General features: G+C 33.3%; 59 protein-coding genes, 4 tRNA genes, 1 rRNA gene and 1 riboswitch (1 of these 65 running past the window's edge). Of the genes, 61 read left to right on the top strand and 3 right to left on the bottom strand.

Going from position 1 to position 57,671, the window contains the following annotated elements; all coding sequences use genetic code 11:
- The 13 genes from K337_RS0100630 to pheT form a co-directional block, all read left to right on the top strand.
- Window positions 1-886: the 3' portion of a M3 family oligoendopeptidase gene (locus tag K337_RS0100630; protein ID WP_028854900.1), read on the top strand. It extends 881 nt beyond the left edge of the window; only the last 886 of its 1,767 coding nucleotides appear in the window; the start codon falls outside the window, past its left edge; its stop codon occupies window positions 884-886.
- Between the two features lie 158 nt (window positions 887-1,044).
- A complete protein-coding gene (locus K337_RS0100625; protein ID WP_028854899.1) occupies window positions 1,045-2,436 on the top strand; it encodes an aminopeptidase in 1,392 nt (463 codons plus the stop codon).
- Between the two features lie 552 nt (window positions 2,437-2,988).
- Window positions 2,989-4,941, top strand: coding sequence for a DUF3857 domain-containing transglutaminase family protein (locus K337_RS0100620; RefSeq protein WP_028854898.1), 1,953 nt, complete (start codon window positions 2,989-2,991; stop codon window positions 4,939-4,941).
- Window positions 4,931-6,868 (top strand): DUF3857 domain-containing protein, encoded by a 1,938-nt coding sequence (locus K337_RS0100615; protein WP_028854897.1) that lies wholly within the window; start codon window positions 4,931-4,933, stop codon window positions 6,866-6,868. The genes K337_RS0100620 and K337_RS0100615 overlap by 11 nt, the downstream gene beginning before the upstream one ends.
- A 285-nt stretch (window positions 6,869-7,153) precedes the next feature.
- Complete coding sequence (gene yaaA, locus K337_RS0100610) at window positions 7,154-7,363, top strand: S4 domain-containing protein YaaA (RefSeq protein ID WP_028854896.1); 210 nt, start codon at window positions 7,154-7,156, stop codon at window positions 7,361-7,363.
- Window positions 7,364-7,374: 11 nt separating this feature from the next.
- Window positions 7,375-8,457: a DNA replication/repair protein RecF gene (gene recF, locus K337_RS0100605; RefSeq protein WP_028854895.1), complete on the top strand. Its 1,083-nt coding sequence runs from the start codon at window positions 7,375-7,377 to the stop codon at window positions 8,455-8,457.
- Entirely contained in the window at window positions 8,450-9,289 is an 840-nt protein-coding gene (locus tag K337_RS0100600; RefSeq protein WP_028854894.1) for a DciA family protein, read from the top strand. The genes recF and K337_RS0100600 overlap by 8 nt, the downstream gene beginning before the upstream one ends.
- 20 nt (window positions 9,290-9,309) lie before the next feature.
- Window positions 9,310-11,217, top strand: a complete 1,908-nt coding sequence (gyrB, locus tag K337_RS0100595) for a DNA topoisomerase (ATP-hydrolyzing) subunit B (RefSeq protein ID WP_028854893.1) — start codon at window positions 9,310-9,312, stop codon at window positions 11,215-11,217.
- 223 nt (window positions 11,218-11,440) lie between these two features.
- Entirely contained in the window at window positions 11,441-14,269 is a 2,829-nt protein-coding gene (locus K337_RS17380) for a DNA gyrase subunit A (protein ID WP_028854892.1), read from the top strand.
- A 105-nt stretch (window positions 14,270-14,374) separates the two neighbouring features.
- On the top strand, window positions 14,375-15,151 hold the full coding sequence (locus K337_RS0100585) for an adenine nucleotide alpha hydrolase family protein (RefSeq protein ID WP_028854891.1): 777 nt from the start codon (window positions 14,375-14,377) through the stop codon (window positions 15,149-15,151).
- A gap of 109 nt (window positions 15,152-15,260) precedes the next feature.
- Window positions 15,261-15,716 carry a YfcE family phosphodiesterase gene (locus K337_RS0100580; RefSeq protein ID WP_037029022.1) on the top strand — a complete coding sequence of 152 codons (456 nt, stop codon included), beginning with the start codon at window positions 15,261-15,263 and terminating at the stop codon, window positions 15,714-15,716.
- A gap of 82 nt (window positions 15,717-15,798) precedes the next feature.
- The gene (gene pheS, locus K337_RS0100575; RefSeq protein WP_028854889.1) at window positions 15,799-16,818 is read left to right on the top strand and encodes a phenylalanine--tRNA ligase subunit alpha; all 1,020 of its coding nucleotides are present in this window, start codon (window positions 15,799-15,801) and stop codon (window positions 16,816-16,818) included.
- Window positions 16,819-16,988: 170 nt separating this feature from the next.
- Complete coding sequence (pheT, locus tag K337_RS0100570; RefSeq protein ID WP_028854888.1) at window positions 16,989-19,370, top strand: phenylalanine--tRNA ligase subunit beta; 2,382 nt, start codon at window positions 16,989-16,991, stop codon at window positions 19,368-19,370.
- Between the two features lie 90 nt (window positions 19,371-19,460).
- Here pheT and K337_RS0100565 read toward each other — a convergent pair whose 3' ends face one another.
- Window positions 19,461-20,324, bottom strand: coding sequence for a YitT family protein (locus K337_RS0100565; protein WP_028854887.1), 864 nt, complete (start codon window positions 20,322-20,324; stop codon window positions 19,461-19,463).
- A gap of 291 nt (window positions 20,325-20,615) precedes the next feature.
- Here K337_RS0100565 and K337_RS0100560 point away from each other — a divergent pair, with 291 nt between their 5' ends.
- The 10 genes from K337_RS0100560 (at window position 20,616) to K337_RS19705 (ending at window position 31,614) form a co-directional block, all read left to right on the top strand.
- Complete coding sequence (locus tag K337_RS0100560) at window positions 20,616-21,635, top strand: alpha-hydroxy-acid oxidizing protein (RefSeq protein WP_028854886.1); 1,020 nt, start codon at window positions 20,616-20,618, stop codon at window positions 21,633-21,635.
- A 222-nt stretch (window positions 21,636-21,857) separates the two neighbouring features.
- Window positions 21,858-23,033 (top strand): DUF3798 domain-containing protein, encoded by a 1,176-nt coding sequence (locus K337_RS0100555; RefSeq protein ID WP_028854885.1) that lies wholly within the window; start codon window positions 21,858-21,860, stop codon window positions 23,031-23,033.
- Window positions 23,034-23,106: 73 nt separating this feature from the next.
- Window positions 23,107-24,699 carry a sugar ABC transporter ATP-binding protein gene (locus K337_RS0100550; RefSeq protein WP_028854884.1) on the top strand — a complete coding sequence of 531 codons (1,593 nt, stop codon included), beginning with the start codon at window positions 23,107-23,109 and terminating at the stop codon, window positions 24,697-24,699.
- Complete coding sequence (locus tag K337_RS0100545; RefSeq protein WP_028854883.1) at window positions 24,686-25,723, top strand: ABC transporter permease subunit; 1,038 nt, start codon at window positions 24,686-24,688, stop codon at window positions 25,721-25,723. Before K337_RS0100550 ends, K337_RS0100545 begins: the two co-directional genes overlap by 14 nt.
- Window positions 25,713-26,816, top strand: a complete 1,104-nt coding sequence (locus K337_RS0100540; protein WP_028854882.1) for an ABC transporter permease — start codon at window positions 25,713-25,715, stop codon at window positions 26,814-26,816. Before K337_RS0100545 ends, K337_RS0100540 begins: the two co-directional genes overlap by 11 nt.
- Window positions 26,816-27,181 carry a DUF6672 family protein gene (locus tag K337_RS0100535; protein WP_028854881.1) on the top strand — a complete coding sequence of 122 codons (366 nt, stop codon included), beginning with the start codon at window positions 26,816-26,818 and terminating at the stop codon, window positions 27,179-27,181. Before K337_RS0100540 ends, K337_RS0100535 begins: the two co-directional genes overlap by 1 nt.
- A gap of 253 nt (window positions 27,182-27,434) precedes the next feature.
- Complete coding sequence (gene nadA / locus K337_RS0100530) at window positions 27,435-28,337, top strand: quinolinate synthase NadA (RefSeq protein ID WP_028854880.1); 903 nt, start codon at window positions 27,435-27,437, stop codon at window positions 28,335-28,337.
- A gap of 2 nt (window positions 28,338-28,339) precedes the next feature.
- Window positions 28,340-29,665, top strand: coding sequence for an L-aspartate oxidase (locus K337_RS0100525; RefSeq protein WP_028854879.1), 1,326 nt, complete (start codon window positions 28,340-28,342; stop codon window positions 29,663-29,665).
- Entirely contained in the window at window positions 29,643-30,482 is an 840-nt protein-coding gene (gene nadC, locus K337_RS0100520; RefSeq protein WP_028854878.1) for a carboxylating nicotinate-nucleotide diphosphorylase, read from the top strand. Before K337_RS0100525 ends, nadC begins: the two co-directional genes overlap by 23 nt.
- Window positions 30,483-30,549: 67 nt before the next feature.
- Window positions 30,550-30,651: riboswitch (purine riboswitch) on the top strand.
- A gap of 39 nt (window positions 30,652-30,690) precedes the next feature.
- Window positions 30,691-31,614 (top strand): EamA family transporter, encoded by a 924-nt coding sequence (locus K337_RS19705; protein WP_028854877.1) that lies wholly within the window; start codon window positions 30,691-30,693, stop codon window positions 31,612-31,614.
- 316 nt (window positions 31,615-31,930) lie between these two features.
- Here K337_RS19705 and K337_RS17375 read toward each other — a convergent pair whose 3' ends face one another.
- Window positions 31,931-33,265, bottom strand: a complete 1,335-nt coding sequence (locus tag K337_RS17375; protein WP_037029019.1) for a PhoH family protein — start codon at window positions 33,263-33,265, stop codon at window positions 31,931-31,933.
- A gap of 362 nt (window positions 33,266-33,627) precedes the next feature.
- Between K337_RS17375 and K337_RS0100505 the strand changes: the two genes are divergently transcribed.
- The 30 genes from K337_RS0100505 (at window position 33,628) to secY (ending at window position 49,957) form a co-directional block, all read left to right on the top strand.
- Window positions 33,628-33,703, top strand: a tRNA-Val gene (locus tag K337_RS0100505).
- A gap of 24 nt (window positions 33,704-33,727) precedes the next feature.
- Window positions 33,728-33,804: transfer RNA gene (locus K337_RS0100500), tRNA-Asp, on the top strand.
- Window positions 33,805-33,812: 8 nt separating this feature from the next.
- Window positions 33,813-33,888 (top strand) — tRNA-Phe (locus K337_RS0100495).
- A 27-nt stretch (window positions 33,889-33,915) separates the two neighbouring features.
- Window positions 33,916-33,989, top strand: a tRNA-Cys gene (locus K337_RS0100490).
- A 288-nt stretch (window positions 33,990-34,277) separates the two neighbouring features.
- Entirely contained in the window at window positions 34,278-35,345 is a 1,068-nt protein-coding gene (gene recA, locus K337_RS0100485) for a recombinase RecA (RefSeq protein ID WP_028854876.1), read from the top strand.
- Complete coding sequence (locus tag K337_RS17370) at window positions 35,317-35,877, top strand: regulatory protein RecX (protein ID WP_051251544.1); 561 nt, start codon at window positions 35,317-35,319, stop codon at window positions 35,875-35,877. The genes recA and K337_RS17370 overlap by 29 nt, the downstream gene beginning before the upstream one ends.
- A 134-nt stretch (window positions 35,878-36,011) precedes the next feature.
- Window positions 36,012-37,376, top strand: a complete 1,365-nt coding sequence (locus tag K337_RS0100475; protein ID WP_028854875.1) for an APC family permease — start codon at window positions 36,012-36,014, stop codon at window positions 37,374-37,376.
- Between the two features lie 390 nt (window positions 37,377-37,766).
- Window positions 37,767-38,405, top strand: a complete 639-nt coding sequence (locus tag K337_RS0100465; RefSeq protein ID WP_156877290.1) for a hypothetical protein — start codon at window positions 37,767-37,769, stop codon at window positions 38,403-38,405.
- Window positions 38,406-39,019: 614 nt separating this feature from the next.
- Window positions 39,020-39,328, top strand: coding sequence for a 30S ribosomal protein S10 (gene rpsJ / locus K337_RS0100460; RefSeq protein WP_028854873.1), 309 nt, complete (start codon window positions 39,020-39,022; stop codon window positions 39,326-39,328).
- Window positions 39,329-39,493: 165 nt separating this feature from the next.
- A complete protein-coding gene (gene rplC / locus K337_RS0100455; protein WP_028854872.1) occupies window positions 39,494-40,120 on the top strand; it encodes a 50S ribosomal protein L3 in 627 nt (208 codons plus the stop codon).
- A gap of 30 nt (window positions 40,121-40,150) precedes the next feature.
- Window positions 40,151-40,783, top strand: a complete 633-nt coding sequence (gene rplD / locus K337_RS0100450) for a 50S ribosomal protein L4 (RefSeq protein WP_028854871.1) — start codon at window positions 40,151-40,153, stop codon at window positions 40,781-40,783.
- On the top strand, window positions 40,783-41,070 hold the full coding sequence (rplW, locus tag K337_RS0100445; RefSeq protein ID WP_028854870.1) for a 50S ribosomal protein L23: 288 nt from the start codon (window positions 40,783-40,785) through the stop codon (window positions 41,068-41,070). The genes rplD and rplW overlap by 1 nt, the downstream gene beginning before the upstream one ends.
- A gap of 55 nt (window positions 41,071-41,125) precedes the next feature.
- Window positions 41,126-41,959 carry a 50S ribosomal protein L2 gene (gene rplB / locus K337_RS0100440; RefSeq protein WP_028854869.1) on the top strand — a complete coding sequence of 278 codons (834 nt, stop codon included), beginning with the start codon at window positions 41,126-41,128 and terminating at the stop codon, window positions 41,957-41,959.
- A 21-nt stretch (window positions 41,960-41,980) separates the two neighbouring features.
- Complete coding sequence (gene rpsS, locus K337_RS0100435) at window positions 41,981-42,262, top strand: 30S ribosomal protein S19 (RefSeq protein ID WP_028854868.1); 282 nt, start codon at window positions 41,981-41,983, stop codon at window positions 42,260-42,262.
- A gap of 36 nt (window positions 42,263-42,298) precedes the next feature.
- A complete protein-coding gene (gene rplV / locus K337_RS0100430) occupies window positions 42,299-42,631 on the top strand; it encodes a 50S ribosomal protein L22 (protein WP_028854867.1) in 333 nt (110 codons plus the stop codon).
- 17 nt (window positions 42,632-42,648) lie between these two features.
- Window positions 42,649-43,305 carry a 30S ribosomal protein S3 gene (gene rpsC / locus K337_RS0100425; protein ID WP_028854866.1) on the top strand — a complete coding sequence of 219 codons (657 nt, stop codon included), beginning with the start codon at window positions 42,649-42,651 and terminating at the stop codon, window positions 43,303-43,305.
- Window positions 43,306-43,307: 2 nt separating this feature from the next.
- Complete coding sequence (gene rplP / locus K337_RS0100420) at window positions 43,308-43,727, top strand: 50S ribosomal protein L16 (RefSeq protein ID WP_028854865.1); 420 nt, start codon at window positions 43,308-43,310, stop codon at window positions 43,725-43,727.
- Window positions 43,727-43,915 (top strand): 50S ribosomal protein L29, encoded by a 189-nt coding sequence (gene rpmC / locus K337_RS0100415; protein WP_028854864.1) that lies wholly within the window; start codon window positions 43,727-43,729, stop codon window positions 43,913-43,915. Before rplP ends, rpmC begins: the two co-directional genes overlap by 1 nt.
- 41 nt (window positions 43,916-43,956) lie before the next feature.
- Entirely contained in the window at window positions 43,957-44,208 is a 252-nt protein-coding gene (rpsQ, locus tag K337_RS0100410; RefSeq protein ID WP_028854863.1) for a 30S ribosomal protein S17, read from the top strand.
- Window positions 44,209-44,243: 35 nt separating this feature from the next.
- Complete coding sequence (gene rplN, locus K337_RS0100405) at window positions 44,244-44,612, top strand: 50S ribosomal protein L14 (protein ID WP_028854862.1); 369 nt, start codon at window positions 44,244-44,246, stop codon at window positions 44,610-44,612.
- A 17-nt stretch (window positions 44,613-44,629) separates the two neighbouring features.
- Window positions 44,630-44,971 carry a 50S ribosomal protein L24 gene (gene rplX / locus K337_RS0100400; RefSeq protein ID WP_028854861.1) on the top strand — a complete coding sequence of 114 codons (342 nt, stop codon included), beginning with the start codon at window positions 44,630-44,632 and terminating at the stop codon, window positions 44,969-44,971.
- Window positions 44,972-44,987: 16 nt separating this feature from the next.
- Window positions 44,988-45,539 (top strand): 50S ribosomal protein L5, encoded by a 552-nt coding sequence (gene rplE, locus K337_RS0100395; RefSeq protein WP_028854860.1) that lies wholly within the window; start codon window positions 44,988-44,990, stop codon window positions 45,537-45,539.
- Between the two features lie 18 nt (window positions 45,540-45,557).
- On the top strand, window positions 45,558-45,845 hold the full coding sequence (gene rpsN, locus K337_RS0100390) for a 30S ribosomal protein S14 (protein WP_028854859.1): 288 nt from the start codon (window positions 45,558-45,560) through the stop codon (window positions 45,843-45,845).
- Between the two features lie 56 nt (window positions 45,846-45,901).
- Window positions 45,902-46,297, top strand: coding sequence for a 30S ribosomal protein S8 (gene rpsH, locus K337_RS0100385; RefSeq protein WP_028854858.1), 396 nt, complete (start codon window positions 45,902-45,904; stop codon window positions 46,295-46,297).
- Window positions 46,298-46,322: 25 nt separating this feature from the next.
- On the top strand, window positions 46,323-46,859 hold the full coding sequence (rplF, locus tag K337_RS0100380) for a 50S ribosomal protein L6 (RefSeq protein ID WP_028854857.1): 537 nt from the start codon (window positions 46,323-46,325) through the stop codon (window positions 46,857-46,859).
- Window positions 46,860-46,888: 29 nt separating this feature from the next.
- The gene (gene rplR, locus K337_RS0100375; protein WP_028854856.1) at window positions 46,889-47,257 is read left to right on the top strand and encodes a 50S ribosomal protein L18; all 369 of its coding nucleotides are present in this window, start codon (window positions 46,889-46,891) and stop codon (window positions 47,255-47,257) included.
- Window positions 47,258-47,275: 18 nt separating this feature from the next.
- Window positions 47,276-47,776: a 30S ribosomal protein S5 gene (gene rpsE / locus K337_RS0100370; protein ID WP_028854855.1), complete on the top strand. Its 501-nt coding sequence runs from the start codon at window positions 47,276-47,278 to the stop codon at window positions 47,774-47,776.
- A 15-nt stretch (window positions 47,777-47,791) separates the two neighbouring features.
- A complete protein-coding gene (gene rpmD / locus K337_RS0100365; protein WP_028854854.1) occupies window positions 47,792-47,974 on the top strand; it encodes a 50S ribosomal protein L30 in 183 nt (60 codons plus the stop codon).
- Window positions 47,974-48,492, top strand: coding sequence for a 50S ribosomal protein L15 (gene rplO, locus K337_RS0100360; RefSeq protein WP_028854853.1), 519 nt, complete (start codon window positions 47,974-47,976; stop codon window positions 48,490-48,492). Before rpmD ends, rplO begins: the two co-directional genes overlap by 1 nt.
- 184 nt (window positions 48,493-48,676) lie before the next feature.
- Window positions 48,677-49,957 carry a preprotein translocase subunit SecY gene (gene secY, locus K337_RS0100355; RefSeq protein WP_028854852.1) on the top strand — a complete coding sequence of 427 codons (1,281 nt, stop codon included), beginning with the start codon at window positions 48,677-48,679 and terminating at the stop codon, window positions 49,955-49,957.
- A 72-nt stretch (window positions 49,958-50,029) separates the two neighbouring features.
- On the opposite strand, the gene K337_RS0100350 is transcribed toward secY, so the two are convergent.
- Complete coding sequence (locus K337_RS0100350; protein WP_028854851.1) at window positions 50,030-50,695, bottom strand: Crp/Fnr family transcriptional regulator; 666 nt, start codon at window positions 50,693-50,695, stop codon at window positions 50,030-50,032.
- Window positions 50,696-50,770: 75 nt separating this feature from the next.
- On the opposite strand from K337_RS0100350, the gene K337_RS0100345 reads away from it, so the two are divergent.
- The 8 genes from K337_RS0100345 to K337_RS0100305 all read left to right on the top strand — a co-directional run.
- Window positions 50,771-51,187, top strand: coding sequence for a DMT family transporter (locus tag K337_RS0100345; RefSeq protein WP_028854850.1), 417 nt, complete (start codon window positions 50,771-50,773; stop codon window positions 51,185-51,187).
- Window positions 51,188-51,220: 33 nt separating this feature from the next.
- Window positions 51,221-51,670, top strand: coding sequence for a DMT family transporter (locus K337_RS0100340; protein WP_028854849.1), 450 nt, complete (start codon window positions 51,221-51,223; stop codon window positions 51,668-51,670).
- Window positions 51,671-51,856: 186 nt separating this feature from the next.
- Complete coding sequence (sufC, locus tag K337_RS0100335) at window positions 51,857-52,600, top strand: Fe-S cluster assembly ATPase SufC (RefSeq protein WP_037029011.1); 744 nt, start codon at window positions 51,857-51,859, stop codon at window positions 52,598-52,600.
- A gap of 11 nt (window positions 52,601-52,611) precedes the next feature.
- On the top strand, window positions 52,612-54,015 hold the full coding sequence (gene sufB / locus K337_RS0100330) for a Fe-S cluster assembly protein SufB (protein WP_028854847.1): 1,404 nt from the start codon (window positions 52,612-52,614) through the stop codon (window positions 54,013-54,015).
- 5 nt (window positions 54,016-54,020) lie between these two features.
- Window positions 54,021-55,133: a Fe-S cluster assembly protein SufD gene (gene sufD, locus K337_RS0100325; protein WP_028854846.1), complete on the top strand. Its 1,113-nt coding sequence runs from the start codon at window positions 54,021-54,023 to the stop codon at window positions 55,131-55,133.
- A 10-nt stretch (window positions 55,134-55,143) separates the two neighbouring features.
- Window positions 55,144-56,343, top strand: a complete 1,200-nt coding sequence (locus K337_RS0100320) for an aminotransferase class V-fold PLP-dependent enzyme (RefSeq protein ID WP_028854845.1) — start codon at window positions 55,144-55,146, stop codon at window positions 56,341-56,343.
- Window positions 56,344-56,354: 11 nt separating this feature from the next.
- Window positions 56,355-56,783: a Fe-S cluster assembly sulfur transfer protein SufU gene (sufU, locus tag K337_RS0100315; RefSeq protein ID WP_028854844.1), complete on the top strand. Its 429-nt coding sequence runs from the start codon at window positions 56,355-56,357 to the stop codon at window positions 56,781-56,783.
- A 519-nt stretch (window positions 56,784-57,302) separates the two neighbouring features.
- A 16S ribosomal RNA gene (locus tag K337_RS0100305) occupies window positions 57,303-57,671 on the top strand; the annotation flags it as partial.

Below are 57,671 nucleotides of genomic sequence, written 5' to 3'. Positions count from 1 at the left end.
TGGAAGTGCAGATAAAACATTTACCATTGAGGAAGCACAGGATTATGTATTAAAAAACTTTGGATCGTTTTCTCCTAAGTTGAGAGGAGTAGCAGAGAGAGCATTCAACGAGAACTGGGTTGATTATACTCCTAAAAAAGGAAAGGTCGGAGGAGCATTTTGTGCCAATATACCGCCGATTAAACAAAGTAGAATTTTACATAATTTTACAGGAACTTTCTCTGGAGTACTTACACTAGCCCATGAATTAGGACATGCATATCACGGTGACTGTATATTCGGTCAAAGCATCTTAAATACAAGCTATACAATGCCAGTAGCAGAGACAGCATCTATTATGTGTGAAACTATAGTCATGAAAAATGCGTTGTTAGACGCAGACAATGAGGAAAAAATCTTCCTTTTAGAGAGCTCATTACAGGATGTAACTCAGGTAACGGTAGATATATTGAGTAGATATATCTTTGAAGAAACAGTATTCAATGAAAGAAAGGATAATATCTTAAGTTCAGATCAATTAAAAGAGATCATGTTAGATGCCCAAAAGAAATCTTATGGAGACGGATTAGATGAAGATACTCTACATCCATATATGTGGGTAAATAAAGGCCATTACTACAGACCTGGGTTGAGTTTTTATAACTTCCCTTATGCATTTGGTGCTTTATTTGGAAGAGGGTTATACTCGCAGTATTTAAAAGATAGAGAAGCTTTTTTACCAAAATATGATAATCTACTTAAATTAACGGGGCAGAAAAATGTGGAAGATGTAGCTAAATTAGCTGATATAGATGTGACAGATATTGCTTTTTGGAGAAGTTCATTGGAGCAGGTAAAAGAGGACATAGAGCTATTTTTAGAACTGACAGAGAATTATAAAAAATAAAAATAAAATTTAAACTTTTATTGTTGAAAAAGCGTAAAAATGTGGTACTATTCAAGTAGGTTTTAACTGTATTTTAGTATTAAATTAAGAAATGCAGTTGAAAGTAGTGTATTATGATAAACTCATTTTGTTTAGGAGTTTAAAAAGGGGAGGAAATAATGTTTTACAAAAAAGAAAATGGATGGAAAGATATTGAAGAATCTGCTAAAAAAAATGTAATGGATTTTTCAGAAGGATACAAAGAATTTTTAGATACAGCTAAAACAGAGAGAGAAGTAATTACTTATTCTCAAAAGATGGCTGAGGCTAATGGTTTCGTAGATGCAGAATCTATGGAAACTTTAAAAGCCGGGGACAAGGTTTTCTATAACAATAGAGGGAAAAACCTTATCTTAGCAGTTATTGGAAAGGAAGATATTTTAAAGGGAGCTAACTTTGTAGTATCTCATGTAGATTCTCCTAGATTAGACTTAAAGCAAAATCCATTATATGAAGATGGTGATTTTGCACTTTTACAAACTCATTACTATGGTGGAATAAAGAAATATCAATGGGCATCTAGAGCGTTATCTCTACACGGTGTAGTAGCTTTAAAAAGTGGTAAATTAATAAATATAGTTATTGGTGAAGATCCTACAGATCCTGTATTTGTAATTCCTGATCTATTACCTCATTTAGATAGACATGTACAAAGAGATAGAAAAGCTAGTGAAGTATTAAAAGGTGAAGAGATGAACATCTTAGTAGGGTCTATTCCTACAACTATGAAAGATGGAGAGATGAAAGAACACTTTAAATACACTATCTTAAAGAAATTAAACGATGATTATGGAATAGTGGAAGAGGATTTTATCTCAGCTGAATTACAATTAGTTCCAGCAGAAAAAGCAAGAGATATCGGTCTTGACAGAGGTATTGTAGGAGCATATGGTCACGACGATAGAATCTGTGGATATACTTCTATGATATCTATGTTTGACCTAAAGGAAACTCCTAGAAGAACTTCTATCTGTTATTTAGCAGATAAAGAAGAAGTCGGATCTATGGGATCTACAGGATTACAATCTAGATATTTAGATTATTTTATGGGTGACATCATCTATAAAATCGTAGGAGATAAATTTAACGATCAGATCTTAAGAAAAGTATTATGGAACTCACATGCACTATCATCTGACGTAAATGCTGGTCTTAATCCATTGTTTAAATCTGTTCATGATGAGCAAAATGCAAGTAAATTAGGATATGGAATAGTTCTTACTAAATATACTGGATCAGGTGGAAAAGGTGGATCATCTGATGCAGATGCAGAATTTGTTGCGGAACTTAGATCTATATTTGATGATGCAAATATCAAATGGCAGACTGGAATGCTTGGAAAGGTAGACGAAGGTGGAGGCGGAACTGTAGCTATGTTCTTAGCTCACTATGGTATTAGAACTATTGATGCAGGAGCTGCATTATTATCGATGCATTCGCCTATGGAATTAGCTTCAAAATATGATGTATATGAAATCTATAGAGCTTATAAGGTATTCTATAACTTCTAAAGATAAAGTTAAAATAAGAAAAACTGCAGAGAACTCCTCTGCAGTTTTTTTGTTTTGTTTAGGGAATAAAATTCCTTCTAAAAAATTAAAATAGTATTTAATTTGACAATCTAAGTTATAAAAAATGAAAAAACTGAATTTTAAGCATTTTTTTATTCAGTTTTCATCATAAATTTAATTTTGATAGTAAAAAATGAACATTAATTATATAATACGATTACATTTTAGGAAGTCATACGTGAGAAAATATAATTATAAATTTAAAGGAGGAATTCAAATGGAAAAAATGGTTAATCTCTATAGGTATTCTATTATTATTTAGCATTACTTTTGCTAATAAAACTGACGGTAAAGGATTTGTTGAGAATCGTGTAAATTGGTTTAATAACCACAGACTTAAGTCCTCTGGGGTGGCAGATCCCATTTGTAGGGGAAAAAATGAATAACTTTAAAAAGATTGACTTTATCAAAATTAAGAACTATTATTGTAGAGCTAAAATTTAAATTTTACTTAAGTTATAGGTAAAAAAATTAAAGTTGGAGGAATTAAAAATGGTTAAGAAGTTTATAATTTTATTGACAATATGGTTTTCATCGATAAGTTTTTCTGCTTATATCCACAAAAATGAAGCTATTAAAATTTTATCACCTATAGTAGCTGAGGACTATAAGGAATATAACGAGGTTTATATAGTCAACAATTTAACAGAAAGAGATGAATTGGGAGAAGGAACGATAACAACCGAAATTTATAGAAAAATCTTAAATACCACTTCTAAAAAAGATAACTCACTTTACTTTGATTATGATGCTAATTACAGTGGTTTAGACATAGCTATAATAGAGCTTATTAAAGCAAATGGAAAAATAATTGAACTGGATCCTAAAAAAATATTGGAAGAAAAAATAAACGGAGCTTCCCAGGAGAAAAACATATATACAACTCAACATAAAACTTTATCTGGGACAATACCAAACTTAGAAATAGGAGATATAATCTATACTAAATCTATTGAGATTATAAAAAAAGCAAGGATAGAGGGGCATTTTTCAGGTGGAATTACCCTAGAAAGTTCTGCCAAATTTATAAATAATTATGAAAAGCTTACGTTTCCGAAAGACATTAAATTATATGTCCATGAATTGAATAAAGTAGGATTTAAATATGATCAAAAAAGAACTGAAATAAAGGATAAACAGATATATGAATGGAATGTAAGGGATAATTCACTGGTGACTCGAGAGTCTAATATGGAAGATATCGCATTTTCTTTAAACTATATAGAGTATACAACTATACCAAATTGGGAGTATATATCCAAATGGTCTTATGAACTAGTTTTGCCTCATCTTACTATGGATGATGATATCAGAAATAAGGTAGAGGAACTGACTAAAGATGCCAAGACAAGGGATGAAAAAATAGAGAATATCTTCTATTGGGTAGCTAGAAACATAAGATATCTAGGAGTAGATGGAGAAAAGAACAGACCTGGCCTAGAGCCTCACGATATATCTTATACGTTTAAAACTAGAGGGGGAGTGTGTAGAGATAAAGCCACCCTTTTGAGTGCTATGCTGAATGAAGCTGGAATTAAGTCAGATACGGTTCTTATGAGCGCAGGATCAAAACTTAACCCTGAGGTTCCGATTGATATGTTTAACCATATGATAACGATAGCCTATGATGAAAATGGTGAGCCAATGCATATGTTGGATCCGACATATGAAACTACTAAGGATTTTTTACCTAAACATGAAGAGGATAACTCCTATCTAATATCTCGTAAAGATGGTGATACATTGAGGAATACTCCTATGTCACCGGCTGCAGAGAATAATTCAAGTGTAACGATAGATCTAAAATTAGACAGTGACTATAATGCTATGGGAATTATTGAATTTACATTTTCAGGAGTAGCTGATGGTGGATTGAGATCTATATCTATGAATATGAATAAATATGACTTGGATAAGGTGATAACGGGGCTTATAAATAGGGTTAACCCTAGTATAATAACAACAAAGATTATAACTTCAGATCCTAAAAATATGGATTCTAAATATACTATAAAAGCTGATATCGAGATACCTGGATATGGAAAAAAGATCAATGATTATATATTTATACCCTTCAGTGGTGCTGATCCTAGTATTCATTTTATGTATGAGGGGTTAATTTCACACCCATTTTCATTAGCTGAAAGGAAATATGATTTTAAATTAAATTCACCCACAAGTTTCACTGTAAACTATCGTTTGGAATTTTCAGAGAGTATTTCAAATATTTCCATACCAAAACCTAAGACAATAGATTATGCTGGATTTAAAACGGTATTTACTTCCAAAGTAAAAAATAATATATTGGATACTAGTTATTATTTGGAAAATTCAAAAATTCATTTTCCTAAAGAAAAATATCAGGAGATAAAAAAAGAGATAGGGGAACTATCAAATAATAACAATTTATTCTTGATAAAAGGGGTGAAAATAGATGAAAAATAAAGTAAAATTATTTATATATATGACTTTGATGACCTTTGTTTTTGTGGGGTGTACGAAATTTAAGTCGGGAAACGATGAAAATTCAGATAAGATGGGATATAAATTTAGTGAAGTTATAAAGATTATTAAAGATAACAATAAACTTCCTGAGGAGTATGCTGAATTAGGAGCAGTTCAGTTGGTAAACAATGAAAAATTAACTGTTCATAAAGATGGAAGCAGCGAGATCAATAAGTTTAAGGTCACTAAGGTAATTAATTATGAAGGAAAGAAAAAATTGTCAGATATAATTATAAATTACGATCCAACCAATGAAAAATTGATCTTGGGAGAAATGTATACGGTGACAAAAGATTACAAAAAAATTTCAATACCTAAAAACCAAAGTATTGAACAAGATGATGAACTGGCAATATATTCGCCTTCATATGTTCACAATAAAAATAGGATAGTTAATTTTTCCAAAGTAGAACCGGGAACTTATATTATAACTGATTATACTATTAAAACTAAGTATACTTCCCCTCTAGGTGGGAATGAACCTTTTGATGGTGAAATTCCATCTGTAAATAAAACTAAAATGATAGATTATCCAAAATCTATGAAGCTAAACTATGAGGTTGTAGGAGATAATATAGTTGAGGATAAAAAAGTTTTAGATGATAGATATATCCTTACCTTTAGTTCGAAGAATACAAAAGTTTTAAAGTGGGAGGAGGCTATGCCTGTAAGCCTCTTATTAGATATAAATAAAGTTGTATATTCTTTTTATAAAGATTGGTCAGATCTGAGTAAAGAAAAACTAAAATCCATGGATAATATAGAAATAAGCCCTAAGGTCAGAGAGCTTTCTAATAAGATAGCAGGGAATACCGAAGAAAAAATAGATAAAGTAGCTAAAATATATTCATATGTAATAAATAATTTTACTGCTCAAAATATATATTTAGATCAATCAGATTTTAAACCGCTAAATTTAGATCAGATTATCTATCAAAAATATGGGTCTATAATTGATTTGAATGCATTATTTATAGGGCTCGTTAGAGCACAAAATATTGATGATATATACCCTGTGATCATATTAGACTCATTTTTTAAAAGTTCACCTTACCAGATAAAGTATCCTATGAATCATTCGATATATACTGTAGGAACATACGTCGATGGAAGAATAGTTCTATTAAATAGTAGATATAAATACCTAGATGCATTTGATGAAAAAACAAATTATATCTCTAGAAAAAATAACTATCTCCCTCAGGTCTATGAACCAAAAATAGATTATAAGGAGAATAAAAACTATCTCTATAAATTAGAAGATGACGATGCAAAAATAGGTGTAAGTCTTGAATTTAAGGGGGCAAGGGATAGTTTTATAAGGTCTTATGGGGAAATGCTTCCTACTCAGAGGAAAAATGTTATAGATCAAGATTTTGGTAACTCATCGACTACAATAGTTGGGGAAACTAAATTCGGTGATTTTATGGATTATAAAACCCCTATGAAAATGTCGTATAGTTTAAAGGCTGATAACTTGGTTATAGATCAAGATAAATATCTATATTTTATGATTTCTCCTGTGGAGCTTAACTTAAGTTTGTCTTTAGACAAAAGAGATCATGACTATCAAATATACAGTGAGATATCTACGAAGGAAACTTTTAGAATAGACCTTAGTCAGAATAAAGATATTCTAGAAACTTCAAAATTTATCAATGGGCTGAATATTGTAAAGGAATTTAAGGTAGGAGATAGAACTGCAAAATATAAATTTATTTCAGAACAAGATAAAAATATTATAGATATAACTAGAGAGATCTATATTCCTGTTGGAATTGTAAAAAAAGAGGATTATAAAGAGTTTAAAGACTTTGTATTGGATATAAAAAATCCTATGAGAGATAAAATTTTTATAAAAAAATAGTGGAATAAAAAAATAGGACTTTCGAGTTCTATTTTTTTATTTCTGAGACCCTCTAATCTGTCAAATAAGGATGGTTAAAAAACTTTTTAATGGTGGGATTAAGACAGATTGTTGAGAAGCCGTTTTAATTGATAATAAAGGGGAAATGTGATAAAATATAATGTGTAATTATATTGGATAGATGATCTAAATTTTATTAAAATTAATCCTTACTTTGAAAAACTTTTTAAAGGGAAAGTGATTAAGTTGGTTTAGAAAATATTCAATAAACTTGGAGGTAAAGAAATGGAAAAAATACAAATTACAACGGAATTTATTAAATTGGATCAATTATTGAAATGGGCCAATATAGTAGGTAGCGGATCAGATGCAAAACATGTAATTACTGAAGAGATGGTCAAAGTAAATGGCGAGATCGAAACTAGAAGAGGGAAGAAGATCCGTGTGGGAGATATCGTAGAATTTGACGGTAAAAAGATAGAAGTAATAGCGTAAGAGGTGCTAAGATGCAAATCCTAGATATGAATATGATCAATTTTAGAAACTTAGATGATGAGCACTTGGAATTTGATCGTAGATTTAACTTATTTTTAGGGAAAAATGGTCAGGGGAAAACTAGTATACTGGAGGCTGTTTATTTTACGGTTACAGGAAAGAGTTTTCGAACCAGTAAAAATAAGGAAATGATAAAGTACGGTCGCCATAAGATGGGAGCTTTTGTTAACTATGAGGATAGGATAGCACTAAAATCCATATCGGTAAAAGTAGATGAAAAAAAGAAGATATATTCCTATAATAGGAAATCGATTAAGTATGATGAATTTTTGGGTAAATTAAATATTATATCTTTTATACCAGAAGATATAGAGCTTATTATTGGGTCGCCCAGTGTGAGAAGATCGTTCTTTGACTATGAGATAGCTCAGGCAGATCCAGAGTACTATCTTTATTTAAAGTCGGTATCCAAACTGTTAAAATTCAGAAATAAATATCTAAAGGATAGAAATACCAACGATCCAATGTTTGAGATCTATAATTTAGAGTTTATAAAATATGCATCATTAGTAGTAAAGAAAAGAATCGATTATGTAAAAAATGTTTCAAGGTTATTGTCTTTAAACTATCGAAAATTATTTGATGGGGAAAAGGAGCTGACCTTGGGGTATAAATCCTTTTTAGGAGAATTAAGATCTCCTACTTTGGAGGAAATAGAGGGTAAAATAAAGAAAAGTTATGAAGAGGTAAGGGGTCGTGAATTACGATATGGATATTCCCTTATTGGTCCACAAAGAGATGATTTTATCTTTCGTTTAGACAATAAGGAAGCCAAATCTTATTCATCTCAAGGGGAGAAAAAATCCATAGTATTTGCCTTAAAAATATCTGAAATAGATATGATAATAAAAGAAAAAAAAGAAACGCCTATCTTTATAATAGATGATATATCATCTTATTTTGACTCCATAAGGAAGGAAAATATATTGAAATATTTTCAAAAGAGGGAGATACAACTATTTATTAGTTCTACCTCAGATCTAGAGATAGAAGCGAAAAGATTTTATGTACACAGAGGTGAGATAGATGGTTAAAAATCTAGTAGATGTAAGTGATCTGATGGAAGCAGCCATAACTAAGAGCCGGCTCCTAAAGGAAGGTATTTTAAAATCAGAATGGGATAAAATAGTGGGGGAACTTTCTAAAAAAAGTTTTGTTATCTTCTTGAAACAGGGAAAACTTTTTGTAGGAGTAGAAAATTCGATTTGGATCCAGCAGATGAATTTTCAAAAGAAATCTATCATAGTGAAAACCAATGAATTTTTAGGTGGAGATTATGTAAGTGAGATAATCTTTAAAATTGGAAAAAAAGATACTAAAGATTATTTTTTGAATGAAAAAGAAAGAGATGACTCGATAGATTTAGACAGTGTGACCTTAACCGCTGAAGAATATCTGCAGATGGAAGAGGAGCTCAAAGAAATAAAAGATGATTTTATAAAAAAACAGACAAAGGTTGTTTTGGAAAAATCATATAAACGAAAAAAATACTTGAAACTTCATGGATATAAGCAGTGTAAGTGTGGAATTTATTATAGTTCCCCTGAGCCTATGTGTGCTATATGCATGAATAAAGAAGTTTTAAAACTAGAAGAAACCCTTATGAAAGCCTTTAAAGATAGAAAAATGCTGAAATATTTCCAGGCTGTAAGGGAGATAGAAGATCTAACAGAAAAAGAATATAACAGAATAAAATTAAAAAAACTATCCAAGATAAAAAAAAATATAGATATCTATTTGAGAGACAGGAAAGATGAGCTGGCTTTTGAGTTGTCTAAACTATATTTTATAATAGATTTAGGTGAACTAGAGGATGAATATATAGAGAAAAGGGCAGAGGAATTTATACAGCTGTTGAAGAAATAAGATTTAGGAGGGTAAGTTAGATGAGTAATAATTATAAAGCGGAAGATATAACGGTTTTAGAAGGATTAGAAGCCGTTAGAAAAAGACCGGGAATGTATATTGGTTCTACATCTGAAAGGGGATTACACCATCTTGTGTGGGAAGTAGTAGATAACTCAGTAGATGAAGCCTTGGCAGGGCATTGTAACAAGATAATTATAAATGTATTGGAAGACAATATAATTGAAGTAATCGATAACGGAAGAGGAATTCCCACAGGAATGCATCCTAAACATGGAAAATCAGCATTGGAGATTGTATTGACTGTATTACATGCTGGTGGTAAGTTTGAGAACGATAACTACAAAGTATCTGGGGGACTTCATGGAGTAGGTATCTCAGTAGTAAATGCTCTATCTGAATGGATGGAAGTTTATGTAAAGACGGATGGTGAAATCTTCCATCAAAGATTGGAAAGAGGAAAACCTATGTTTGATGTAAAAACAATAGGTAAAACTAAGGAAACTGGTACTAGAATATTATTTAAAGCTGATCATGAGATATTTGAAACTTTAATCTATAGTTTCGAAACTTTGAAGAACAGACTAAAAGAATTGGCTTATTTGAATAAAGGCTTAGAGATAGTACTTACTGACTCTAGAAAAGAAGATAAAGTCGAGGAAATATTACAATTTGACGGTGGTATAATCGATTTCCTGGCTGAGTTAGAGGATGGAAATGAAAAATTAATCAAAGAACCTATCTATATGAATGGAGAGGCTGAAGGGGTAGTCGTAGAGATTGCCATGACTTATACAATAAAGCAAAGAGAGAGCATATTCTCATTTGTTAATAATATAAATACCCATGAAGGTGGAACCCATGTAAGTGGATTTAGAACTGCTCTTACTCGTGTAGTAAACGATGTAGCTAAAACTATGGGACTTATAAAAGAAAGAGATGGAAACTTCCAAGGTAGTGATATCAGAGAGGGAATGACAGCAATTATATCTGTAAAAGTACCAGATCCTCAATTTGAGGGACAAACTAAGACAAAATTAGGTAGTTCAGAAGTTACTAGTATAGTTTCTGGTATTGTAGGTAAATATCTAAAGATGCACTTAGAGGATACTCCGGCAGACGCAAGAAATGTAATCGAAAAGATCTTGATGTCTAAAAAAGCAAGGGAAGCCGCTAAAAAAGCAAGAGAATTAGTAATGAGAAAATCTGCACTAGAAGTAGGGTCATTACCGGGAAAACTTGCAGACTGTTCATCTAAGAAACCTGAAGAATGCGAAGTCTATATAGTAGAGGGAGATTCAGCAGGAGGATCAGCAAAGCAAGGAAGAGACAGACATACACAAGCTATCTTACCACTAAGAGGAAAGATACTGAATGTAGAAAAAGCTGGATTACATAGAGCATTAGAAAATACAGAAGTAAGAGCTATGATCACGGCATTTGGTGCTGGAATGAATGATGAGATGACTCTTGAAAAATTAAGATACCATAAGATCATAATCATGACCGATGCCGATGTAGATGGCGCTCATATCAGAACTTTAATCTTAACATTCCTATTTAGATATATGTCAGATCTAATAACTAATGGAAATATATATATCGCTCAACCACCATTATTTAAGATAACAGCTGGTAGATCGGTACAATATGCTTATACGGATAAACAAATGAAGGATGCAACGGAATTACTTAACATAGAAAACAGAAGATTTACCCTTCAAAGATATAAGGGGCTAGGAGAGATGAATCCAGATCAGCTATGGGAAACAACAATGGATCCAGATACAAGAACATTATTACAGGTAAGTATAGATGACGCTGTAGAAGCAGATAAGTTATTTGATAAATTGATGGGTGACAAGGTAGAACCTAGAAAGAAATTTATCGAAGAGGGAGCCGAATTCGTAAAGAACTTGGATATATAGAGTGCTTGCTGTAAAAATTACAGTAAATAAGAAAAAAATAGAAGGTTTAGCTTCTTAAAAATATAAAATAGTAAGAGGTAGAATTCTATCTCTTATAAATGACCTATCTTCTCCCGATTGACGAGTACAAAAAAATTATATTTAATAAATATGATTTTTACGATGTCAAGGGAGATGGTGTCCGTGAGGACAGGTGAGGGTAAATTAATTCAGGGAGGATTAGATGTCAAATATAATAACTAGATATATAGAACAAGAGATGAAAGAATCGTATTTGGACTACTCTATGAGTGTAATCGTAAGTAGAGCATTACCAGATGTAAAAGATGGACTAAAACCAGTTCATAGAAGAATTCTTTTTGCCATGAATGAGTTAGGAATGACTAGTGATAAACCACATAAAAAATCGGCTAGAATCGTCGGAGAAGTACTGGGTAAGTATCATCCACATGGAGATTCGGCTGTTTATAATACCATGGTTAGAATGGCTCAAGATTTTAACTATAGATATGAATTAATAGATGGACATGGAAACTTTGGATCGATAGATGGAGATTCGGCAGCAGCCATGAGATATACAGAAGCAAGAATGGCTAAAATCACCAAAGAATTATTGGTAGATTTAGACAAAAATACTATAGATTATAGAAAAAACTTTGATGATTCATTGGATGAACCTATTGTATTACCTGCAAAACTACCTAATTTACTATTAAATGGAGCAACTGGTATCGCAGTCGGAATGGCGACAAATATACCTCCTCATAACTTAGGAGAATTAGTAGATGGAATCTTAGCTGTTATAAATAATAGACTAGAGATAAAGGGTAAAAAAGACGGGATCGTAGAAGGTTTTGAAAAAATAAAGGAATTAATTACTAACTCTACAGAAAAGATCGATGCAGAGATTAGTTTTGAAAGAATTGAAAAGATGATCTCAAAAGCTGAAGTATCTGATGAAGATAGATTATTGAATACAATTGAAAAAATAAAGGCTGTTGTAGATAAATCAATAGAAGAAAATGACGCATTAAATCTTAAACTTCAAAAAGAAAGAGACGCTAGGGAAGCTTCTTCAGAAATTGAAGATTATACAGAGATACCAAAAGATCTTTCATTGACTACTTTTAGAGAGGTAAAAGAGGTTATTTCAGGGATTTTAGGAGAGGCAACTAGAATAACTTCTAGAGACCTGATCGAATATATAAGTGGACCTGATTTCCCAACTGGTGGAATAATTGATGGGAAAAAAGGAATCTATGATGCTTATACTACTGGTAGAGGTAGAGTAAGAGTAAGAGGTAAGGTAAAGATTGAAGAGCATAAGAATGGAAAGAGTTCGATAATAATCAACGAAGTACCATTCCAAGTAAATAAAGCTAGGATGATAGAAAAGATCGCTAACCTTGTAAAAGAAAAAAAGGTTACAGGAATAACTGATCTTAGAGATGAATCTGATAGAAATGGTATAAGAGTAGTAATAGAGACTAAAAGGGGAGAAGAACCTGAATTAATCTTGAATAAATTATATAAATATACTGAGTTACAAAATACATTTGGAATTATTATGTTAGCTTTAGTTGATAATGTACCAAAAGTATTGAAGCTAAAAGAAATATTAGACCACTATATCAATCATAGATTCGATGTAATAACTAGAAGAACTAAGTTTGAATTAGAAAAAGCTGAAAAAAGATCTCATATCTTAGAAGGTTTTAGAATAGCTCTAGATAATATCGGAGAGATAATCAAGATAGTTAGAGGGTCAAAAGATGCCAATATGGCTAAAGAAACTTTAAAAATTGATTATTCATTTAGTGAAGCTCAAGCTAGATCGATCTTAGATATGAAATTACAAAGATTAACTGGATTAGAAAGAGATAAAATAGAGAATGAATACACAGCTCTAGTAGAGATAATAAAAGAATTAAACTTTATCTTAGATAACGAAGGAAAAGTTTATGAGATAATAACAGAAGAATTAGAAGAGATTAAAGAAAATTATTCTGATGAAAGAAGAACTCAAATAGAGGAATCTAGATTAGATATCAATATAGAGGACTTAATTTCAGATGAGAAAGTAATCGTAACTCTGACTAATAAAGGTTATGTAAAGAGAATAAGCCAGGATAAGTATAAAGCACAAAAAAGAGGCGGAAAAGGTGTAAGCAGCCAAAATACAGTAGAGGGTGACTTCGTAGAAAATATGTATGCTGCTTCTAACTTGGATACCATGATGATCTATACAGACAGCGGAAAAGTATACAGCTTAAAAGTATATGAAATCCCAGAATTCTCTAAACAGGCTAGAGGTAAATTAATTGAAAATATGATTAATTTAGGAGAAGATGAGAAGGTAAGATCTATAATCAAAGTTAGAGATTTCTCTGAAGAACATGAAGTATTCTTCCTAACTAGAAACGGTATAGTGAAGAAAACTAACTTAAGTCAGTTTAAAAACATAAATAAATCCGGTTTACGTGCTATAAACTTAAAAGACGGTGATGATCTTATCTTCGTTGGATTAGTAGATACCAAAGAAAGTGAGGTATTTGTAGCTACAAGACTAGGATACTCTATAAAGTTCCCACAAGATAATGTAAGATCTATGGGAAGATCAGCAACTGGAGTAAAAGGAATCACTCTACGTCCAGAAGATGAGGTAGTATCAGGAGTAATAGTTGAACGTGAAGATGCTAAGATCCTTACTATAACTGAAAATGGATATGGAAAAAGAACAAGAATAAGCGGTTATACCAGTCAATCAAGAGGTGGAAAAGGTGTAATCAACATCAGAGTAAGTGCTAGAAACGGAAAGGTTGTAGATGTAAAATCTGTAACTGATGATGAGGAATTATTGGCTATTACTTCAAATGGAGTTGTAATCAGGACTCCAGTAGAGGATATATCTTTAATTGGAAGAGCAACTCAAGGTGTAAAGATCATGAGAGTAGAAGATACGGAACATGTAGTTTCTACAATCAAGGTAAAAAGAAACCTAGAAGAACTTATTGAAGAGGAACTTTTAGAGATAACAGAAGAAAAAAAATAAGAAAAAAAAGGAATATATATAGTTTTGTAGAAAAATGTAAATACTTAATGAATTAAAAATAATTGATAATTGTTGATTATTAGTTATTCAAATGGAGGGGTACTTATGTTAAATAGAATTTTGATTTTATTCGGAAATGAACTGGACAAAAATAATTTACTAAAAACAGGACAACATTTAAAAGAAAAGTACGGAACAGAAGTATACGGGCTATATATTAGAGATATAAGAAAATATGAAGTATTACCTCCTACAGTAGAGGGGTTGGTTGTGGATAATTCAGCTAATTTCTTGATCAGGGAGTGGGAAAAATCAGAAAACATCCAGGTAGAAGAATTAAAAAAAGTATTTAAAAATTATTTTCCAGTGGAACACCTATTAATAGAAGAGGGAATTACCCAAGAGATCGTCCAAGAAAAAATGTTGGGATTTGATTTAGTAGTGATAGAGAAATCTAAGACTATTACAGCTAACCAAAAAGATCTTCTCAGACATCACTATAAACCTGTTCTATTGATTCCTGAAAATAATAGTTTGAAGGTAGAAAAAGTTATGATTGCTAACGATAAGAGTGAAAGGGTAAATAAATCTATCTTTACCTTCTTAAATATGTTTAATAAATTAAATAATTTTACCTCTGTCGCCGTAAATTTAGATGATGAAACTGATAATGAATTTTCAAAATATATGGAGATAGCAGGAAAAACATTGAATACTTTAGAATTAGAGGGGAAACCTATAGATATAATCTCTGAAAAGAGTAAAGAATTTGATATCTTAATTATGGGAGATCTTAAACATTCCTTCCTATTGGAGAGATTGACAGGAAATACAGGGTTAAAATTATTGGAGAATATAGATATTCCTATCTATATAGGATAATATTTTATATTAATAAAAAAAGTTTTTAGGAGGAGAACTGTTGTTCTCCTCCTAAATTAATCTAGACTCTTTCCTCGATGTCAAAAGGAAGAGTGAGAAGGGAGTCATTATGAAAGTATTGATAATATCGGATAGTCATTCAAGGTTGGATAATTTGATGAAAATATGGGAGAAGGAAGTTCCAGATGTTGTTATCTCAGCTGGAGATTACAGTAAAGATGTGGAGGAATTATCATATGTATATGAAAATTCTAAATATTATATAGTCAGAGGAAACTGTGATTATATGGATCATAATACGGAAGATACTTTAGAGTTTGAACTATCAGGAAAAAAGGTATTTTTGACCCACGGTCATCTATATGGAGTTAAAACAAGTTATGATTATTTGAGGATGGAAGCAAAAGACAGAGGTAACGACTTATGTATCTTTGGTCATACACATGTCCCTTATTTAGAGGAAGAAGAGATGATTTTATTTAACCCTGGAGCCGTGAAAGATGGGCTTTATGGGATACTGAATATAAATAATGATGAAATCAATATAGAGCATAGAAAGTTATAAACTAAAAAAAAGTATGATAATCATCAAAAATTTGATAAAATACTATGAGATTAATGATATAAGAAAGTTTTTAGGAGGCAAGATGAAAGGGATAATAAACGCTCTAAAGGATGAAGTAGCTATTAGCTTAACTTCAATAACTAGTGTAAAAGAACTAGAAGATCTAAAGGTAGAGATTTTGGGGAAAAAAGGTAAATTAACAGATATCATGAAAGGTATGAGAAATTTATCGAAGGAAGAAAGACCTGTTATTGGTCAATTAGCTAACGAAGTTAGGGATTTTATTACTAATGAAATTGAAACTAAGATGACTGAGCTAAAGGACGCAGAAAAAAATGAGAGAATGAATAACGAAACTATAGATGTTAGTTTACCAGGAAGAGAAACAGGAACTGGAAGATTACACCCTATAACAGAAACTATGGATTTCTTAAAGAATATATTTATAGAGATGGGATTCGATGTAGCAGCAGGACCGGAATTAGAAACTACATTTAATAACTTTGATGCATTAAATATACCAGAAACTCATCCATCGAGAGATCTACAGGATACTTTCTATATTGATGATAATACAGTATTAAGAACACATACATCACCTGTACAAATTAGATATATGCAAAATAAAACGGCACCATTTAGAATGGTATGTCCAGGAAAGGTATATAGATCTGACTACGATGTATCTCATACACCAATGTTCCACCAAATGGAAGGATTGATGGTAGGAGAAAATATATCATTCGCTAACTTAAAAGCAATCTTAACTGAATTTGTAAATAAGGTATTTGGAGAAACTAATGTAAGGTTTAGACCTCATTTTTTCCCGTTCACAGAACCTTCAGCAGAGATGGACGTAGAATGTGTAATCTGTAAAGGAAAAGGTTGTAGACTTTGTAAAAATACAGGTTGGTTAGAAATAATGGGTTGCGGAATGGTAGATCCTGAAGTATTAAAAAGTGTAAATTATGATGCAGATGAAATAAGTGGATTTGCATTTGGAATGGGAATAGAAAGAGTTGCTATGTTGAGACATGGTATAGATGACTTAAGAGCATTTTATGACAATGATATGAGATTCTTAAAGCAATTCAACTTTTAATAGACCCTGATCTTTTTATAATGTTTAAGAAAAAATAGAAAAAACACAACTCTTTTCTTGTTGTCGTTTACTCTTTACTAAAGAGCAAACTATTGCTAATTATTTTAGCTTTGGTTTCCCTTTTTTAAAGTGGAAACCTAGGAGGAAGAGTTAATAATTTGGAGGAAAAAATGTTAATATCTTTAGAATGGTTAAAAGAATATGTAGAGATAAATGAAGATGTTAAAGAGCTTGAAAATGCCCTGACTATGATAGGTCAAGAGGTTGAGGCAATAGAAGAGCAAGGACAACATCTAGATAACGTAGTGGTAGGACATGTTGTAGAATATGGTCAACATCCTGATGCAGATAAATTATCACTATTAAAGGTAAATGTAGGGGAAGAGACACCTTTACAAATAATCTGTGGAGCTCCTAACCATAAATTAGGAGATAAGGTAATAGTAGCCAAAATAGGAGCTGTTTTACCTGGAAACTTTAAGATTAAAAAAGCTAAAGTAAGAGGAGTAGAATCTTGTGGAATGCTTTGTTCAGAAGTAGAATTAGGAATGGGTACAGATGGAGATGGAATTGTAATTTTATCTGAAGATGCACCTATCGGTGAAGACATCAGAACACATTTAGGGTTAGATGACATAATTTTTGAATTAGAAATTACACCTAACAGACCTGACTGTTTATCTCATATTGGTATAGCAAGAGAAGTAGCAGCTTATTATGAGAGAAAGGTAAAATACCCTACATCTGATATCAGAACTTTAACTGGACCATCTGGAATTGTTGTGGATATCAACGACGATAAAAGATGTACTAGATACAGCTCTAGAATATTAAAAAATGTAAAGGTAGAAGAGTCACCAGAATGGTTAAAGAGAAGATTGAAAGCTATCGGACTTAGACCAATCAATAATATTGTGGATGTAACTAACTATATTATGTTTGAATATAACCAGCCTATGCACGCTTTTGACCACTCTAAATTAGAGGGTTCAAAGATAACTGTAAGAGAAGCTGAAAAAGGTGAAAAAATCACTACTTTAGATGGTGAAGAGAGAGAATTAAACAACTCTGAATTAGTTATTGCTGATGAGGCAAAGGCTGTCGCAATAGCTGGAATCATGGGTGGGAAAGATACAGAGGTAGATGAAAATACTACTGATATATTATTAGAAGTAGCATACTTTACTCCTGAAAATATAAGAAAAACAGCTAAAACATTAGGATTATCTTCTGATTCTTCATATAGATTTGAGAGAGGGATAGATAGAGATAATACTTTAGTTGTATTAGAAAGAGCATCATCTTTAATTCAGTCTCTAACTGATTGTGAAGTTGTAGGAGAATATGTAGATGTATATACAGATCCTTATACTTCTAGAGAAGTTTCTTTAGATATCAACAGATTAAATAAATTTGTAGGTAAGGAAATAGAATTAGATACAGTAGGAAAGATATTAAACAGCTTAAATATGCAGATAAAAAACAGGGGAGAAAACAAAATCTCTGTAACTCCTCCATCATATAGAAATGACATCACTAGATCAGCAGATCTATATGAAGAGATCATCAGAATGTATGGTTTTGAAAATATTGAAGATAAGATGCCGGTGGAAAATATTAAAGCTGGTGTAGTAGATGAGGAATTCCAAACTACTGATACTTCTAAAAAACACTTAAGAGACATGGGATTACAAGAAGTTATAAACTATAGCTTTATTCCTAGAGGAATTTTAGGGAAATTAAAGGTAGAAGCAGAAACTATAGATATCAAAAATCCTATAAATGAGGATATGGTAACACTTAGACCTACTTTAATGTACGGTTTACTTACTAATATCAGAGATAATTTCAATAGAAATATAAATGATTTGAAGATATTTGAAGTATCTAGAACATTTACTAAAGCAGAAACTTTAGCAGATGAAGTTGTAAAAGTAGGAATTGCTTTAGCTGGTAGAGAGGAAAGAAGTCTATGGGATGCAAAACCTGAAGCTTACGATTTTTATGACTTAAAAGGATATGTAGAAACTTATCTAAAAGATATGGGAATGACTAGATATCAGTTAAGAAGAACTGAAAACAAAAGTTACCATCCAGGTAGAGCGGTAGATATCTTAGTGGGAAGAGATTATATCGGTACTTTTGGAGAGGTTCACCCAGATGTAGCTGAAGCTATGTCTATCTCAAGAGAAAGAGTATATCTAGCAGAGTTAGAATTAGCTAAGATAGTAAAATATGGAAAAACTAAGGTGAAATACGAGAAGATAGTAAAATATCCGGCAGTAAATAGAGACTTAGCTATCTTGATGGATAGAGATAAATTAGTTGGAGATATGTTAGGAGATATTAAAAAATCTTCAAACATCATCGAAGGTGTTAACTTATTTGATATCTATGAAGGTGAAAAAGTAGAGGCAGATAAAAAATCAGTAGCTATTAATATAGTTCTTAGAAAAACAACAGGAACTTTGGAAGAAAGTGAAGTAACTGCAGCAATCGATAAGATCTTAGGACTTATCAAGAAAAAGTATCAAGGTGAGATCAGACAATAATTTTAACAAAAACCCCTCCTAAATTTTTAGGAGGGGTTTTCTATTTAAAATTTTTAATTGTGGTTAATTGAGTGTAACATCACGTTACGTTTATTCGTCTTCTGCATCCCCGAAAACTTCATATACTTCTGAGATAACAATGAAAGCTGTTGGGTCTATTCTTTTCATAAATACCTGTAAGTCACGAAGCTGTTTATTCTTTAAGATAACCATGATCATCTTTCTTTCAGAATCTTGGATACGACTCTTAGTCATAATAGTGGTACTCTCAGTCTGGATATCATTAGCTAGAAGTTCTTGAATCTCATCATATTTAGAACTGGTAATATATACCATCTTACTATGACTTACACCTTCAAATATCTTATTTAATATCAAATTACATGTAAATGCAGACAGGATAGCATAGAGTCCTCTTTCTATTCCGAAAACTACTATACCGCTTCCCATTACAAGGATATCCAACATCAAGATAGCATGGGGAACTGGCAGTCTGGAGTACTTACTGATAACCTGTCCCAGGATATCGGCTCCTCCCATACTTCCACCAAACCTAAAGATTAAACCCATTCCTGAACCTAAAAATAACCCGCCAAAAATAGGTGCTAAGAGTAAATTTCCGCCCTTTGCATAGTCAATTACAGATGTATTGTTTAATAAGGTTTGAAATGTTTGGGTATAAAAAGCTAAACCTACAATTCCAAAAAAAGTTTTGAATCCATATTCCTTTCCGAATACTTTAACCCCTAAGATAAATATAGGAATATTAAAGATTAGAATGGTAAGACCAATCGGGATTCCCATCCCATAAAATAATATAGTGGCAACTCCTGGAACTCCGCTACTGACTAGTCTCCCAGGAACCAAGAAAATTCCTATCCCAATGGCTGATAATATCAGTCCTAAATTAATAACAAAATAATCAAAAAATAACCCCTTTAAGTGTCTTTTCATTTTACTCTACCTCCCCCCGATGTAATAAAGTTTATTAAACTTTAAATTTTATTGATTTAAATTATGTTTCCTATAAATCGATAAATTTTAGCATTTTTAAAACAAAAAAGATACAACAAAATTAGTTATTTTTTTAACTAGAAAACCCCCATATAAAGTTATAACTTTTTTAATTTTATGGTAAGATTTAAGAGACAAAAAACAGCTGAATTTAAGGTGATTTTGAGATACGATTATGAGAGATAAAAAAACTAATATAGAGAATAAATAATTTAAATATGGAGGTAAAAAATGAACTTAGCAGAGATAAAAAAAAATGCCCGGGAAAAGATGAAAGGTGTATGTGCAATATGTCGTGAATGTAATGGTGTATGGTGCAGGGGGATGGTTCCAGGAATGGGTGGAGCAGGAAACGGCTCAACTATGCAGAGAAATTATAATAAATTAAATGAGATCAGAGTTATGATGAGAACATTACACAATGCCAAGGATCCTGATGTTAAATTTAATTTTTTAGGAAAGGTACTTTCTAGTCCGGTAATGGTAGCTCCCATAACAGGATTAAACTATAATGCCGGAGGAGCCATAGAAGAGGAAGATTATATAGATGACATCGTAAATGGAAGTTTAGAATGCGGAACTATCGCTATGATAGGTGATGGAGGGAATCCGGATTTTTATAGATGGGGAATAGAAGCTATAAAAAAAGTGGACGGTAATGGTGTGGCTATCATAAAACCTCGTGAAAACTCTGAGATCATAAAAAGGATAAGGATGGCAGAAGATGCAGGAGCGCTGGCTGTAGGAGTAGATGTAGATGGAGCTGGATTATTGGTTATGAGTACTATGGGACAGCCTGTAGGACCAAAATCAGTGGAAGAATTAAAGGAATTGGTAAATTCAACTAAGTTACCGTTTATATTAAAGGGAATCCTAAGTGTAGAAGAAGCAAAGATAGCTATGGAAGCAGGAGTAGCAGGAATCATAGTGTCTAACCATGGAGGCCGTGTGTTGAATGGTACTATAAGTTCAGTTGAGACTTTGGCTGAAATATCTGCTGCTGTAGGAGATAAGATGGTAGTAATAGCTGATGGAGGAGTAAGGGAAGGAATGGATATAGTAAAATTCTTAGCCCTTGGAGCTCACTGTGTATTGGTGGGAAGACCTGTTATTTGGGGAAGTGTAGGAGGGAGAAGGGAAGGAGTAAAAATAACTTTGGAAACTTTGAAAAATCAACTATATCAAGCTATGATATTGACAGGTGCTGGCAGTTTAGAAGAAATAAATAAAGGTATGATATATAGAGATTAATGTAAAAATAAGAAAAATCTAAAAAAAGGTGCGTTCTAGCACCTTTTTTTCTTTTTCTGTTGTATGACCTCTTTAGATTAAAAATAAAAACGTCCAAAACTATTGACAAAATGTTCGCGATAGAGTAAACTCAATACTAATAGTTTAAAATGTACTTTTTTAACGAAGTATAGTGCCAAATAAGTGGTATTTATATATAATTTTATTTAAGGAGATGAAAGGATGAAAAAATTATTTTTGTTAGTTACAATGTTTGTAATGTCGGCGTTTGCCTTTTCAGCAGACTACCATATTGGTGTAGTATCTGGGACAGTGTCTCAATCAGAAGATGGGCTCAGAGGAGCTCAAGAGTTAATAAACAAGTTTGGAGCAGCTGAAAACGGAGGGAAAGTAATACATATAACTTACCCGGATAACTTCATGCAGGAGATGGAAACTACAATCTCTCAAATCGTAAGTTTAGCAGACGATCCTAAGATGAAAGCAATAGTTGTAACAGAAGCTATTCCTGGAACAGTGGAAGCTTTTAGAAGAGTTAGAGAAAAAAATCCTGATATTCTATTAATTGCAAATAGTCCCCATGAAGATCCAGAGATGATAGCAGATGTAGCAGATTTAGTATTAAATCCTGATAATGTAGCTAGAGGTTACTTAATTGTAAAAGCAGCTCAAGAGATGGGAGCAAAGAAATTTATGCATATATCATTTCCTAGACATATGAGTTATGAACTTTTATCTAGAAGAAGAGATATCATGAAACAGGCGGCATCAGATTTAGGAATGGAATTTATAACTATGACTGCCCCAGACCCTGTAAGTGATGTCGGTGTAGCAGGAGCTCAACAATTTATCTTAGAAAAAGTGCCTTCATGGTTAAAAAAATACGGTAAGGATACTGCATTTTTCGCAACAAATGATGCACAGACTGAGCCACTATTAAAGAGGATAGCAGAAGATGGCGGATACTTCGTAGAAGCGGATCTACCTTCTCCAACAATGGGATATCCTGGAGCTTTAGGAGTGAAATTTGATAAGAGTGAAAAGGGAAATTGGCCTAAGATATTAAAGAAAGTTGAAAAATCAGTAGTTAAAGCTGGTGGATCTGGAAGAATGGGAACATGGGCATATTCATATAACTTTGCTGCAGCAGTAGCTTTAGGAACTCATGCAATAGATGTAATAGAAGGAAGATCAGAGATAGATGATTTTGATGAAGTTATGGCATCTTTAGGAATGCAAAGTCCTGGAGCAGGTTGGAATGGAAGTGAATATGTAGATGTTGATGGGATAGAGAGAGAGAACTTTTTCTTAGTATACCAAGATACATATGTATTTGGAAAAGGATATTTAAATATGACAAACCTTGAAGTTCCTGAAAAATATTTTGAAATTAACTAAAAACCTAACTAAGATAAGGTGGAGGGGCGAAAGCCCCTTTTTTATCATTAAATCGGAAAACAGGGGGAAACGAGTGAGTGAACTACTTTTAAAGATAGAAAATTTATCCAAATCATTTGGCGAAAATTGCGTGTTGAAAGATATAAATATAAGTATAAATAAGGGTGAGATAATAGGTTTAGTAGGGGAAAATGGAGCGGGAAAGTCGACTCTAATGAAAACTATATTTGGAATGCCTGTAATTCGTGAAACAGGTGGGTATGGCGGGAGTATAAAATTTGAAGGAAAGGAAATAGATTTTAAATCTCCATTTGATGCTTTGGAAGCAGGAATAGGGATGGTACATCAAGAATTTTCCCTGATACCTGGATTTGAAGCTACTGAAAATATAGTTCTTAATAGGGAATCGACTAAAAATAGTTTTTTAGAAATTCTATTTGGAGACAGGATAAAAAAATTAGATAGTTTAGAGATGGAAGCCAGAGCAGGGATAGCAGTGGGACATCTAGGTGTAAAGATGGATCCAAAAACTATAATAAAGGAGATGCCGGTAGCACACAAACAATTTACAGAGATAGCTCGTGAGATTGAAAGAGAAAATACTAAGTTATTGGTGCTCGATGAACCTACAGCAGTACTCACAGAATCGGAAGCAGAGATTCTATTGCAAACGATGAAACGACTGGCCAATGAGGGGATCTCAATAGTTTTCATAACCCATAGATTAAATGAGATCATGGAAATAAGTGACAAGGTAGTAGTTCTTCGGGATGGGATCTTAATAAAGGAGGTAGAAACAAAGAAAACTAACTCCCATGAAATAACTGAATGGATGATCGGGAGAAGTTTTAGTGAATCAGAAGCGGTAAAAAAAGTAACTGAAAACAAGGAAGTTCTGCTGGAATTAGATGAATTTTGGGTAGATATGCCTGGAGAAACAGTAAAAAAATTAGATCTGAAAGTATATAAAGGTGAAATTTTGGGAATAGGCGGAATGGCAGGACAGGGAAAATTGGGGATAGCCAATGGAGTCATGGGGCTCTATACCACAGGAGGAAAATTAACTTTTAAAGGGGAAAATTTAGAGCTGAATAAGCCTAAGTTACCCCTGGAAAATGGTATTTTTTTGGTGTCGGAAGACAGAAAGGGAGTCGGGCTTCTCCTGGATGGAACTATTGAAGATAATATAGCTTACTCTGCAATCCAAATCAAGGATGAATTTATTAAAAAATATCTCGGAGGTCTGGTAGAGTGGGTCGATGAAAAAAATGTGGAAAAAAACGCATTGGAGTATATAAAGAAATTAGAGATCAGATGTATAAGTTCTAAGCAGACAGCTGGAGAACTCAGTGGGGGGAATCAGCAGAAAGTCTGCCTGGCCAAGGCATTTACTATGAAACCTGAATTGTTGATGGTTTCGGAGCCGACCAGGGGAATAGATGTAGGAGCAAAAAAATTAGTTTTGGAAACTCTCCGGGAATACAATGAAAAATATGGTACTACGATAGTTATAACTTCTTCAGAGCTTGAGGAGCTCCGGGGTATCAGTGACAGGATAGCTATAATAACAGAGGGTAAAGTAGCTGGGATACTGCCTCCAGAAGCAGATATAATTAAATTTGGAGAATTGATGGTAGGGATAGGAGGAACTGATGGAAAAAATTAAAAGTTATATTGAAACTATGGGATGGCCCAGGGTAATAATAGCTCTGTTTCTTTTGAGTATGTATGTAGTGGCTCCATTTGTAGGTTTAAATCTGGGGACTTCTATAAGTGATACATTGATAAGGTTTGGAATGAATGCTATCTTGGTATTATCTCTTATGCCTATGATATATTCGGGAACAGGACTAAATTTTGGACTGCCTCTAGGGGTGGAAGCAGGATTGATTGGAGCGGTAATCAGTGTGGAGATGGGACTCACTGGAGTTTTAGGATTTTGGGGAGCTATTATAATGGCAATTCCATTTGCAGTTGTATTTGGATGGGGATATTCACAGATATTAAATAGGGTAAAGGGTGGAGAGATGATGATCGCTACCTATGTAGGATTTTCTTCAGTAGCAATTATGTGTATCATGTGGCTTATATTACCCTTTAAAAGTCAGGATATGATCTGGGCATATGGAGGATCCGGTCTTCGTACAACAATAAGTATAGAAAATTACTGGCAGGGAGCATTGAATAAAATTTTCCCGATGGCAGACAAGATACCTTTTGGGGAGATAATATTCTTCGGTTTTTTAGCATTCTTGATGTGGGGATTCTTTAAAACTAAATCAGGTTTGGCAATGAAAGCTGTAGGAGCTAATCCTAAATTTGCTCTGGCAACTGGGGTAAATATAGATAAAGTAAGAACTAAGTCGGTAATAATGTCTACGATGTTAGCGGCTATAGGAATCATAGTATATCAACAGAGTTTTGGATTTATCCAGCTGTATTTAGCACCATTTTATATGGCATTTCCGGCAATTGCAGCGATCCTTATAGGAGGAGCTTCTGTAAATAAAGCAACTGTAATAAACGTAATGATAGGAACTTTCTTATTCCAAGGGATCCTTACAATGACACCTTCGGTAATAAATAACTTGGTCAAAACAGATATGTCAGAAACCCTGAGGATAATAATTTCAAATGGAATGATCCTCTATGCTTTGACTAGGAAAGGGGGGAAAAAGAATGGAAAATAAGGGTAAAAAGTTTCTTATAAATAATATAGTACCGATAGTAATACTGATAATGATTGTCATGGCTATCCCTATTTCTGGTCTTTCAGGGGGATATTTAGTTCAAGAGATGATATCTCGACTTTCTAGAAATTCATTTTTGGTACTCTCTCTTATCATACCGGTAGTTGCGGGAATGGGACTAAACTTCGGAATAGTTTTAGGAGCTATGGCTGGACAGCTGGGTCTTATCTTTATTACCGATTGGAGGATAGTAGGGATGGAGGGAATTTTATTAGCAGTCATAATCTCATTACCTATTGCTGTCTTATTGGGTATCCTAGGTGGATATATATTAAATAAAGCCAAGGGTAGAGAGATGATAACTTCTATAATCATGGGATTTTTTATAAATGGTGTCTATCAGCTGATAGTTTTATATGGGATGGGAAATATCATTCCTATGACAAATAAAAAAATAATATTGAGCCGTGGATACGGGATCAGAAATGCCATTGACTTAAAGAGCATTCGTCAGGTATTAGATAAATCTATGGTTGTAAAGGTAGGAGAATTTACAATTCCTCTTTTGACTATATTAATAATAGGAGCCCTATGTTTATTTATAGTCTGGTTTAGGAAGACAAAGTTAGGTCAAGACATGAGAGCTATTGGTCAGGATATGGAGATAGCCAAATCAGCAGGAATAGCTGTAGAAAAAACGAGGATCTTATCCATTGTAATATCTACTGTATTAGCCTCTATAGGTCAGATAATATTTTTGCAAAATATAGGAACAATGAATACATATAACAGTCACGAACAGATAGGGATGTTCTCTATCGCAGCAATCCTAATAGGTGGGGCAACAGCTGCAAAAGCCAGTATACCTAACGCCTTAGGTGGGATAGTATTATTTCATCTGATGTTTGTGATATCACCAAGGGCAGGAAAGGAATTGGTAGGCTCAGCTCAAATAGGAGAATTTTTCAGGGTATTTATTTCCTACGGAATAATAGCCTTGACTCTGGTATTACATCAATGGAGAAGGGAACAGGAGAATAAAGCTGAAAGGAAGAAGATGATGGATATACAGCTTTCTGGAGGTGAAAAATAATGAAAACTATTGCTACTAGAATAGGGGTTGTTCTAGCTATGATCCTTTTGGGAATATTTTTATTTATAAGCGGGAAGGAACATGCAGTATTTATAGAGAATAAAGGAGAAAAATATACTCCTAAAAATGCCTACTATATCCTAGATGGAAAAAAAGAAGTTAAGATAAAGAAAAAGAAGAAAAAAAGAGAGTATCTAAAGGGGGTTAACCATACTATAGAGGTTAGGTTTAAAGGTGCCGATGGAATAGAAAAAAAGGTTGTTAAAGAATTTAAAACAAAGATGGGTAAGAAAATAACGATAAACGTTGCGATGATAGAAAATGATTCATGGATGAAGATCGAAGAGTTAAAAAGTAAAAAATAATTAAGATTATTCCCAGTTATGAAAATAACTGGGAATTTTTTTCTAAAAATAAAACCATGATAAAAGTTAATTTTTTCACTAGAAAGAGTTGTAGGTCATTCGTTACAAGAAAAAGTATTTTTTGTCTCCCTTACTTGATTGAGAAAAAAATAACTTATAATTTTAATTAACTTTTACCCCTTGAAATTATTGGGAAAAGGTATTAGACTTTAAATTGTAGACACATTTTAAACTAAAAAAAATGGGGGACGATATGAATCAGTTAGAGAAATTAAAGAAATTGAAAAAAGAGAAAAATGCAATAATTCTTGCTCATTACTATCAAAATGCAGATGTACAGGATGTTGCTGACTATGTAGGAGATTCTTATTATCTAAGTGAAGTAGGAAGGGACAGTGATGCTGATATAATCGTATACTGTGGTGTAAAATTTATGGCTGAAAGTGCTAAGATACTTTCACCAAAAAAGAAAGTGTTGTTTCCAGTTCATGGAGATGCGACTTGTTGTATGGAACACCAAGCTACCCCTGGATTGGTATTGGAGATGAAAAAAAATCATCCAAATGCCAAAGTAATAACCTATATAAACTCATCTAGTGAAGTAAAAGCAGTATCAGATGCTTGTTGTACATCTTCTTCAGCTCTAAAAATTGTTGAAAATATAGATGCTGCTGAGATAATATTTGTGCCGGATCAAAATTTGGCTTCATATGTAGCGGAACAGACAGATAAAAAAATCATTCCATTTGATGGTCAATGTAATGTGCATCATAAAGTAACTTTGGAAAATATAAAAAAATTGATAGAGGAACATGGAGATATAGAAATTTTAGCTCACCCAGAGTGTCAAAAAGAGATAAGAGATGTCTCTACCTATGTAGGGAGTACAGCTGGAATATTAAACTATGCTAAAACTTCTCCTAATAAAGAACTTATTGTGGTGACTGAAAAAGGGATCCATCATCAGCTGAAAAAAGACAGTCCGGAGAAGAGTTTTTATTTTCCATATATGGTATGTTCGCCTATGAAAAGAGTGTTTATAGAGTCGATTATAGATGCTTTGGAAGATGAAAAATGTGAGGTAATAATGGATGAAGAACTTATAAAAAAAGCTAAAGTTTCTCTTCTAAATATGCATAAATATGCAGGAGGGTAGATATGAATTATGATGTGATAATTTGTGGGAGTGGGATAGCAGGGATCTACACAGCACTTAATATTAGCAGTGATTTAAAGGTTGCAATAATTACCAACGATAAATTAGAGAGTTGTAATACATATTTAGCCCAAGGTGGAATAACCACAGTTAGAGGGAAAGAGGACAGTGAGTCTTTTATTGAGGATACTCTCTATGCAGGTGGGAATGAAAATAATTTAGAAACGGTGAAATTGATAGCTGAAGAAGCAGATAAAAATATAAAAAAATTAGTATCTATGGGAGTTCCCTTTAACAGAGATGATAATGGAAATCTATTGTATACCAGAGAGGCTGCCCATTCTAAGAGAAGAATTTTGTATTCTAACGATCAAACTGGAAAACATATTTTTTTAACATTAGCTGAAAAGATGAGAAGAAGAAGGAATATAACGACTTACTCAGAGGTTGAAATATTAGATTTACTTATATCTAATCAAAAAGCAGTCGGTGTTATAGGGATCAATAAAAAAAATGAAATATTAGAGTTTTTAGGCAATAAAGTGGTCTTAGCTACTGGTGGTATCGGAGGATTGTTTAAAAATTCTACCAATAGAAGAAACCTCAAGGGAATAGGGATTGCTCTTTCAAAAAAACATGGGGTAGAGATATCTAATATAGGTGCTATTCAATTCCATCCTACAGCATTCTATGATCCTCAGAGTGAAAGACGGTTTTTAATATCGGAATCCCTCAGGGGAGAAGGGGCTGAATTGAGAGATCTAGAAGGAAATAGATTTGTAGATGAACTCCTACCCCGGGATGTAGTTGCAGCCAGTATTGAAGCAAAGAAAAAAGAGACAGATTCACCCTATGTATATTTAGATGCTACAAAATTAAAGGGTGATTTTTTAAAGGTAAGATTCAAAGGGATATATCAAAATTTATTGGAGAAGGGCTATGATCTTGCAAAAGACATGATCCCTGTAACAACTTCCCAGCATTATTTTATGGGAGGAGTTACTGTGGATATGGATGGGAAAACCAGCCTGGACGGTCTATATGCCTGTGGCGAGATTGCATTTACAGGACTTCATGGAAGAAATAGACTTGCCAGTAATTCCCTGTTAGAGGGTTTAGTATTTGGAAATAGGGTAGCTGACCACATAAATAAAACAATAATAAAAGACAGGGCTTTTAAGGAAAAACTTCCTTGTGGTGAGGCAAAGTTGAAGATAGAAAATTGTAAAGATATAGAGAAGATAAAAGAAGAAAATAAAAAACTGGTTATAGATGAGATATTAAAGGTTAGGGAGGATTTGAAAGATGAACTTTCTGTTAATAGATAAGGTGATAAAAGATGCACTATTGGAAGACGCTGTAATAGATGATATAACGACAAACTCGATCTTAGGTGCCGAAGCTAAATGTGAGGTAGACTTGATAGCTAAGGAAGAGGGGATAATCTGTGGATTGGAGATCTTCAAAAGAACTTTCGATATCCTAGGTGGCGTAGAGATAGAGTATATGACTACTGAAGGATCGGTGGTAAAACCCAAAGAAATTATAGCTAAGATATCTGGAATAGCAAAGAATATACTGAGTGGTGAGAGGGTAGCTTTAAACTTGATTCAAAGGATGTCAGGGATAGCTACTAAAACTAATAAGATGGTGAAGGTCCTAGATGGAACAGGGATAAAACTCATGGATACCAGAAAGACAACTCCCAATTTGAGATATTTGGAAAAATATTCGGTAAAAGTTGGAGGAGGTAATAACCATAGATATAATCTTATGGATATGGCTATGATTAAAGATAATCATATAATGGCTGCTGGTGGCAGTCTGACTAAAGCGGTATTAGCTGTGAGGGGAAATCATCCCTTTGTTAAAAAGATAGAGGTAGAGACTGAAAGTCTGGATCAGGTAAGGGAAGCTGTAGAGGTAGGAGCAGACATCATAATGCTGGATAATATGGATGTAGAAACTATGGGTAAAGCCATTGAGATAATAGGTGGTAAAGCCATAGTTGAGATATCAGGAAATGTAGATGAAGGAAGGATAACAGAGATTAGAGGATTGAAAGTAGATTATATCTCTTCAGGAGCTCTTACTCATTCATATACATCCCTTGATATAAGTATGAAAAATTTAAAGTTGAAATAATTTTTTAGTAGGTACTAGAGCTTTATAAAGATTGAAAAAGTTTGGGAATTATGGTACTGTTTTTAATGGATATAAAAATAAGTAATTCCATATAATCTTTTAAATATGCTAAAAGAGTATCTACTAGAAGAGCAAAAATCTTCTTTCTATGGGCGCACATGTGTGCCCTTTTTTTTATAGAATTATTAAAAAATTAGGAGATGGAAAGATGGAAAAAAATGAATCAACAACGAAGTATATTATCTTTGTTTTATTGGGTGCTGTGAGTTATGGGGTTCTTTCAACTTTTGTGAAACTGGCTTATGGTGAGGGATTTACATTGGGACAGATTGTATTTTCTCAAGCAGGAATAGGGTGTTTAGTTTTATGGCTTATGGTGTTTTTTAAAAAATTAATAAATAAAGAATATAGGATAAATTTTAATAGAAGTGAAGCAATAAAATTGATATTTACAGGGATTCCAATTGGATTGACCAGTATAATTTATTATAAATCTGTTCAGGAAATTCCAGCTTCAATGGCTATATTGTTACTTTTTCAATTTACATGGATGGGAAATTTAGTGGAGTGTGTTTTGGAAAAAAAATTGCCTTCTAAGACTCAGGTGATATCGATTATATTACTTTTAATAGGAACAGCATTTTCATCTAATGTTTTTGATGGGGGATTGAGTAGTTTAACATTTTTAGGTATAGTCTATGGACTTCTTGCAGCATGTTCATATACAGCTTTTACCTTTGTTAGTGGGAAAGTAGCTTTAAATGTGGATCCAATTCAAAGAAGTGCATTAATGCTGACAGGAGCTCTTACTTTTATAGTGGTTTTATTCCCACCTACATTTCTTGGAGATATTAAAATAGTTTTACCACTATTAAAGTATGGGGTAGCAGTAGCCTTATTTGGAACGATTATCCCACCGTTGTTTTTTTCAATAGGTGTTCCTGTTGTTGGGGTAGGTTTAACCTCGATCCTTGCATCGATAGAGCTTCCAGTAGCCACACTGGCCTCTGTGACGATATTACATGAACGTTCATCGATGATTCAGTGGGTTGGAATTTTAATAATTTTATTTGGAATTGTCTTCCCGAGATATATTCAAAAAAAGTTTGAACTTAAACATAAAATTGCATAAATTTTTTTATCAAGTATTAAGTGTAAAAATTTAAAGTTGAAATAAGACCCTCATAGGGGGAGATCGAAGTAATATAAAAGAAGCTCGAATGACATTATAAAAATTATATAGATGAAATATGAGAGAAAAGATTAGAAAATATTCGACGACTTGCAGTAAATTTAAGCAAGCGATTCGATTTTTCTAATCTTTTTTAATTATGAAATAATAATTTTTGTAGAGTCTTGAATTTTTGGATACTTTTATTCCACATCTTAATTTTTTTCAATAGAAATAAATTGGGTATTCGTGGATCAAAAAAAGTATCAGAAAGCTTTTATCCAAAAATCTTCTTATCAAAGATCAAGCTGGCTTTATCTACAAATTCACTTCTATGAACTTTATTTAATGTGATATGGGCAGTTTCTGGGAGCTTTTTCAGCCATTCAATAGATGCGTAGAGACCTGATTTGTCTGGATCTAATCTAGAGATTGTCTGCTGAGCGATATCCCCTATTAGAATCAACTTACTCCCTTCTCCTATCCTAGTGATCATAGATCTCATAGCGTGGATATCAAATGATTGGGCTTCATCTATTACAACTATTTTGTTGAGAAAACTTGATCCCAGAATAGAGGAGATATCCAAAACTTCTACCTTATCCTGATCCATCAATCCCTGTAAAATTTCTACCCCTTTACGAGGTTTTTTTCCTCTCAAATGCTGAATGTTTTCAAAAGTAGTGGTGTAGTTGGCAAAATGGGTCAATAATTTCTCTTCAGTATCTCCAGTAGTGAATCCCTGGTAACTCCACTTATCTACAGGTGCCGTATTTTTACCGATCAATATCTTTTCATAACGACTGCCTTCTAATACCTGCTCCAAGGCTGCTGCAACTGCTAAAAGAGTTTTACCACACCCCTGCCTGGAGGTGATTGTTATAAATGGAATCTTGGGATCAAGAAGAACGTCGATAGCGAATTTTTGTCTGACATCCTTAGGAGAAATCCCGTATATTTTGGCGTCATCATATTTTAATCTTATAACCTTATTTCTTTTTTCATCAAATTTACCAACAATCTGGTTGTATGAAAATTCTGTATAGCCATAAAAAAATTGGTTGGGGTTCATAGAATTAATTTTTAGGTCTTCTAGGGAGATCTCCTTAGCTGTATAGAATTTTTTTACCATCTCAGAGGTAACCTCACAAGTGATAACCCCTGTATAGAGATCATCTAATTTATGTTTATCAGAAGCATCTAAGATAAGGCATTTTATCCCCAGGGAGGAAGCTTTGACCCTCATACTGACATCGTTAGTTAAAAGGGTTTTTTCTTTATATTTTGCCATCATCATAAGGGCTAAGATCTTATTATCCACATAGTTTGGGTCCAAACCATTGGGAATAAGGGAAAGGTCACCCTGAATCTCTGTTTTTAAAATAACCTTATTATTGATTGCTATTCCTTCTATAAGGTTTCCAGTTTTTTCGATCTCTTTAAAAAATCTAAAAAATTGTCTGGCACGAAATCCACTGTTTCCTTCTCTAGATTTAATTTTATCTAATTCTTCTAGTACGTAGATAGGAATGATTATCTCACAATCATTAAAATCCCTCATAAAGAATGGGTTGGCAATTATAACGTTAGTATCGACTATGTATGAGTTCATGAGTTATACCTCCTAATTTTGTTGATACAAGTATAGTATTTAATATGTCAAATGGCAAGGTGGACAGGAAAACTTTAGTTTGAATTATACAAAGGACGAAAAAAGTTATTAATTATTAATTAGAAGGTTAAATTATTTGATTTTTTTTAGAAAATTATAATTATAATTTACATATTCGGTGAAAATCACATAGATGGATTAGATGCTAGGCTTTACAAGGGGTTAGGCTGATTATTTTCTATTGATTTTCAAAAAAAATCGTTTTTTATAGAAAAAAAAATAGTTTTTTTAAAAAAAAGTAAAAAAAAACTTGCAAACAAAAACCACTTATAGTATACTAAATGAGTTCTGAAAAAACGAAAGCTCGCATAGCTCAGTTGGGAGAGCACCTGCCTTACAAGCAGGGGGTCACTGGTTCAAGTCCAGTTGTGAGCACCATTTAAAATCTTATATATCATCTATGGGGGTGTAGCTCAGTTGGTTAGAGTGCCTGCCTGTCACGCAGGATGTCGCGAGTTCGAGTCTCGTCACTCCCGCCATATATGATGCCTTGATAGCTCAGTCGGTAGAGCAGAGGACTGAAAATCCTCGTGTCCGTGGTTCGATTCCGCGTCAAGGCACCATTTTATATAAGATTAATAATAAATAACGGCGACGTCGCCAAGTGGTAAGGCAGAGGTCTGCAACATCTCCATCACCAGTTCGAATCTGGTCGTCGCCTCCAATTTATAGAATTTTAAACCAGTCTTTTGACTGGTTTTTTTAATTTTTAATAGTTATAAGATTAGACTTTATAAATTCAGGGTATATATTAAATAATAATTAAAAAACCACCGATCTTGGTGGTTTTTTAATGTGAGGTATAAATTTTTTCTTTAGTTTAATCAGGTATAGCTGGGATTATCTGTATTAAGTGGTGAAAGGTATATATATATTGATATAACTTTAATTGTAAAGAAGGGGATAATATAGTAAACTATTCTTATAAAGAAAATTCAAATGAGGTGAAAAGATGGCTAAAGAAAAAATGACTAAGAAAAAAGAAACGGTAGATAAAAATAAAGCGTTAGAACTTGCGATGAAACAGATAAAGAAAGAATACGGTGATGGGTCTATAATGAAAATGGGAGAAAATGCCCATATGAATGTAGAGGTAATACCTACTGGAAGTATAAATTTAGATAGAGCATTGGGACTAGGAGGATTTCCTAGAGGTAGAGTTGTTGAGGTTTATGGGGCTGAGAGTTCAGGTAAAACAACTATAGCTCTTCATGCTATAGCAGAAGCACAGAAGATGGGTGGAATAGCTGCGTTTATAGATGCAGAACACGCACTAGATCCTAAATACGCAAAGGCTTTAGGGGTGGATGTAGAAGAATTATTGATATCTCAACCTGATTTTGGGGAACAAGCATTGGAAATTGCGGATATGTTAGTAAGATCAGGAGCAGTGGATATAATAGTTGTTGACTCGGTAGCAGCATTGGTACCAAAGGTCGAGATCGATGGTGAGATGAGTGACCAGCAAATGGGATTACAGGCAAGATTGATGTCTAAGGCGTTAAGAAAATTGACAGCTAACCTGAATAAATCGAAAACTACTATGATATTTATCAACCAAATAAGGGAAAAAATTGGCGGATTTGGATTTGGACCTCAAACAACAACAACAGGTGGTAGGGCACTAAAATTCTATTCATCGGTAAGACTTGAGATAAAAAGAGTTGGATCTGTAAAACAAGGTGACGATATTTTAGGTAATGAAACTAAGGTAAAGGTAACTAAAAATAAGATAGCTCCTCCATTTAAAGAAGCAGGGTTTCAAATAATGTATGGAAAAGGAATTTCCAGAGTAGGAGAAATATTAGATCTAGGTATTGAGAATGATATTGTAGCCAAATCAGGAGCATGGTTTAGTTATGGGGATATTAGATTGGGTCAAGGTAGAGAGAATGTAAAAGCTAGATTAGAGGAAGATAAGGATCTTTTAGGTCAGATAGAGAAAGAAGTAAATGTGATTTTATATCCAGTAATAGAGGAAAAGGTTGTAAATGAAAATACTGAAATTTCAGAAGAATAAGGTATATCTCGAAAATGATGAAGTCATAGATATAAATAGAGATATAAAGGCTAAATATGGGATAAAAACTGATGGTGAGATTAGTATAGAAGAATATCACAATATCATCTATGATTCGGCTCTTTCAAAATCGTATTTTTTATTGTCTAAACGTGATTATACGGTAAGGGAACTTCTGCAAAAGTTCAGAATGAAATATAAGAGAAGTTCCGCAGTTGAAGGTCAATTGCAAAAAGTGATTTCTAAATTATCTGAGTTAGGGTACTTAGATGACTACAGTTATGCGGAGTCTTATATAAATTCTAAAAAAAGCTTAGGCAGAAAGAGGATAGAGTATGAACTTCATCTTAAAGGAATAGACTCCTCCACTATAGAAAGTATCTATGGTGAGGAGAAAGTGGACGAGAAGAAGATGATTTCAGATTTATTTTATAAGGTAAAGAATAAAGAGAGGGATAAACAGGTTGCCTATTTTATGAGGAGAGGTTTTAAATTAGGGGATATACTGGATGTGATGAAAGGATTAGACTAAAGAGTCTAATCCTTTTTTTTGCATAAAAATACAAAAATGTTCACTATAATGAAAAAAAGTTTACAAAATTAGGCGTGAATGTTATATTAGACAGTAAAAAAAATACAAATTTATTTTATAGGAGGAAAATTTTGGTGAAAAAACAAACAATATCTAAGAGTAAAGCGTTGTTGACTGCTATAGGATTTATGGTGGGGTCAGGGATATTTTTTAGGGCTGATAATATTATCGGTGTCACAGGAGGGAATGTAGTTATATCAATACTAGCTTGGTTAATAACAGCAACTACATTAATATTTGCAGGAGTTGCTATTGCAGGAATAGCATCACAAGAAAATATAGAAGGCGGATTTGTCGGTTATATCGGGCACTATTTTTCAAAATGGTTTGGAGAAAAAATAGGTAGAACTTTAGAGTTTATAATTGGTTGGTATCAGATAGTAGTTTATGCTCCGATTTTAGGAGGGATTGTTTCAATTGTATTTGCAGGGTATTTTTCTCAGTTGTTTGGAATAAATGGGTCGCCAATAGTGATTCACGGGATAGCTATAGGATTACTTGTTGCAATGTTCGTATGGAATAAAGTGTCTACAAAGATAGCAGCAACAATTTCAGCTACTTCAACATCTATAAAAGTAATTCCATTGATAGTGATAGCTGTAGCAGGAATTATATTTGGAAATCCAGGAGAGTTATCAGCACATGTGCTTCCGAATATATTTGAGAAAGAACCTACGACACTAGCACTTTTGTTTGCGCCGATGTTATCTATGGCATTTGCGTTCGATGGGTGGATATCAGTTGGAGCTCTTTCAAAAGATATAGAGGATCCAAAAAAGAATCTTCCCTTTATATTTGTATGGTCGGTAGTTATTACATCGGTTATCTATATAGCTTATTTTGTAGGAGTGAATGCGTTGATGTCACCGGCGGATATATTGAAATATGGAGATTCTCATGTTGGAATGATTGCTAGAAATTTATTTGGAGATATGGGTGAAAAATTAGTGTTAACAGGTGTTTTAATATCTGTATTAGGGACAGCCAATGCAATATTTATGGCAGGAACTTGTTATACGCATAAATTAGCGTGTGATGCACACCTAATTGGTTCAGATAAGTTAAAGCAACTTTCAAAAACAGGTACACCATTTAATGCGTCGAAATTCATATTTGTTGGAACTTTGATGTATATCAGTCTGTATGCACTCCAATCTACTGGAAGTGTCGAAGCTTTAAAAGGGATTACAATTGATGACATCCCAATGATGTTAAATTCGGCATTTTATTTATTGGTATTCTTTATTTCTTTTAAATTATTTGTAGAAAAGAAAGTTAATAAATTCCAGGGTTTGGTTGCTCCAATCATAGCAGCGATAGGACAAATGTTTGTAATCGTGGCGTTTTTCTTGAGTAACGATAAGGCAGTATTGTATATAATGATCTCGGCAGTTGTTATTGCCTTGGGGTTTTTAAATAAATTGAAGTCTTCAAAATAGAATTATAATTAAAAGGATTGGATTGGTTTTCCAGTCCTTTTTTTAGTTGTCTGGTTTTAGATCTCTCCCTTTTGATAGTTTCTTCCTTGATCAAGGTGGAGCTAAAGTGCAGGATATTAGCAGTTTAAGAGGAAAAACCTTAGAAAAGAGTAAGTGTATTATAGTGGAATTATTTCAGGGTGCAGGGAGGTGGGTATGAAACGATTTTCTGAAGAAATTAAATGGATAAAAAAGAATCGTAAATATATACTATTTTGGGGAATAATCATATTTGTATTAATACCAAAATTTATTTTTATTATAGTTAAAGATAGTGAACATTTAGGATTTTTAGGAGGGTATATAGGAGCTATTTTGACTTTGGTAGGAGTTTATTATCAACTTCGTAAGTTGGAAAAACATAGAAGGGAAGATGAAAAAAGAAAAGAGAGGGAGAGGAAATTAGGGATTTTAAAATATTTGAAGTTTGTCTTGGAAGAAAATAGTAAAGGGGCGGAAAAGAATGATTGTGCACGTAACATGCAACTTAATTTATTATATTTAACTTCTTGGGGTAGTTATAAGGGAGAATCTAGAGTGTTTACTAAATTTAAAAGTCAATTTATTGATAATAATTTAAATGTAATAATGGAATTTGGAAATAATATTGGAGAAGATGTTTTGAAAATGGAGAGATTGCTTGTTGATACTTTGGAAGATTATAATTATTTGTTGAAAAATAAAAAGAAGAGAAAAGTTTTATTTGAATCTCTTAAAGGTAATGAAAAATTAAAACAGAAAGATATAGAGATATACAATATGGTTAGATGTAAAGAAGGAGAAATACCTTCTGATGAGATCGAGAAAGAAATGAAAAAAATAATAGAAGGTATAGGGGAGAAACTTCTCGGAACACAGCGGGAAGAAAAATGGGAAGAAATGTGGAAGTATCATCTGTTGGATATGAATTTGAATGGAAAAGGTTTTGAAATAATAGATAAATCTAAAGGATTACTGGAAAAAATTAAAAAGGAGATAAATGGTTTGTGATAATTTAAAAATGACATTTTAAAAATTTGGTAAATGAAGCATGCAGAAGAAGCCAGGAAAATACTCAACGACTTACTTAAAATTTGAGCATCGATTTGATTTTTCCAGGCTTTTTTATTGCGGAGTAGAAATTTTTAATGAGTCTTGAACTTTTGGATACTTTTCTTTCAAGAGAAAAGTATCGGAAAGCATTGAATTTTGTTACTTTCTTTCAAGAGAAAGTAAGGGGAAGAATGTTTTTGAATTTGATTTCTAAATAAATGAAAGAAGATATCTTACTACAAAAACATACTATATATATGGAAACATATGTGTATAAAAAAGTGTTAAGTGTGGTTTCTTGAAATTTAGTACCATTAAAAAAAATATCCTAAAAACAAAAACTTCTAAACCGGACTTTTGTCCTGTATCTTTCCCCTTGTTTTTGATAAACTAACTAAGTATTTAAGAAGCGGACCGCTAAAAAGCTTGGTGATCCCCACAGTCATAAAAAAGGTTTATAACACAAAAAACATTTTGCATTTTTTAGAAAGTGTGATATAATATTTGGGTTGTGAAAGATAGTTGACCTTAAAAACTATAAAACATTACAAGACGGGAGGTGCAATATACAAATGGCATCAAAGTTAAGAATCTATTTAAATGCTTATGATCATAAATTATTAGATCAATCAGCAGCAAAAATCGCAGACGTTGCTAAAAAATCTGGAGCGGAAATCGCTGGGCCAATGCCTTTACCAACAAAGATTAAGAAGCACACTGTATTAAGATCAGTTCACGTTAACAAAGCTTCTAGAGAACAATTCGAAATGAGAGTTCACAGAAGAATGGTTGAGATTAAAGACGCTACTCAAAAGACTATTTCATCTTTAACTGCAGTTAACTTACCAGCTGGTGTAGGTATTGAAATCAAACAAGTTTAATTACTAATGGTTTCGTTTTGTTAGGTAATTTAAAAATCACATTTTAGATTGCTTTACAGAATAATACAAGTTGGCAGTAATAAGCTGTTTTCTGTAAAAAGAAAACATAGGAACCACGAGGCGAAGTTGCTAACCAATATATTATTTGATGGAGGTAGACAGAATATGTCAGGAATTTTAGGTAAAAAAATCGGAATGACTCAAATTTTCGAAGGTGGAAAAGCTGTTCCAGTAACAGTAATCGAAGCAGGTCCTAACTATGTTTTACAAAAGAAAACTGTAGAAAAAGAAGGGTACTCAGCTATTCAATTAGGTTTCGGAGAAAAGAAAGAGAAGAACACTACTAAGCCACTTATGGGAATCTTCAACAAAGCTGGAGTTAAATCTCAAAGATTTGTTAAAGAACTTAAAGTAGACTCAGTAGAAGGTTATGAATTAGGGCAAGAGTTAAAAGTAGACGTTTTAGAAGGAACTAACTTCGTAGACATCACAGGTACTTCAAAAGGTAAAGGTACTGCCGGTGTAATGAAGAGACATAACTTCAGCGGAAACAGAGCAACTCATGGTGTTTCAAGAAATCATAGACTTGGAGGATCAATTGGTCAATCTTCAAACCCTTCTAAAGTATTCAAAGGTATGAAAATGATGGGAAGATATGGTAATGCACAAGTAACTGTTCAAAACTTAGAATTAGTAAAAGTTGATGTTGAAAACAACTTATTATTAGTAAAAGGTGCGGTTCCAGGACCAAAGAACGGATACATCGTAATTAAGCCAGCTATCAAAAAATAATTTAGAAGGAAATAAGAGAGGAGGACAACAATGTCAGTTTTAAATATATATGATGTTACAGGTGCTCAAACTGGTACTGTAGAAGTTAAAGACACAGTATTCGCGATTGAGCCTAATAAAACAGTTTTACACGAAGTGTTAACTGCTGAATTAGCTGCTGCAAGACAAGGGACTGCATCAACTAAGACAAGAGGAATGGTGAGAGGTGGAGGAAGAAAGCCTTTCAGACAAAAGGGAACAGGTAGAGCTAGACAAGGTACTATCAGAGCCCCTCATATGGTAGGTGGAGGAGTTACATTCGGTCCGTCACCAAGATCATTTGAAAAGAAAGTAAATAAGAAAGTAAGAAGCTTAGCTTTAAAATCAGCTTTATCAGCTAAAGTAGCTAACGGAGATATCTTAGTATTAGATGCAACATTTGATGCACCTAAGACAAAAGCAATCGTTTCGTTAACAACTGCTTTAAAAGCTACTAATAAGCAATTATTCGTAGTAAATGACTTAGCTAACAAAGAAGACTTCAACTTATATTTATCAGCTAGAAACCTAGAAAATGCAGTTGTATTACAACCAAATGAATTAGGTGTATACTGGTTATTAAAGCAAAACCAAGTAATCATTACTAAGGATGCTTTAACGACTCTTGAGGAGGTGCTAGGATAATGACTGCTTACGATATCATCAAAAAGCCTATCATCACTGAAAAATCTGAAATTTTAAGAAGAGAATTCAATAAATTCACTTTTGAAGTAAATAAAAAGGCTAACAAAATTGAAATAAGAAAAGCTATCGAAACTATCTTTAATGTAAAGGTAACTGATGTAGCTACATCTAACATCAAATCAGTTTCAGCTAGACATGGACAAAAGTTGTACATGACTGCTGCAAAGAAAAAAGCTGTTGTAACATTAGCTGCAGGAAATGCAATAACTTACTTCGAAACAGTTTAATTGAACAAAATTTTAAAAATATAAGATATTTATAGGTCAATGGAGGTTAATAGAAATGGCAATCAGAAAGATGAAAGCTATGACTAACGGTACGAGACATATGTCTTACCTAGTTAGTGAAGAATTAGATAAAAATGTTAGACCTGAAAAATCTTTAACTGTACCTTTAAACTCAGCGTACGGTAGAGATAACTATGGTCACAGAACAGGTAGAAACAGACAAAAAGGTCACAAGAGAATGTATAGAATAATTGATTTCAAAAGAAATAAATTAGACATACCTGCAAAGGTAGCATCTATTCAATATGACCCAAACAGAACAGCAAACATCGCTTTATTACATTATGTAGATGGAGAAAAGAGATATATCTTAGCTCCTAAAGGGTTAGTAGCTGGAGACGTTGTAATGGCAGGAGCTAACGCAGAAATCAAGCCAGGAAACGCACTTAAGTTAAAGGATATGCCAGTAGGAACGCAAATCCATAACGTTGAATTACAAATTGCTAAAGGTGGACAATTAGTAAGATCTGCAGGAACTTCAGCTAGATTAGTTGCTAAAGAAGGAACTTACTGTCATATCGAATTACCTTCTGGAGAATTAAGATTAATTCATAAAGAATGTATGGCAACTATTGGTGAGATTGGAAATGCTGAACATCAATTAGTTTCAATAGGTAAAGCAGGTAGAAACAGAAACATGGGAAGAAGACCACACGTAAGAGGATCAGCAATGAACCCTTGTGATCATCCACATGGTGGAGGAGAAGGTAGATCACCAATTGGTAGAAAATCACCTGTTACTCCTTGGGGAAAACCTACTTTAGGTAAGAAAACTAGAACAAATAAAGCATCTGATAAATTCATCGTAAGAAGAAAGAAGAAAAAGTAATTTGAGAGGAGGCACTGACTAATGGCAAGATCATTAAAAAAAGGACCTTTTTGTGATCATCACTTAATGAAGAAAGTTGAAGCGGCAGTAGCGGCGGATAACATGAAAGCGGTAATCAAAACTTGGTCAAGAAGATCAACTATATTTCCTAACTTCATTGGATTAACATTTGGAGTTTATAACGGTAAAAAGCATGTACCTGTTCACGTAACAGAGTATATGGTTGGACATAAGTTAGGAGAATTTTCACCTACTAGAACTTATTACGGTCATGGTGTAGATAAAAAGAAAAAGAAAAAATAATGTATCAATTAGGATATGATAAGGGAGGTTATACTAGTGGAAGCTAGAGCAATAACTAGATATGTGAGATTATCTCCAAGAAAAGCAAGATTAGTAGCGGACTTAATAAGAGGAAAATCAGCGTTAGAAGCGTTAGACATCCTTGAATTCGCAAACAAGAAATCAGCAGTAACAATAAAGAAAACTTTATCATCAGCTATCGCTAACGCAACTAACAACCATGAAATGGATGAAGAAAAATTAGTTGTTTCTACAATAATGATCAATGAAGGACCAGTATTGAAGAGAATAAAGCCAAGAGCAATGGGTAAAGCAGACATAATCAGAAAACCTACAGCACACATCGTTGTAGCAGTATCAGAGAAGTAAATCAGGGAGGTAAGACTGTGGGACAAAAAGTAGATCCTAGAGGACTAAGACTTGGAATTACAAGAACTTGGGAATCAGCTTGGTATGCTGGAAAAAAAGAGTACGCAAATTACTTACACGAAGATATGGAAATCAGATCTTTCGTAAAGAAAGCTTACTACCATGCAGGAATTTCTAAAGTTAAAATAGAAAGAACTTCACCTTCACAGGTTGTAGTTTTAATATTCACAGCTAAAGCTGGAATTGTAATTGGAAGAAAAGGTTCTGAAATTGAATCATTAAAGACAAAATTAGTTAAGATGACTGGTAAAAAAGTTATCATTAAAGTACAAGAAGTAAGAAACTTCAACAAAGATGCAACTTTAGTAGCAGAGGGAATCGCAACTTCAATTGAGAAGAGGGTTGCTTATAAGAGAGCAATGAACCAAGCTATCATGAGAGCTGAAAAAGCTGGAGCAAAAGGAATCAAAGTAATGATTTCAGGAAGACTTAATGGAGCAGAAATCGCTAGAGCAGAGTGGAATGTAGCAGGAAAAGTACCTTTACATACTTTAAGAGCTGACATCGATTACGCAACAGCAACTGCTAGAACTACATATGGAGCTTTAGGAATCAAAGTATGGATTTTTAATGGTGAAGTGCTTCCAACTAAAAAGGAAGGAGGGGTTAAGTAATTATGTTAATGCCTAAAAGAACAAAACATAGAAAAAGTTTCAGAGGAAGAATGAAAGGTACTGCTCAAAGAGGAAACACTGTAGCATTCGGAGATTGGGGATTACAAGCCCTTGAGCCTAAATGGATCACGAATAGACAAATTGAATCTTGTAGAGTAGCAATAAACAGAACTTTCAAAAGAGAAGGAACTGTATTTATTAGAATATTCCCTGACAAGCCTATCACAGCAAGACCTGCTGGAGTTAGAATGGGTAAAGGTAAAGGTAACGTAGAAGGTTACGTTGCAGTAGTAAAACCTGGAAGAATCATGTTTGAGGTTTCTGGAGTAACTGAAGAGCTTGCATTAGCAGCTTTAAGAAAAGCTACAATGAAATTACCAATCGCTTGTAAAATTGTAAAAAAAGATGGTGGTGAGAAATAATGGAAGCTAAAGAAATCAGAGGAATTGCTACTGAGGAATTAGTAGTAAAAGCAAAAGAATTAAAAGAAGAATTATTTAACTTAAAGTTTCAACTTTCATTAGGTCAATTAGCGAACACTGCTAAGATAAGAGAAGTTAGAAGAAACATCGCTAGAATCAAAACTATTTTAAATGAGAGAACTGCTTAATTAAGTTAAGTAACTCATTGTACAACGAGGAGGTAGGGTTCTTGAGAAACGAAAGAAAAGTTAGAGAAGGAATCGTTGTTTCGGACAAGATGGATAAAACTATCGTTGTTATGGAAGAAACTACGAAATTACACTCTTTATATAAAAAAAGAATGAAAAGAACTAACAAATTTAAGGCTCATGACGAAAACAACATCGCTAAAACTGGTGATAAAGTAAGAATCATGGAAACTAAACCATTATCTAAAGATAAGAGATGGAGATTAGTTGAAGTAATAGCAAAAGCTAAGTAATCTTAATTAGTTAGAGATTGAGAGGAGGGTACAACATGGTACAACAACAAACTGTCCTTAATGTTGCTGATAACTCAGGTGCTAAAAAAATAATGGTAATCAGAGTTTTAGGTGGATCTGTAAGAAGATTCGGAACTATCGGTGACATAGTTGTAGCTTCAGTTAAAGAAGCGAATCCTGGCGGAAACGTTAAAAAGGGAGACGTAATCAGAGCTGTAGTAGTTAGAACTAAAAAGGAAATAAGAAGACAAGACGGATCATATATCAAATTTGATGACAACGCAGCAGTTGTAATCAATGACAAAAAAGAGCCAAGAGGAACAAGAATATTTGGACCTGTTGCTAGAGAATTAAGAGCAAAAGACTTTATGAGAATAGTTTCTTTAGCTCCTGAAGTATTATAAGGAAGGAGGCTTAAATCATGGCTAAACCTAAAATCAAATTCGTGCCTACAAAAATGCACGTTAGAACTGGAGATACTGTAATGGTAATCTCTGGATCAGATAAAGGAAAAACTGGAAAAATCACTAAAGTATTTACTAAAAAAGGTAAAGTTTTAGTTGAAGGAATCAATGTTGTTACTAAGCATTTAAAACCTAGCCAAGCAAACCCACAAGGTGGAGTTGTAACTATGGAAGCACCAATTTTCTCTTCAAAGGTAATGATCTTTGACGCTAAAGCTGGAAAGCCAACTAGAATTGGTACTAAGGTAGTAGATGGTAAAAAAGTAAGATACTCTAAAGTTTCTGGAGAAACTTTATAAGAAAGGAGGGTAACTAGTGGCTAAATATGTTTCTAGATGTCATACAAAGTATACAAATGAAATATCTCCTGCTCTTATGAAAGAGTTAGGATTAAAAAATATAATGGAATGTCCAAAATTAAACAAAATTGTTTTAAACATGGGTGTTGGAGAAGCGACTCAAAACTCTAAATTAATGGATGCTGCTGCTGCAGACTTAGCAATTATCTCTGGTCAAAAACCAGTTGTAATTACAGCTAAAATGTCAGAAGCTGGATTCAAATTAAGAGAAGGTCAAGCAATCGGAACAAAAGTAACTCTTAGAGGAGAAGCTATGTACGATTTTATGGATAGATTAGTAACTGTAATCTTACCAAGAGTTAGAGACTTCGATGGAGTTTCTGCAAAAGCGTTCGACGGAAGAGGTAACTATTCTCTTGGAATGAGAGATCAATTAGTATTCCCTGAAATCGAATTCGATAAAGTAGATAAATTATTCGGAATGTCAATATCAATAGTTTCATCAGCAAAAACTGATGAGCAAGGAAGAGCATTACTAAAAGCATTTGGTATGCCTTTTAAAAAGTAGTAGGAGGAGGACGAGCACATGGCTAAAAAGTCTATGATCGCAAGAGACGTTAAAAGAGCTAAACTAGCAGATAAATTTGCTGCAAAAAGAGCAGAATTAAAAGCTAGAATACAAGCTGGAGACGTAGAAGCTGTTGATGAATTAAACAAGCTTCCTAAGAATGCCTCTCCAGTAAGAAAAAGAAATAGATGTCAAATAGACGGAAGACCTAGAGGATATATGAGAGAATTTGGAATCTCTAGAATTAAGTTTAGACAATTAGCTGGAGCAGGATTAATACCAGGTGTAACTAAATCATCTTGGTAATAATATCCATTAGATCGTAACATCATATAAGAAACTAGGAAGGAGGATTTGTAGATATGTTTTTAACTGATCCAATCGCAGATATGTTAACAAGAGTTAGAAATGCTAACTCAGTAATGCACGACAAAGTAGATATCCCACATTCAAAAATGAAGGTAGCTTTAGCTGCTGTATTAAAAGAGGAAGGGTATATCTCTAACTATAAAGTAATCACTGATGGAAACAAGAAGAACATCAGAGTATATTTAAAGTATGTAGGAAAAGAAAAAGTAATCAAAGGAATCAAAAGAATATCTAAGCCAGGAAGAAGAGTTTACTCTTCAGCTGAAGATATGCCAAGAGTATTATCTGGATTAGGAATTGCTGTAGTTTCAACGTCTAACGGACTTGTAACTGACAGAATTGCTAGAAAGACTAATATTGGTGGCGAAGTACTTTGTTACGTTTGGTAAGAAATAACTAGGAGGTGCATTTTAAATGTCAAGAATCGGTAATAAAACCCTAGTTATCCCTGCAGGTGTAGAGGTTGCTATCAATGAAAATGTAGTAACTGTAAAAGGACCTAAAGGAACTTTAACTAGAGAAATCTTTAACGGATTAACTGTTAAAATTGAAAATAATGAATTAACTGTAGAAAGAGCTGGAGACACTCCAACAGAAAGAGCTATGCACGGAACTGCAACAGCTAATATCAACAACATGCTTGTTGGTGTAACTGAAGGATTCAGAAAAACATTAAACTTAGTAGGTGTTGGATATAGAGCCAAAGCTGCTGGGAAAGGATTAGAAATCGCATTAGGTTTCTCTCATCCAGTGTTAATTTCTGAAGTTGAAGGAATTCAATTCACAGTTGAAAAAGGTAATACTACAATCCATATTGATGGAATATCAAAGGAAGTAGTTGGACAAGTAGCAGCAGAAATCAGAGCAAACAGAAAGCCTGAACCTTATAAAGGAAAAGGAGTTAAGTACTCGGATGAAGTTGTAAGAAGAAAAGAAGGTAAGAAAGCGTAATTTACCTTAACTAATAAGGAGGTAAGCAGTTGTTTAAAAAAGTTAATAGAAAAGCTTTAAGAAGAAGAAAACAATTGTCTATTAGAAACAAGATCTCTGGTACTGTTGAAAGACCAAGATTAAATGTTTTTAGATCAAACAATAACATATTCGCTCAATTAATTGACGATGTAAATGGTGTAACATTAGTTGCAACTTCAACTATATCTAAGGATGTAAAAGCTGAAGTTAAGCACGGTGGAAACATAGAGGCAGCAAAGTTAGTAGGTAAGAAAATTGCTGAACTAGCTGTAGCAAAAGGATTAGAGACTGTAGTATTCGATAGAAGTGGTTATGTTTACACTGGTAGAGTTGCTGCACTAGCTGATGCTGCTAGAGAAGCTGGATTAAAATTCTAGTAGAGAGGAGGATATATTTTGTCTAAGTTTAAAAGAGAAGAAAAAGAATTTAAAGAAAAAATATTAAAAATCTCTAGAGTTTCTAAAACTACAAAAGGTGGAAGATCAATATCTTTCTCAGTTTTAGCTGCAATAGGTGATGAAAAAGGTAGAGTAGGTTTAGGATTAGGAAAAGCCAATGGTGTTCCTGATGCTATCAAAAAAGCTATAGCTACTGCTAAAAAGAACATGGTAACTGTTTCTTTAAGAGGAACAACTATACCTCACCAACAAGATGGTGTGTTCTTAAGTACTAAGGTGTGGATGAAGCCTGCATCTGAAGGTACTGGAGTAATTGCTGGATCATCAGCAAGAGAAATCTTAGAATTAGTTGGAGTAACTGATATCTTAACGAAGATCAGAGGATCTAAGAACAAGATAAACGTTGCAAGAGCTACTATCGAAGGTTTAAAAACTCTTAGATCAGCTGAATCAGTTGCAAAATTAAGAGGTAAAGAAGTTAAGGAAATATTAAACTAAGGAGGTAGCAAAGACATGGCAAAATTATTAGTTAGACTTGTTAAGAGTCCAATTGGAAGAAAACCAAGACATATTGCTACATTACAATCTTTAGGTTTAAAAAAAATAGATGATGTAGTAGAACACAACGATACAGCAGATATCAAAGGTAAATTACACCAAATTGGATATATGCTTAACGTTGAGGAGGTAAAATAATGAAATTAAATGAATTAACGCCTTCAGTTCCTAGAAAAGATAGAAAAAGAGTCGGAAGAGGAATGTCTTCTGGTACTGGTAAAACATCTGGAAAAGGACATAATGGACAAAAATCAAGATCTGGTTCTGGATCAAGCTTAAGAGCTGGATTCGAAGGTGGACAAATGCCTTTAATCAGAAGAGTTCCTAAGAGAGGATTCTCAAACTTCAGATTCAAGAAAGAATTTGCAATCATTGATTTAGATATCTTAAACTTATTTGAGGCAGGAACTGAAGTTTCTCCAATCATGTTAGTTGAAGCTGGAATTATCAAGAATGTTAAATCTGGAATCAAGTTATTAGGAAGCGGAACTTTAAACAAGAACGTATCAGTTGTTGTTAACAAAGTATCTGCATCAGCACAAGCAGCTGTAGAAGCTAACGGTGGAACTGTAACAGTTCACGTTGTTAAGACTTTTAAAGATGTAGCTGGAAACAGAGATAAGCAAGCAAAGAGAGCAGCTAACGCAGCTAACTAAGCTAAATTATTTTAAATAAGAGGTCTGCATTATTGCAGGCCTTTTGTAATATAAAATTAATAATAATTAGATGATTTAGAATATATTAAAAAGAAAAAAAATGTGCTATACTTATAGTATCCGTATTTTTAGGGAAATATATATATACTATACACAATTATATTGTGCAACAAGGGGTGGACAAATGTCGTTATATGATCAATTTAATGCCAAGCTCGAGGCTGTAATGAATACGCCTGAACTTAAAAAAAGAATAATTTATACGTTGTTGATGTTTTTAGTAGCTAGAATAGGGACATTAATTCCTGTTCCAGGAGTAGACCTAGAAAGATTAGCTTCTATGGTAAACAATAACAGTGTTTTAGGATTTATAAACATGTTTTCAGGAGGAGCTTTCCAAAGGGTATCTATCTTTGCACTAGGAGTAATGCCATATATCAATGCTTCGATCGTGATGAGTTTATTAGCGGTTATTATACCAAAATTAGATGAAATTCAAAAAGAAGGGGAATCTGGAAGAAGTAAGATGACTCAATGGACTAGATATTTAACAATAGTAATTGGTTTTATACAAGCTTTTGGTGTAACTATGTGGTTACAATCTATGGGACTTGTAATGACACCTGGATTTATGTTTGTGATGACAACTGTAATTACAGTAACAGCTGGTACTGTATTCCTCATGTGGGTAGGAGAGCAAATTTCAATTAAAGGAATAGGTAATGGTATTTCACTTATTATTTTCTTAAATGTAATTGCTAGAATGCCTTCAGGAGTTATTCAAACAATACAAACTATGCAAGGAAATAAATTCTTGATACCTGTTTTAATAGTTGTAGCAGCATCTGCACTATTGACTGTAGGAGGAATAGTAATATTTCAATTGGCACAGAGAAGAATCCCTATCCACTATGTAGGAAGAGGATTCCAAGGGAAGGGAAATGCTGCAAACAGTAGTTTCTTACCTGTAAAATTAAACTCAGCAGGAGTAATGCCAGTAATTTTTGCATCTGTAATAATGATGATACCATCGTTACTAGTAAACTCACTGCCATCAACTATGCCATATTATGCTTTAATTAATAGGATGTTAGGGAGAAATCATCCTGTGTATTTAATTCTATACGCAGTATTAGTAATCTTTTTCTCATTCTTCTACACAGCTATGATGTTTGATCCAGAAAAAATTGCTGATAACTTGAAGCAAGGTGGAGGAACAATTCCTGGGATTAGACCTGGAAATGAAACAGTAGAATATTTAGAAAAAGTAATAACTAGAATTACTTGGGGTGGAGCTGTATTTTTAGCAGCTATAGCAGTATTACCTGCCTTTATATTTACAGCAGCAGGACTACCAGTATTCTTTGGTGGAACTGGTATAATCATCGTTGTAGGAGTAGCGCTAGACACTGTACAACAAATCAATGCTCATTTAGTAATGAAAGAGTATAAAGGATTTATATAAAGATAAAAAAAGGTTCTAAGATGAAAAATCTTAGAACCTTTTTTAGTACTTTGAAAAATTATAGTTTTCAAATCATTCCTTTATAGCATACTTATAGAGTAATTTTTTATTTAATACGTATATAGATTGTCCTTTTTTTTCTATTATATTTTCAGTGTATAGTTCACTGAGGATCCTCCTAACATGCCGGGGAGTAACTCCTAGATAATCAGCGATCTCTTGAGTTTTAAAGTTATCTATTCTGTCTTTATCGCTGATTTCAATAAGACACGTAACCAGTCTATTTTTTATAGGATAAAGTATAACCTGGGAAAACTTTTTTGAGATTCTAGTCAATTTATCACAGATGTTTTTACTTAAAAGATGATATAGTTCCTCTAAAATTGTAATTTCGTGGATTTTATTTGTGGGTATAGCAATGAGGGTGCACTCTGTAATAGCCTCTACATTATTATAGATATTTTTTTGCTGAATAAACTCAATATCACCGATAAAATCATGAGGTTTAGAAAAATCTAAGAGCATAAAATTTCCTTCATTATTTAAAAGAAAAACTTTGGTTTTTCCATAAACCAATATATGAAGATATTCACACTTATCCTGAGTAAAATATATAGATTCACCTCGTTCGAAAAAATGGAGTTCGAGATGATCTATAGCATTTGGCTTGAGCATATGAGATATATTAACTTCTTTAATATATAATTTTAATTTTTCTATGTCATAGATTTTTTTCATAGAGATCTCCTTGGGGACAATTGTCCGCTTGAAACTTACTGAGAATTGTTAAACTTATGTAAAGGGGGGATAATAATGGAAGGATTTATGGTACTTGTATCAGGGATGCTGATAGCAATAATGTTAGGAATAAATGGAAGTTTAGCAAATCTGGTTGGGAATAATATGTCTGTTTTTTTAATACATTTTACGGGACTTATTGTGATTTGTCTAGGGATTTTACTCAAAGGAGAAAAAATTAGATATTCTAAGGAACTGCCTTTATATTTTTATTTTACAGGTTTTTTAGGGGTAGCTGTAGTTGCCTGTAATGTGGCTACATTTAAAAATATAGGTATTTCGAATACGATAGCTTTAGGTTTGACGGGACAGGTTTTTTTTTCGACATTGATAGATCATTATGGGTTATTTAATCGAGAAAAAAATAAGATAGGAAGGCATAAAGTTATAGGATTTATATTTGTTTTTATAGGGATATGTATGGTTGTATAAAAATTATTGATTGAATATGAAAAGGGGTGGGAAGTGTATTATTTAATGGCGTTTTTGATAGGCGGGATAATTATATTTCAGATGATGATGAATTCAATTCTTTCGTGCAGACTGGGAAAATTAAATGGAATATTTTATAATTTCTTTACAGGAAGTCTGCTCATGGGAATATTTTATATTTTTAATATAACTAATTTTAAAGAAGGGGCAGAAAAAATCTTTGATGGACACCTTTGGATGTTTGGAGGAGGTATCTTAGGAATCCTAATATTATCTATGTGTAACTATGCTATTCCCAGGATGACAGTGGTATATGCTACATTATTCATAATGGTGGGGCAGTTAGTTACGGGAAATATAATGGAGTATATTATGACTGGGAATCTACCGATGAAAAAAATATTAGGATGTACCCTTATTTTGACAGGGGTTATGTATGACATAGGTACGGGAAAAATAAAAAAATCTAAAGCTCTAATATAAATAAGTAAAAAAATCTAAAAACCACTGAACTATGAGATTGTCATGGCTTAGTGGTTTTTTGTATGTAAAAACTAACATTTTTAAAATGGGAGCTTAGAAATAAAAATTCAAATAAAAGTTGACACAGTTACTAAAGAATACTATAATAATTCTTGAATACAGAAGTAAAGAATATGGAGGTATAAAATGTCAACATTATTGGAGATAAAAGGATTAAAATCAAAGGTAGAAGATAAAGAAATATTAAAAGGTGTAGACCTAAAGATAAATAAAGGTGAAGTGCACCTAATAATGGGACCTAATGGAGCAGGGAAATCAACTTTAGGAAATATTTTAGCAGGACACCCTAAACATATTATGGCAGGGGGAGAGATCTATTTAGAGGGTGAAAGTATTAAAGATTCAAAAGCAGATGAAAAAGCTAAAGCTGGAATATTTCTTTCGTTTCAATATCCGGAGGAGATCCCTGGACTGACAGTGGAAGATTTTTTGAGAGCCTCAAAGGGTGCAATAACAGGAAAAAGACAATCAATAACAGGGTTTAGAAAAAAATTACATACAATGATGGAAGAACTGCATATAAATAAATCTTATGGAGACAGGCATTTGAATGTAGGATTTTCCGGGGGAGAGAAAAAGAAAAATGAAATTCTTCAAATGGCTGTTTTAGAACCAAAGGTGGCTATCCTGGATGAAACAGATTCGGGTCTGGATATAGATGCGGTCAGGATCGTATATGAAGGTGTAGAAAAGTTAAAAAATGAAAATAATGCAATTATAGTAATCACTCATTACAACAAGGTCCTTCAATACTTAAAGCCTGATCATGTGCACATATTACATGATGGGAGAATTGTAAAATCTGGTGGGATTGAGTTGGCTCATGAGATTGAAAAAAATGGTTTTGAAGAAATAAAAAGGGCATTTTAGGGGTGGAAAAAATGGAAACAAGAACGCATGTAGAAGATGTAGATAGAGGAATATATGATGTTATAGATAAAGAAAATCACAGTTATAAGAGTAAAAAAGGGTTAACTGAAGAGATTGTAGTGGAGATGTCAAAAGAGAAAAAAGAACCTCAGTGGATGCTGGATCTCAGATTAAAATCACTAAGAATTTACAAAAAAAAACCTATACCAACTTGGGGAGCAGATCTTTCAGAGCTGGATATAGATGGGATAATTCACTATGTAAAACCCAATACAGAACTAAATGAATCCTGGGAAGAAGTACCCAGTGATATGAAAAATACCTTTGATAGATTAGGAATACAGGAAGCTGAAAAAGCATCTCTAGCAGGAGTAGGAGCTCAATATGACTCAGAAGTTGTATATCATAAAGTAAATAAAGAGTTGGAAAAATTAGGAGTAATCTATACAGACATAGAAACAGCTGTAAAAGAACATGAAGAGATAGTGAAAAAATACTTCATGAAACTGATAACTCCTAATGATCATAAATTTTCAGCCCTTCACGGAGCAGTGTGGTCGGGAGGATCATTTGTATATGTGCCAAAGGGTGTTCATGTGGAACTACCATTGCAATCATACTTTAGATTAAATGCTAAGGGTGCAGGTCAATTTGAACATACAATGATAATAGTAGAAGAAGGAGCCAGCCTTCACTTTATAGAAGGCTGTTCAGCACCGAAGCATACCGAGCAGGCACTTCATGCTGGAGCAGTAGAGTTGTTTGTAAAAAAAGGAGCTAAACTAAGGTATTCGACTATTGAGAATTGGTCTAGAAATATGTATAACCTGAACACAAAAAGATGTGTAGTAGATGAAGATGGAACTATTGAATGGGTTTCTGGTTCGTTTGGCTCAAAGGTTTCCATGCTATATCCAATGAGTATCTTAAGAGGAGAGAGAGCCAGGTGTGAATTTACAGGTATAAGTTTTGCTTCTACAGGCCAGTATCTAGATACTGGTGCCAAGGTAGTCCATGCAGCTCCTTATACAACCTCTATAGTGAACTCTAAGTCTATTTCAAAGAATGGAGGTACAGCATTTTATAGGGGGTTGTTAAAAGTAGCTCCTAATGCTCACTCTGTTAAAGCAACGGTAAACTGTGAATCGTTGATGCTGGACAATATATCAAAATCCGATACTGTACCTACAATAGAATTATTAAATGATCAGGTAGATATAGGGCATGAAGCTAAGATCGGAAGGATAAGCGATGAAACCATATTTTATCTGATGAGCAGGGGTATCGATGAAGAGGAAGCCAAAGCTATGGTAGTAAGAGGATTTGTTGAGCCAATTTCGAAGGAGTTACCTTTGGAATATGCGGTAGAACTGAACCATCTTATCCAATTAGAATTAGAAGGGACTATAGGGTGAAAATTATGTATAAAATAGAAAAAATTAGAAATTTAAATGAAAAACAGGATGTTACTAATTATAGATTGGACCAGCTTGAAAAAAATAAAGATATGGGTCTTCCTAGTTTTAAAAGAATTGGGTATGAGTTTTCATTGCCGGCAGAATATAAAAACTTTGAGAATATTAAACTGGGAGATACCTCTCGAACACTGAGTCCAATAGAGAAAAAATTAGGAGAATTACAAAGTATAAAATGGGAAAAAAATGAAAGTTATTTGGCTAATTTGACAGATATATTTTTTAATACAGGTGTTTTTTTAGAGAGTAAAAAATCTGAAACTAAGGAAGTTTATGTCAACTATGACTTGGATAAAGAGAATAATTTGTTGTTGGATAACAACCTGTTGATTGCAGAAAGAGACAGTGTTTTAAATGTAGTGTTCGATTATTCCGGGGGAGATAAAGAGGCAGTGAGAAATTCTCTTCACAGAGTGTTGGCAAAAGAAAACTCTCAAGTAAATATAATCTACCTGCAAAGAGCATGTGATTGTACTAAATCTTTTAACTCTGTAATAGTGAAGACTGAAAGGGATGCCCAAGTAAAACAATATCATATAGAATTAGGAGGGAAGGTTGTTTCTTCTAGTTCAAAGGTATATTTAGAGGGGGATAATGCTGAATCAAAAACTTATTCTCTTTATTTAGCAGACAAGGAAAAGAAAGTGGATTTAGAGTATTCAACTTACCATAGAGGCAGAAGAAGTGAGTCGGTCATAGAGGGTAGGGGAGTAGTCAAAGATAAGGCGACAAAAGTATTTAGAGGAAACCTTTATTTTGAGAGAGGTTCTGGTAAATCTAAAGGTAAAGAGGAGGAATATGCACTTCTTTTAAATAAAGGTGTAAAAGCTGATTCAATTCCAACTTTATTTTGTGATGAAGACGACGTGATAGGGGAACATTCAGCCAGTGCAGGTCAATTAAATGAAAATAAATTATTTTATCTTATGAGCAGAGGAATGAGCGAGAAGGAAGCAAAGAAATTAGTGGTAAGTTCGTCGTTTAAACCAATAGTGGAAAAGATTAAAGATATGAAGCTTAGAGATAAAGTTTTAAAAATAATAGAAGAAAGAATATAGAGGTGAAGATATGAATTATAAAGAATTATTTCCTATATTTGAAAATAATGAAGAATTGGTATACCTAGATACAGCGGCAACTTCTCAAAAACCAAAATCTGTTTTAGAGGCAGTGTGGAACTATAATGTAAATCATAATGCAAATCCAAACAGAGGTGGATATAAATTAGGAATTAAATCTACAAACTTATTTTTAGAAGGTAAGAAAAAGGTGGCTGACTTTATAAATGCTCAAAGTGGTGAAATTATATTTACCAAAGGAACTACCGAATCTTTAAATTTACTGGCTTATTCATATGGATTAAATGAATTAAGAGAAGGCGACGAGATCTTAGTAGGAATCAGTTCTCATCACAGTAATTTAGTTCCTTGGCAGGAAGTAGCGAAGAAGCTGGGGTGTAAATTAAAGTATATAGATTTAAAAGCTGATGGAGATTTAGATTTGGAAGATCTATCAGAAAAATTAAATGGAAACACAAAGTTAGTAACTATATCTCATGGGGTGAACGCTACAGGAGTAATTCACCCTATTAAAGATCTAGTATCTTTGGTGAGAGAAAAAACAGAAGCTAAGGTAATATTAGATGCAGCTCAGACAATATCTCATATAAAAATAGATGTAAAAGAGTTGGATATTGATTTTTTAGTTTTTTCAGGGCATAAGATGTTTGGGCCCATGGGAATTGGCGGATTATATGTTAGGAAAGAAATCATAGAAAAAATGAAGCCATTTTTATTTGGTGGAGATATGATTGAGTTTGTAGAAAGAAAGGGTTCTACTTATCGAACTGATTTTCAAAAATTTGAAGGTGGAACTCAAAATGTAGAAGGGGTTGTAGGGTTAAGTGCTGCAATTGATTTCATAGAGGAGATTGGATTAGAGAATATCCGTTCTTATGAGGGTGAAATTTTAAACTATGCTATAGAAAAATTAAAAGATTTAGAAGGGGTAAAGTTATATTGTGAGGAGGCTCCTCATAAAACACCAGTTATTGCGTTTAATATAGAGGGAGTGCACCCTCATGATGTAGCTCAGGTATTGGATTTGCAAAATATAGCCATCAGGACAGGGCATCATTGTACTCAGCCGCTAATGAAGTATTTGGAGATTCCATCTTGCTGTAGAGCAAGTTTTTCAATCTACAATACTTTTGACGATATAGATAAATTAGTGGAAGGATTAGAAAAAGTAAATAGTTACTTCAGATAGGAGGGGATAAAATGGATTTAGATAAAATTTATACTGAAGTTATTATGGATCACAATAAGAGCGGACATAATAAAAGAGAGTTAGAGAATCCTGATTATACAGAGAGGGGTCATAATCCAAATTGTGGGGATGATTTTACGATTCAATTAAAAATTGAAGGAAATAAAATAGTAGATGGTGGATTTGTAGGAGTAGGGTGTGCTATATCTACAGCTTCAGCGTCTATATTATTCGATTTAATAATCGGAAGAGATATAGAAGATGGGAAAAGGATAGTAGATAATTTTCTAAAAATGATAAAACAAGAGAAGATTAGTGAAGATGACAAGGAAGAATTAGAAGATGCCGGATTATTAGAGAACATATCTAATATGCCGGGAAGGGTAAAATGTGCCACATTAGCCTGGAATGGAGTAAAGGTTATCTTAGAAAAATTATAAATATTGACCTCATACAGTATGAAAGACTTTCAATTGTTATAAAGGGGCGCTTTAATTATATATATATATAATTCTCTACCACTGAATAACATTGGGGTTATTTGGTAGTAGAGAAACAAAAAAGTTTTTTAATATTTTTTATGGGGCATAACACATGTGTTTTATCGGCTGTATATCAATAAATTAAGTTGTTTTAGAAGGTATGGGTGGTTTTTGGGTGCTGTTTTGGAAAATGTTTTGAAAAAACACAATAAAAAAACAAAAAAAGTGTTGACGGAAACTTGTAAACACGGTATACTTCTTCTTGTCCGCGAGAGAAAGCGAAAGCGACTTGAAGCGAGACATTTAATAGGACATTAGCAATTAAATAGAGAAAGAAAGTGTAAATTAAAAACTCAATTGTCGTTTAAAACTTTGTTTTAAACAATCGATTAAGGTGTACAGTGGAATGAACCACTATAAAAAAAATTATCTTTTAATAGATAGCTAAACTTCATTTATGAAGTTAGGATATAAATTTGAATGTAGAGTTTGATCCTGGCTCAGGATGAACGCTGACAGAATGCTTAACACATGCAAGTCGACTGGAATTCTTCTTCGGAAGATAGTACGGTGGCGGACGGGTGAGTAACGCGTAAAGAATTTGCCCTTCAGACTGGGACAACTAATCGAAAGGTTAGCTAATACCGGATATTATGAGACCTTGGCATCAAGGACTTATGAAAGCTATATGCGCTGAAGGAGAACTTTGCGTTCCATTAGGTAGTTGGTAGGGTAATGGCCTACCAAGCCGACGATGGATAGCCGGCCTGAGAGGGTGAACGGCCACAAGGGGACTGAGACACGGCCCTTACTCCTACGGGAGGCAGCAGTGGGGAATATTGGACA

The organism is Psychrilyobacter atlanticus DSM 19335 (assembly GCF_000426625.1).
Taxonomy (GTDB): Bacteria; Fusobacteriota; Fusobacteriia; order Fusobacteriales; family Fusobacteriaceae; genus Psychrilyobacter; species Psychrilyobacter atlanticus.
This window is presented reverse-complemented; position numbering and strand designations above follow the sequence as displayed.

Bases quoted from the DNA above. Each gene is read 5' to 3' on its own strand.
- K337_RS0100565 (WP_028854887.1), bottom strand. From the start codon at position 20,324: ATGAAAAGACACTTAAAGGGGTTATTTTTTGATTATTTTGTTATTAAT.
- K337_RS0100535 (WP_028854881.1), top strand. From the start codon at position 26,816: ATGAAAACTATTGCTACTAGAATAGGGGTTGTTCTAGCTATGATCCTT.
- K337_RS0100320 (WP_028854845.1), top strand. From the start codon at position 55,144: ATGAATTATAAAGAATTATTTCCTATATTTGAAAATAATGAAGAATTG.
- K337_RS0100585 (WP_028854891.1), top strand. From the start codon at position 14,375: ATGTTAAATAGAATTTTGATTTTATTCGGAAATGAACTGGACAAAAAT.
- sufD (WP_028854846.1), top strand. From the start codon at position 54,021: ATGTATAAAATAGAAAAAATTAGAAATTTAAATGAAAAACAGGATGTT.
- K337_RS0100600 (WP_028854894.1), top strand. From the start codon at position 8,450: ATGGTTAAAAATCTAGTAGATGTAAGTGATCTGATGGAAGCAGCCATA.
- rpmD (WP_028854854.1), top strand. From the start codon at position 47,792: ATGGCAAAATTATTAGTTAGACTTGTTAAGAGTCCAATTGGAAGAAAA.
- rpmC (WP_028854864.1), top strand. From the start codon at position 43,727: ATGGAAGCTAAAGAAATCAGAGGAATTGCTACTGAGGAATTAGTAGTA.
- K337_RS0100545 (WP_028854883.1), top strand. From the start codon at position 24,686: ATGGAAAAAATTAAAAGTTATATTGAAACTATGGGATGGCCCAGGGTA.
- pheS (WP_028854889.1), top strand. From the start codon at position 15,799: ATGAAAGGGATAATAAACGCTCTAAAGGATGAAGTAGCTATTAGCTTA.
- K337_RS0100560 (WP_028854886.1), top strand. From the start codon at position 20,616: ATGAACTTAGCAGAGATAAAAAAAAATGCCCGGGAAAAGATGAAAGGT.
- rplC (WP_028854872.1), top strand. From the start codon at position 39,494: ATGTCAGGAATTTTAGGTAAAAAAATCGGAATGACTCAAATTTTCGAA.
- secY (WP_028854852.1), top strand. From the start codon at position 48,677: ATGTCGTTATATGATCAATTTAATGCCAAGCTCGAGGCTGTAATGAAT.
- nadC (WP_028854878.1), top strand. From the start codon at position 29,643: ATGAACTTTCTGTTAATAGATAAGGTGATAAAAGATGCACTATTGGAA.
- recA (WP_028854876.1), top strand. From the start codon at position 34,278: ATGGCTAAAGAAAAAATGACTAAGAAAAAAGAAACGGTAGATAAAAAT.
- yaaA (WP_028854896.1), top strand. From the start codon at position 7,154: ATGGAAAAAATACAAATTACAACGGAATTTATTAAATTGGATCAATTA.
- rplN (WP_028854862.1), top strand. From the start codon at position 44,244: ATGGTACAACAACAAACTGTCCTTAATGTTGCTGATAACTCAGGTGCT.
- K337_RS0100345 (WP_028854850.1), top strand. From the start codon at position 50,771: ATGGAAGGATTTATGGTACTTGTATCAGGGATGCTGATAGCAATAATG.
- sufU (WP_028854844.1), top strand. From the start codon at position 56,355: ATGGATTTAGATAAAATTTATACTGAAGTTATTATGGATCACAATAAG.
- pheT (WP_028854888.1), top strand. From the start codon at position 16,989: ATGTTAATATCTTTAGAATGGTTAAAAGAATATGTAGAGATAAATGAA.
- K337_RS0100620 (WP_028854898.1), top strand. From the start codon at position 2,989: ATGGTTAAGAAGTTTATAATTTTATTGACAATATGGTTTTCATCGATA.
- gyrB (WP_028854893.1), top strand. From the start codon at position 9,310: ATGAGTAATAATTATAAAGCGGAAGATATAACGGTTTTAGAAGGATTA.
- rpsJ (WP_028854873.1), top strand. From the start codon at position 39,020: ATGGCATCAAAGTTAAGAATCTATTTAAATGCTTATGATCATAAATTA.
- rpsH (WP_028854858.1), top strand. From the start codon at position 45,902: ATGTTTTTAACTGATCCAATCGCAGATATGTTAACAAGAGTTAGAAAT.
- K337_RS17375 (WP_037029019.1), bottom strand. From the start codon at position 33,265: ATGAACTCATACATAGTCGATACTAACGTTATAATTGCCAACCCATTC.
- nadA (WP_028854880.1), top strand. From the start codon at position 27,435: ATGAATCAGTTAGAGAAATTAAAGAAATTGAAAAAAGAGAAAAATGCA.
- rplW (WP_028854870.1), top strand. From the start codon at position 40,783: ATGACTGCTTACGATATCATCAAAAAGCCTATCATCACTGAAAAATCT.
- rpsN (WP_028854859.1), top strand. From the start codon at position 45,558: ATGGCTAAAAAGTCTATGATCGCAAGAGACGTTAAAAGAGCTAAACTA.
- K337_RS0100540 (WP_028854882.1), top strand. From the start codon at position 25,713: ATGGAAAATAAGGGTAAAAAGTTTCTTATAAATAATATAGTACCGATA.
- rplF (WP_028854857.1), top strand. From the start codon at position 46,323: ATGTCAAGAATCGGTAATAAAACCCTAGTTATCCCTGCAGGTGTAGAG.
- rplP (WP_028854865.1), top strand. From the start codon at position 43,308: ATGTTAATGCCTAAAAGAACAAAACATAGAAAAAGTTTCAGAGGAAGA.
- rplB (WP_028854869.1), top strand. From the start codon at position 41,126: ATGGCAATCAGAAAGATGAAAGCTATGACTAACGGTACGAGACATATG.
- K337_RS17370 (WP_051251544.1), top strand. From the start codon at position 35,317: ATGAAAATACTGAAATTTCAGAAGAATAAGGTATATCTCGAAAATGAT.
- rpsS (WP_028854868.1), top strand. From the start codon at position 41,981: ATGGCAAGATCATTAAAAAAAGGACCTTTTTGTGATCATCACTTAATG.
- K337_RS0100555 (WP_028854885.1), top strand. From the start codon at position 21,858: ATGAAAAAATTATTTTTGTTAGTTACAATGTTTGTAATGTCGGCGTTT.
- sufC (WP_037029011.1), top strand. From the start codon at position 51,857: ATGTCAACATTATTGGAGATAAAAGGATTAAAATCAAAGGTAGAAGAT.
- K337_RS0100350 (WP_028854851.1), bottom strand. From the start codon at position 50,695: ATGAAAAAAATCTATGACATAGAAAAATTAAAATTATATATTAAAGAA.
- K337_RS0100625 (WP_028854899.1), top strand. From the start codon at position 1,045: ATGTTTTACAAAAAAGAAAATGGATGGAAAGATATTGAAGAATCTGCT.
- rplD (WP_028854871.1), top strand. From the start codon at position 40,151: ATGTCAGTTTTAAATATATATGATGTTACAGGTGCTCAAACTGGTACT.
- sufB (WP_028854847.1), top strand. From the start codon at position 52,612: ATGGAAACAAGAACGCATGTAGAAGATGTAGATAGAGGAATATATGAT.
- K337_RS19705 (WP_028854877.1), top strand. From the start codon at position 30,691: ATGGAAAAAAATGAATCAACAACGAAGTATATTATCTTTGTTTTATTG.
- K337_RS0100580 (WP_037029022.1), top strand. From the start codon at position 15,261: ATGAAAGTATTGATAATATCGGATAGTCATTCAAGGTTGGATAATTTG.
- K337_RS0100525 (WP_028854879.1), top strand. From the start codon at position 28,340: ATGAATTATGATGTGATAATTTGTGGGAGTGGGATAGCAGGGATCTAC.
- rplX (WP_028854861.1), top strand. From the start codon at position 44,630: ATGGCTAAACCTAAAATCAAATTCGTGCCTACAAAAATGCACGTTAGA.
- rplO (WP_028854853.1), top strand. From the start codon at position 47,974: ATGAAATTAAATGAATTAACGCCTTCAGTTCCTAGAAAAGATAGAAAA.
- K337_RS17380 (WP_028854892.1), top strand. From the start codon at position 11,441: ATGTCAAATATAATAACTAGATATATAGAACAAGAGATGAAAGAATCG.
- K337_RS0100615 (WP_028854897.1), top strand. From the start codon at position 4,931: ATGAAAAATAAAGTAAAATTATTTATATATATGACTTTGATGACCTTT.
- recF (WP_028854895.1), top strand. From the start codon at position 7,375: ATGCAAATCCTAGATATGAATATGATCAATTTTAGAAACTTAGATGAT.